Here is a 54476-nt window from a genome sequence, read left to right on the forward strand (position 1 = left end):
GAAGCATGTCGGCAATCTCGCCCTGGTCCGGCTCTTCACGCTCGCCGCTCAGCACGAGACAATATCGCCGCCCTTCGGGCGTGAACAGCGGAATGAAGAGGAAGACGCCGCTGCGGAACTCGTTGAAAAGCAGATCGGAGGGATAGGTGTCCGGCTGCGCGCTCCGGCCATGGACGGGCGTTGCCAGAAACTGAGCGCTCTTTGCGCGGGTGGTCCCGAGCGCCTCCCTCAACGTCGCAATGAACAGGCCAACCCGTCGCTCGGCGACATTGGTGATGACGATATCGCGTTCGCCGAATGGAGCCGAAGCCTCGGAAATGCGGGCAAGCGCGAAATTATCGAAGTGGTAATGCTGCGCCGCCGCTTTCAGCAGACGGAAAAAATCGGTGCGGTTGATCGCTCGGCTCAGCTCCGGTCCGGCATGAAAAGGAGTTGCCGCGGCATTGTTCATTCCCACTCTTCCTCTCCTCCCGCCATGCCCCCGATCCCCAAATCTTGGGATATACGTCTTAAACGCGAACAGCTACAAAAATTGCGAGACGGTTGATGAGAGATATCGAAACGGGGACTTTCGGTATACAAGGCGGATATCATCAATTATCTCAACTACAGGTGATGCACGGGCAGATATACTGAGGGGCAGTAATTCTTACCTGGGTGTCGTAAATCTTCCGCGTTCAACATCCATGAATGCGAGAAGGCAGTGCCAGACGTAAGCGCGAGAGAGCCGACAGGCCCATTCAGCTAAGGGGTTGGCTGGAAGTTCGTGGCGGCGAACACGGGTCAATCGGCTCTCTCAGCGCTTATTTTACGTTCCGTCCGTTTCGTTTCGGTTGCATCTTGGGATGCGCACTCGGCCTTGTCAATTGCGGTTCGTCACGTCGCCAGGACCAACGCCAGGAAACGCACCATTCGGCTTCCGCTGTTTCCTACACTTCCAGATTGAGAAGGATCGCTGCGAGGTCAAGCGGCTTCTCAAGGTAAAAATCGGCACCGGCTTCGAAAGCACGCATGCGATCCTCATCCGCATCCGACCCGCTGCAGACAGCGAGACGCATTGTTCTGAACCGGTCATCGCTGCGCAGCGTGCTTACCAGGCTGATGCCGCTGTCGAGGGGCATATAGAGATCGGCGACCAGCAGCTCCGGCGGAGCCCAGCCTTCGGCCACGCGCTGCTTCAGCGCCTCCAGCGCCGTCTCGGCGGTCGAGAAACAAAATAGATCGACGTCTATATGCTGCTTCTTGCGGATATAGTCGAGATAGAAAAGATCATCCCTGCTGTCGTCGACGTAAACTATCGTAGGCATCCGGCACCGTGATCTGGGTATTGTTCGAATGAACCTCGTTGTCTTCCGACGTCACGATATCGCGATTTCACGAAAATTCGATCTGTCCGATCGAAAAATCATTTCGGAAAAAGCGCGACGGCGGCGGCCGCTGCCTATTGAGTATTCCTCGATTTCGGAAAAAATGGCCGCGCGAACCGAGAGAGGATACACGGGTGCAGGATAAGGGCAACGTGGACCTGCAGGACCAGCGGAGACGACGGCGCTACCGTGCCTTTGCAATTGCAGTCGGCTGCCTGCTGTTCCTTCTCGGAGTGAGCGCCCTTGCCGGCTGGCTGTTGCAGATCAAGCTCATCATTTCGCTCTTCCCCGGCTTTCCGTCAATGGCCTTCAACACCGGGGTCTGCTTCATACTATCCGGCCTTGGGCTTGCGGCCTCGATGCTTGATGGCCGCCGCTCTCGGATAGCGGCAACGATCATGACAGGGATCGCAGCGGCGATCGCGGCGGCCCGGCTGGTGGAAATCGCTACGGTTGGGCGGGCCGTCCATAACATCGACCAGTTGATCACCCGCCTGGTGATTCCTCCCGATTTCATCGCCGAGATCGGCGGCGGCATGGGCCCCAATACGGCGCTGATCTTTCTCATTGCCAATCTTTCGCTGCTGCTCTCGCTTCATGTGGAGAAGTCGAAAAACCAGGTCGTGCAGGAGCTGACGAGCTATGTCGTCGTCACGCTCGGCATGATCGCGCTCGCCGGCTATCTCACCGATGCCGAACAGGGCTACCGCTGGGGTCCCTATGCGGCGATGGCGTTGCACACGGCGGTCGGCATGGTGCTTTTCGGCGCGGGCCTGCTTGCCCGCTCCTGGTGGATGCAGCCGGCAAACCGGGCGCAGATTCCGCTCTGGATACCGGCGGCAGTCTGCTTCACCGGCCTCGTCGTCGATCTCTATACGCCGCTCGGCCTTGCCAACGGCATTCTCTACGTGCCGCTGGTGCTGACGGCGCTCTGGTTCGGCAACAGGAATGCGCCGCTCTTCTTCGCCTTTGCCTGCACCGTGCTCCTCATGCTCGGCTTCTTCGCCGTCAGGCATGACGAGGCGGCATTCTGGCAGGAGATCGCCAATCGCACCATCACCGCCGCCACGCTCTGGCTGATCGCCATTCTCGTCTTCTATTTCATGCGCAACAACAACAACCTGGAAGCCGAACGCGTTCGCTTCGGCGCGCTGGCGCGCAGCACGCCCGATGCCGTCCTCGTCATCGACGGGCGCGGAACGATCAAGAGTTTCAATCCGGCAGCCGAAAGCATGTTCGGCTATTCACCGCAGGAAACGATCGGCCGGAACATCAAGATGCTGATGCCTGAGCCTTATCATTCCGAGCATGACGGCTATCTCGCCCACTATCGGAAGACCGGCGAGGAGCGCATCATCGGCACGACGCGCATGGTCTCCGGGCGGCGCAAGAACGGCATCGTCTTCCCAATCGAAGTATCCATCAGCGTTGTCGTCAGCGGCGAGACCAAGACATTCGTCGGCATCGTACGAGATATCAGCGAGCGCGTGCGGCAGGAAGAACGGATGAAGACGACGCTCGCCCAGCTCGAGGCATATACGGCCGAACTCGAGCGCAGCAACCACGACCTCGACGAATTCGCGTATATTGCCTCGCATGACCTGAAGGAACCGCTGCGCGGCCTGCACAACCACTCGCGTTTCCTCCTCGAGGATTATGAGGACAAGCTCGACGCGGACGGCGTGCGCCGGCTGAACCGGCTCGTGCGTCTGAGCCAGCGGATGGAGAAGCTCGTCAACGACCTGCTCTACTTCTCCCGGCTCGGGCGGCAGCAGCTGGCAGTCAAACGCACCGATATCAGCCTGATCGTCAAGGACGTGGTCGCGACGATGGAGCTGCTGCTGGAAGAGCGGCATGCCAGGGTCGTCACCGACGGCCGGCTCCCTGACGTGGTCTGCGACGCGCCGCGGCTGACCGAAGTGTTCCGCAATCTCATCACCAATGCGATCAAGTACAACGACAAGCCGGCGCCGCTGGTCTCGATCGGCTATCTCGAGCGGTTCGTCGGCAAGGACGGCACGGTTGCCCGCAACGTGTTTTTCGTTAGGGATAACGGCAAGGGAATACCCCAGGAATTCCATGAGGATATTTTCCGCATTTTCAAACGGCTCGAAAAGTCGCAGGATTCCGACGACGGAACCGGAGCAGGCCTTACCTTCGTCCGCAAGATCATCGCGCGGCACAACGGCGATATCTGGCTGGAGTCCGAGGTCGGCGTCGGCACTACGTTCTATTTCACCCTGGGAAGAAAACGCGAGGGGCAGAATGCAGCAGCGTGACACGCAACCGATTTTGATCGTCGAAGACAGTGAAGACGATTTCGAAGCGACGATGCGGGCCTTCAAACGCACCAACCTGCGCAACTCGATCCGCTGGGCCGCCTCGGGTCAGGAAGCACTCGACATGCTCGGCGCGATGGTGCCGAAACCAGGGCTGATCCTGCTCGATCTCAACATGCCGGGACTCGACGGCCGCAAGACGCTGGAAGCGATCAAGTCGAACGACGGCTGGCGCAAAATCCCGGTGGTGATCCTGACGACGTCAGACGATGAACGCGACATCGAAGGCTGCTACGCGCTCGGCGCCAACACCTATGTGCAGAAGCCGGTCGATCTCGACGGTCTCTTCGCCGCGATCCAGCGGTTAAAGGAATATTGGTTCGAAATCGCGATCCTGCCGCTCGAGGACTGACGGTTTGGCGGAAGACTGCTGCATTCTCATCATCGACGACAACATCGACGACCGCGAGGTCTATCGGCGCATTCTGGGCCGCGTCTCCAGCACGGCCTATACCGTCCTCGAGGCGGAGACGGGTGAAGAGGGCCGCGCTCTCAACAGCCGGAAACGGCCGAACTGCATCCTGCTCGACTATTCGCTGCCGGGGCGCGACGGGCTCGGTGTTCTTGCCGATATTTTGGAGGACGATCCCGTCGCCAACGTCATCATGCTGACCGGCCAAGGCAGCGAAACCGTCGCCGTCGAAGTGATGAAGAGCGGCGCGCGCGACTATCTCACCAAGGATTCCCTTTCACCCGAAACGCTGCATCGCTGCATCCAGAACGCCATCATGCACGGCATGCTGGAAGCCCAGCTGGAGCAGAAGCGGCAATCGCTTGAGATCTTCACACGCGCCATGGCGCATGACCTGAAGGAGCCGTTGAGGACGATCAAGTCCTTCAGCCGGATCCTGCACGGTTCTGCAGTGCTTCCGGCCGAAGACCGCGAGCTGCTCGATTATGTCTTGAGCGCCGCCGACCATATGGAAGACCTGATCGTCAAGGTCTCGAACTTCACCAAGCTCGAAGCCTATGGCGGGCCGCAGCTGACGCCGGTCTCCCTGTCCGATGTACTCAACCAGGTGGAAGACAATCTGCGCCAGCAGATGGAGAGCCGCGGGGCCGTCGTCATTCACGGTGTGCTGCCGGAAGTGATGGGCGATGCGACTTTGCTGACCCAGCTTCTGCAGAACCTGGTGTCGAATGCCATCCGCTACTGCGATCAAAAGGTTCCGGAGGTTCAAATCTCCAGCGAAGCGCGAGGGGGTAGCTGCCGCCTGACGGTGCGTGACAACGGACCCGGCATCGATCCCCAGCACCGCGAGCTGATCTTTCAGCCGTTCAAACGGCTCGTCGGCCGCGGCATCGAGGGCACCGGACTAGGCCTTGCCATCTGCCGCCGCATCGCGCAGCTGCATGGCGGCGCCATCTGGTGCGAACCGGACAAGGGACCAGGCGCCAGCTTCATCGTTGAGATGCCGCTTGCCGAGGCACGGCCCGCACTGCCCGCCGCATCAGCCGTTCCGCCCAGCCTGAAGCCGGCGGAGCAGCCGGGTGAAGGTTCCGGCAGGCTTGCCGAGGTACTGCTGGTCGAAGACAGCCCCGCCGACATCCAGATCCTGAAGATCAAGCTGATGCGGCGGGAGAAGGTGACCTTCAACCTTCATGTCGCCACCAACGGACGCGAGGCGATGCGGCTGCTGGAAGAGCGCGCCGGCATCGCCGATGTGCCGCAGATCGACCTGATGCTGCTAGACATCAACATGCCGATCATGGATGGCTTCGAGGTGCTGAACGCGCTTTCGGCCGACGCCCGCCTGAAACGGATTCCCGTCTGCATTCTCAGCACCTCAAGCGATGAGAGCGACATGCAGCGGGCCAGAAATCTCGGCGCGCGCGCCTATATGGTGAAGCCGCCGACCCTGCAGCAACTGGAAGAGGCGCTCGAAGATGTCGATCATTTGGAACTGCTGCAGCGCGGCGATTCGCTTGCGCTTTGCGCGGAACAAAACTAAGCGGTGGTCATTGGCAACGGTATGACTGTCGCAGCTCTCATACTCGCGCTCCTGACGACGCCGCTTCAATCAGGACTGCTCTCGATGGTATCAGGCATACATCACGTTACAGCCATCACCCGAAAGGTGCAGGCAAACGTGGATTTTTACGCCGGCTTTCTCGGCATGCGCCTCGTCAAGCAAACGGCCGGCTACGAGGATGCGACTCAGCTCCATCTCTTCTACGGCGATTCGGCAGGTACGCCGGGTTCGCTCGTCAGCTTCCTCGTATGGGAAGACGGCGCGCCCGGTCGGGCGGGTTACGGCCAGATCAGCGAAATTTCACTGGCGATCGATCCGGCGAGCATCGGCTTTTGGCTGACGCGCGCCATGAACTTCGGCCTGCGTTCGGAGGGACCGGCCGATGAATTCGGTGAGCCTGTTCTCAGGTTGAAAGACCCCGATAATATCATCCTCAAGCTCACGGGCGCAATGAACCTCACATCGACTGCTGTCTGGGATGGCGCCTCGATCCCGGTCGAGCATGCCGTCAAGCGGGTGCGCGGCGCAACCATGCTGACGGAAAAGCCAGCCGAGAGCCGCAGCTTCCTCGAGCGCCATTTCGGTTACCGATTCCAGGCCAACCGCGGCACGATTGACAGGCTGGTATCACAATCGGGTGACGTCATCGATGTGCGCGATGCACGCGGCTTCTGGTCCGGCGCGCCGGGAACCGGCACCGTCGATCATGTCGCCTTCCGAGCCGCCGATGACGAGGCGCTGCGTTCGGTTTCCAAGGCGTTGGAGAAGACCGATGCATCGCCGACCAACACGCACGACCGCAAGTATTTCCGCTCGCTCTATGCCCGCGAGCCCGGCGGCACGCTGGTGGAGCTTGCAACCGACAAGCCCGGCATGACTGTTGACGAAGAGCACGCAGCCCTCGGCACCAAGCTCTTCGCGCCGCCGGGAGCGATCACCAGTCTCGACGACCTGAAGGTGGTTCTGCCGCAATTTTCGATGCCCGGCCAGCCGCGCATCAATTACCGCGAGCTGCCGTTCGTCCATCGCTTCTATACGCCGCCGAATCCCGACGGCAGTGTCTTCGTGCTGCTGCACGGCTCGGGCGGCAATGAGACGACACTGATGCCGCTCCTCAACAAGGCGGCGCCGCGCGCGACTCTGCTCGGCGTTCGTGGCCGTGCGACGGAAGAAGGTTTTCCGCGCTGGTACAAGCGCCTCACCCCCTTCTCCTTCGACCAGAACGACATCAAGACGGAGGCCGAAGCCTTTGCGGCCTTTATCGAAGGGGCCGTCAAATCCTATGGCCTTGATCCCAAGAAGATCGTCTATGTCGGCTATTCCAACGGCGCCAACCTGTTGAACTCGCTGCTCTACCTGCACCCGAACCTCGTTCACAAGGCGGTGCTGCTGCGCTCCATGCCGGTGCTCAGCGACTATCCGCATGCCGACCTGAAGGGCACGGACCTGCTGGTCATCAGCGGCAAGACGGATGCCTATGGCAAATATGCGAGCGAGCTGGAGGAAAGGCTGAAGAGTTCGGGCGCCACCGTCGATTCCGACGTCATCCCCGGCGGCCATGATCTCGGCGACGCCGATGTGCCGATCATTCAGAAGTGGCTTCTCCAGAGAATGGGGGATGATCCATCGCCGCTGGAGCAGCAGGCGGTCAAACCGACGAGCGAGCCGTTCGGGCAACCATGATGCCGGCGAGCACCACCGCAGCACCCAGCGCCTGCATAATCCCGATCGCCTCGTCGAGCAGCGCCCAGGCGAGGATTGCGGCGACGACCGGCTGCAACAGCAGCGTCAGCGATGAAAAGGCGGGCGGCAGATAGGCCAGCGCATAGGTGATCGCCACCTGCCCGCCGGCATGACTGATAAAGGCGAGGCCGAAGAGGATCGACCAACCGTAGAGGGTCGCCGGCAGCATCTGCCCTTCGAAGAAGAAGGCTATCGGGAAGATGCAGACGGCAGCCGATGCCGTGCTCCACAGCATGATGCGGATCGTATCGAACCGGCTGCGCAGCCTGCCGATCGCCAGGATATAGCAGGCATAGAAGAAAGCGGCGATCATCGCGGTGCCGTCGCCGCCCAAATCCCCGTGGCCGAGCCCTGCCGGTCCGCCTTTTAAGGTAACGACACCGGCGAGCGCCAGGACCAGCCCCAGCAGGAAAACGCCGCTGGTTCGCGCCTTAAAAAACAGAACGGCGATCAGCGTGACGAAAACAGGCGCGAGGTTTGCAAGCAGCGTCGCGTTGGCCACCGACGTCATGGTGAGCGAAAGATGCCAGGCGGCGAGGTCGAGCGCCAGCATGAGGCCGGGAAGAGCCAGCAGGGCATAATCGGAAAGGCTTTGCGGCTTCGGCCCCGTCTTCTTCATGAACGAGACGATGAAGATCGGGATCAGCGCCAACGCCACACGCCAGAAGGCAGTAGCCATCGGCCCGACTTCAGACAGGCGAACGAAGATCGGCGAACCGCCGATCGCCGCCCCGCCGACAACAAGCGCGGCAAGCGCCAGACGATTGGAAGGCGAGGCTTCAGAGAAGGTGGAAGCAGTCTGCGACATGATCTCGATATTTCTGATTTCCCGCAGACCGGCCGCGGGCCATTGACTGCCAAGTGCGTAGCAGAAGTCGACCGCCGGCGACAGTCGAAGAACGACATCAGAACGGAAAATCAGGCCGGGCGGGTGTTCGTCGCGGCCTGCCGCAGCTTTGCGGCAATTTCCCCTGCAACAAAGAAGGCATGCTCGGTCACCTGCGGCAGACCCATCAGTTCGCCGAAAGTGCCGCGGGCCAGCGGGCCGGAGATCAATAACGAAGGGTCCGCCTTGCCCGACGGGCCGATCGCCTCCGACTGCTCGGTGCAGGCAAGGCCGAGGCCTGTGGGATCAAGTGACAGGTGGCCGTTTGCGGCAAGCGCCGCGAGCCAAGGCTGGGTTTCGAGAATGCCGCCATGCGCCGGGCCGGTGGTGACGACGACGGCGTCATAGCTCCGCTCCAACTGCTGACGTTGATAGCGCGGCTGCAGGGTGCAAAGAACAAGCTCACCTTCAATGCGCGCATCGGCGACCGTCCCGGCAACGATCTCCAGACGGCCGGCGGCAATCGCCGCGTCGAGCACGGCTTCCACCTGCGGCGCGATGCGGAACCGATGCACATCCCAATAGGGGCGCAGATGTCGGACAATACGGCGCCGTTCGGCAATCGGCAGCGCCTGCCAGAGATCGTGTCCCTGCGCCCGCACCTGATCGATCACACCATGCCAGCATATGCCCTGCGCTTCCGCAGCTCTTATGGCGGCGCGGATTCTTCTCAACAGTGAAACGGCGGAATGTGCCGCATCGGAGACGAACTCGCCGAAGAGCGGCTGCGGCATCGGTGCATGCCCGCGCGAGCGCAGGCCGCGGCGCGAGATCGCCGTCACAGCCCCATCGTGACCGCACTCGGCAAGCGAGGCGATGACATCGGCGGCGGTCAAGCCGTTGCCGATGACCAGCACCCGGTCATGCCGGCCGATCACGCCGAGCGCGCCCGGCTTGGTGGTGTCGGCGACGAAGCGGGGATGGGCCGCCAAGCTGGCGGCAAGCCGGCCGGGCGCTGCAGGCGGCGGATGGCTGGTGGCGATCGCAACGATATCGGCCAGCATCATGCCGCCGCTGTCGTCGCGGATCGACCAGCGGCCGCCCCGGCGCTCGAGACCGGTCACGCGGGCGCGGTTGTGGAGCACGACGCCTTCTTCCAGCAATGGCTTCAGAAGCGAGGCGACATATTCGCCGAAGAGCCGGCGCCGGGGGAAGAGCATGCCGTCCGGTTGCCTCGCCCCGGGATCGTCCGCGACGGCGTCGCGGGCTTCGATCCAGGCCTGGAACTCGCCCAGATCATCGGGCTGCAGGCTCATCTTGGCGGCGGGAACATTGATGCGATGGGTCGGGTCGTCCGTGTCATAGGCAAGACCGCGGCCGAGCTCCGCCCGCGGCTCGAAGACCATGATTACAGGACGCTCGCCAACGTTTGCACGGGCGAGATGATAGGCGACGCCCGCGCCGGAGACACCACCGCCGATGATGGCGACGACGGGCTGGTCAGACATCGACAGAGGCTTGGGCTGCATGATCGCCGGCACAGTTGCTTCGATGCCCCGAGCATAGAAGCCGGACATAACTCGCGCAATCCTCCGGCCGCAATTGTCTATAATGTTTGTGAAGATCAGTCTTGTTTCGATATGACGGTCGAGAATTCGGGAGTGCCGCGGATGGTGTTGCTGACTGTGCAGATCTCGTCTTCGGCGGCGTCGACGATCTTGCGGCGGGTCTCTTCATCGACATCGCCCTTGATCGAGAAGACGATGTTGAATTTCGCAACACGTGAGAGCCCTTCCGCCGCCTTCTCACCGGTGACATCGGCCGTGATCTCGCTGATCCTGTCGAGAACCCCCATCTGACTGGCTGCAATGCGGGCGCTGAGCACGAGACAAGCCGAGAGCGAGGCATAGAGCAGATCGAGCGGGCTGAAGCCCGGCTGAGAGGGGGCGGTGACGATATCGATCTCACCCTTGGTGGTGGACGTGACATGCGGAAAGCCGGTACGGCCGAGGGTGGCGATGGCGCCGGTCGGACGGGGGCGTGCCTTGAGGTTGGCCATGAAGAAATCCTCTGAGAATAGCCTCGCAGAGATAGCGAGTTGCGCCGCGGCCCGCAACGGCGCCGCAACGCCTGGTAACGGAACCTTTCCATCCGTCATCGGTTGATTACACCTGAACGAGATCAGTGACAAAGGTGCACAGCGATGCCGCATGCCCGCAACATGCATCGTCAGGACCGGCGGATGGACGCCCGCGACCGGCTGATCGTCGCGCTCTATGCACAGCTGAAGGCCGAGCGGGAAACGCGCGAGACGCTGGAATGGGCGATCCGCAATGGCGCCATCTCGCAGGAGGTGCTGGAGGCGATCGCGTCCGATCCGGTCCCCGTCGTCACCAGTGAGGACATCGCCTCCCTGGAGAAAATCATCGCGCTTGACGAAAGGCGCAAACCAAATCGGGACCAGGGGTAATGCCGAAAACTGTGCGCGGTTTTCGGCCGACATCATAACTCCCCATCGAACTGCAAAGAGGAGATCCGAAATGGCCGATATCACCTATCAGGTTGTGCCGCATGACAATGGCTGGGCTTACAAGCTCGGCGACACGCTGTCGGAAACCTATGCGACGGCCGAGGAAGCGATTGTCCACGCCAAGGATGCTGCGTCACGTCAGAAAATCGGCGACGGCGACGCGTTGCTTGCATATCCCTCGCCCGATGGCGGATGGGCGTTCCAGGAGCTCGAAACCGACAAGAGCAACGGTCGTCTGTGATTTTCAGCGGAGGATGGCATGACCGCGCGGGCAAGCTGGAAAGGTCATCTGAAGGTGGGCGACCTTGCTTGCGCTGTAGGGCTCTATACCGCCATCTCCTCCTCCGACCGCGTTTCCTTCAACATCATCAACCGCAGGACCGGCCATCGGGTGGAACGGCAATTCGTCGACAGCGAGTCCGGCAAACCGGTCGAGCGGGACGATCAGGTGAAGGGCTACCAGATGGAGAGTGGCGACTATATCGTCATAGAAGGCGACGAAATCGCGGAGATCATGCCGGAAAGTCACAAGGTGCTCAACGTCAAAGCTTTCATCGGCTATGACGATATCGACAAGCTCTATTTCGATCGTCCCTATTACCTCGCGCCCGTCGGCGAACATGATGAAGAAGCGCTGTCGCTGATCGTCCGCAGTATGCGCGACAGCAAGGTCGCGGCGCTCGCCGAAGCCGTGCTTTTCCGGCGCAACCGAACGCTGCTGATCCGGCCTCATGAGAGCCACATCATCGCGACCATGCTGAACTTCGACTACGAGGTGCGCTCGGCAGACGCGGTCTTCAAAGACATTCCCGACATCAAGTTTGACAAGGAAATGCTCGAACTCGCCGGTCACATCATCGAAACCAAGCGCGGCAGCTTCGATCCGAGCGCCTATGAGGACCGCTACGAAGCGGCACTCGTCGAACTGGTGAAGGCGAAGATCGAGGGCCGGGCACCACCCAAGAAGAAACCGACGCCCGAAGGCAAGGTCGTCGACCTGATGGAGGCGCTGCGCCAAAGCGCCAAGCTGAGCGGCAAGGCGGCGCAGAAGGCTCCGGCAAAAAAGAAGGCTCCGGGGCGCGGCGACAGCCAAAGGAAGAAGGCAGGCTGAGATGGCCCTCGAGACCTATGAGGCGAAGCGCAATTTCAAACTCACTCCGGAGCCGCGCGGCCTCAAAGGCCGCGCGAGCGGCAACAGTTTCGTCATTCAGAAGCATGACGCAACGAGGCTGCACTACGACTTCAGGCTGGAGATGGATGGAGTGCTGAAGAGCTGGGCTGTCACCAAAGGTCCGAGTCTCAACCCGGAGGACAAGCGTCTTGCCGTACACGTTGAAGACCACCCGCTGTCCTACGGCGATTTCGAAGGCATCATTCCAAAAGGACAATATGGCGGCGGCACTGTCATCGTCTGGGATCGCGGCACGTGGACGCCGCTCGGCGATGCGCAGAAGGACTATCGCGAGGGCCATATGGAATTCGAGCTCGACGGCGAGAAGCTGAAGGGTCGCTGGCACCTCGTGCGCATGCATGGGCGCCCCGGGGAAAAGCGGGAGAACTGGCTGTTGATCAAGGGAGATGACGCCGAGGCGCGCCACGACGGCGATATTCTCGAGGAGCGGCCGGAATCGGCAAAGACCGGCCGCCAACTCGAAGAGGTGGCGGAAAATCCGGACGCGACTTGGAAGTCCAAGTCGAAAGACGGCAGGCCGGCCGCCGCCAAGAAAGCGGCGTCGAAGGACAAATCCCCAGCACCGCGAGGACGCGAGTGGCCGAAGGGTGCTCGCAAGGGCGCCATGCCCGATTTCATCGAGCCGGCGCTTGCCAAATTGAAACCGAAGCCCCCGGCTGGCGATCGCTGGATCCACGAAATAAAGTTCGACGGCTACCGTCTGCAGGTCAGGGTCGAGAACGGCGAGGTCAAGATGTTGACCCGCAGCGGCCTCGACTGGACGGACAAATTCGGCAAGCAGGTAGTCGCGGCCTTTGCCGCCCTGCCCGTGAAATCGGCGGTGATCGACGGCGAAATCGTCGTTGAGCGCGATAGCGGCGCCTCGGACTTCTCGGCACTGCAGCACGATCTGAGTGAAGGCCGCGATGATCGCTTCGCCTTCTATGCCTTCGATCTTCTTCACCTCGACGGATATAATCTGCTGAATGCAGCGCTCACCGATCGCAAGCAGCTGCTCGAAAGCGTGCTGCCCGGTGATAATGATAAGCTGCGCTACAGCGGGCATTTCAACGAAAGCGGCGGCCTGGTGCTCGACCATGCCTGCCGGCTCAGCCTCGAAGGAGTGATTTCCAAACTGCGCGGCAGCAAATACAACTCGGGACGCAAAGGCGATTGGATCAAATCGAAATGTTCGCACCGGCAGGAGTTCGTCATCGGCGGCTACGTGCCGTCGACCTCGATGAAGAATGCGATCGGCTCGCTGGCGATGGGCTATTACCAGGACGGCGAACTCAAACATGTCGGGCGCGTCGGCACCGCATATACAGCGGCAACTGCGCAGATGCTCTATGAGAAACTGTCGCGTCTGACGCAGAACGAGAGTTCATTCGACGACAAGCTGACATCAGAGGAGCGGCGCGGGCTGATCTATGTCAAACCGCAGCTGGTCGGCGAGGTTGAGTTCCGCGCTTGGTCGGCCGATGGCAATCTGCGCCATGCGGCTTTCCGCGGCTTGCGGGAAGACAAGCCTGCAAAGGACGTGACGCGTGAGACGGAAAAGACCATGGCCCCTGCCCTGCCGAAATCGGCTGTGACACTCACCCATCCCGACCGCATCTACTGGCCGGACGAGGGTGTTACCAAGGAAGGGCTGGCGAATTACTACGCCCAGGTCTGGCGCTTCATGGCGCCTTATGTCGTCAACCGGCCGCTGGCGCTCCTGCGCCTGCCGGACGGGATCAACGGCCGACAGCGGTTTTTCCAGAAGCACGCCTGGAAGGGCATGAACCCGCATATCCAGGAGATTACCGACCCTAAGGACAAGCAGGGGGAGAAGCTGCTCAGAATTACCGATTTCGACGGCATCGTGGCGCTGGTGCAATCGGCCACGCTTGAAATCCACCCCTGGGGCGCAACGACCGGCAATTGGGAAAAGCCCGATATGATCACCATGGACCTCGATCCCGATGACGAGGTGGCGTGGGCAGATGTGATCGCCGCTGCTTACCAATTGAAGGAGCGGCTGGAGGCCGAAGGCCTCGCCGCCTTCGTCAAGACCTCGGGCGGCAAGGGACTGCATGTGGTGACCCCGCTCACGCCGAAGGCCGGCTGGGCCGAGGTGAAGGGGTTCGCCAAGTGGCTTGCCGACAGCATGTCCGCCGACGATCCCGACCGCTATCTGGCGACGGCGACGAAGGCCAAGCGAAAGGGGAAGATCTTCATCGACTATCTCCGCAACGGTCGCGGCAATACGGCGGTCGCGCCCTATTCGACACGGGCACGGCCGGGCGCCGCAGTCTCGATGCCGCTGGAATGGAGCGAACTCACGGCCGACGTCGGGCCGGCCTATTTCACCGTTGATAATACGCCAACCCGGCTCGACGCTTTGCCGCAAGATCCCTGGGACGGATTTTTCGCCGCGGCGAAGCCGTTGGAAAAGAAGAAGCGGTAGAAGAAGCCCCCAAATCTAGCGCGGCTTCCGCCCGCCTTCCGCCGTCAGGCTCTTCTTCAGCGCATCCATGATGTTGATGACGTTGCCGGTCGACTTTACCGGTGCGGTTTTCTTGGCGGGCGCCGCCTTCTTCAGGCTCTTCTGCTTGTTGCGGATCATCGATTTCAGCTGCTTCTGGATCGGGTCCTGCACCATGGTCAGGCCCCAATCCTTCGTCTCTTCCTTCACCAGCCGCTTCATCAGCGTCAGCAGCTTGCCGTCGATATCCGCCTTGTCGTCGATTTCGGTCGAGGGTTTGCGCACCTCGTCGCCGTAACGCAGGGTCCAGAGCACGATGCCCTTGCCTTGCGGCTCCAGGAGCGCGGCACGCTCGCGGCGATAGAGAACCAGGCGGGCAATGCCGACGACGTCGTTTGCCTTCATCGCTTCGCGGATGACGCAGAAGGCTTCCACGCCGACCTTGTCCTCCGGCGCCAGAAAATGCGGCTTGTCGTACCAGATCCAATCGATCGAGCCGCGCGGGACGAAACTCTCGATATCGATGGTCCGAGTGCTTTCGAGCCCGACTTCCTCGATCTCCTCGTCCTCAAGAATGATATAGTCGTCCTCGCCGCGCGGGTAACCCTTCACCTGGTCCCGGTCAGCCACCGGTTTATGGGTAACGCTGTCGACATAACGGCTTTCGACACGATTTTTTGTCTCGCGATTGAGGACGTGAAAACGCACCTTGTTGCCTTCGGTCGTCGCCGGCGTCAGCGAGACGGAGGCGGTGACGAGCGAGAGCTTGAGATATCCTTTCCAGAACGTCTGACGTGCCATAACTGTCCTGCCCTCCCGGACCGACGGAACATTGGCAATCAACGGCAAAAACCGGTCTTCGGTTCCAGGCCAGGCATGGCAGGCAGCACTTGGCTTAGATCGAGAGATACCGCTTCTGCCACGGCAGCTTCTTTTCCTCCCATGCACGCGGCGTGAACTCGTCATAGGCGGTTTCGGCGATTGCGAGCATCCAATTGCGGCCCTTACGGGCCAACAGCACGCAAGACAATTCCATGCCGGGCTCGACGGTAATCGACGGCCGGTTGGCGCCAGGAATATCAACTCCCTTGTCGCGCCACTGGATAGCGATCTCATCGGGTTCGGATGTCCATTCCCCCGAAGCGACGGAGGCCCTGCCGTCGGAATTGAAGCGGAGGGGCGGCGCCACAAGGTTCAAGAAGCTGCCGTCATTGCGGTAATTGCCGTCGATCTCGCCGGCGGTGGCTTTGCCCTTTCCCGAGAGAATCATGTCCTGCCCGCATCGCATGAATATGTTGCGCCGGAGGCTCCCCGACCACGAACGGTTGGCGAAGAAGGCAATGTCGCATCCGCTGATGACGTTGTCGTGGATGTCGATATCCTTGCGAAAGGCCAGCTCCTGGTCGGAAAAGCCGCTCAGGCTGATCCCGCGATTGTTGTTCTCGATCCAGTTGTCATAGACGTGATGGCCGGCATGATCAGCCTTGTCGCCGATGCCGTAGCCGAAGGAATAGTCGTTCATTCTGCCGTCGCGCATGATGTTGCTGCGCACCACGGCATCGTCGCCGATCGATGAAAAGGAGAAGTTCTTGCCGCCGATGAAATTGTACTCGACGAGATATTTCCGGGTTTTGTCGCAGACCAGGGCCCCTTTGTTCGAGGTGCTCGTCGGCGACTGCAGGAACAGGTTGCCGCGGATCACGACGTCCGAACTGATATTGTCGTCGCTGTTCTGATAGGCAAACTGGCAGCAGTCCGCGCCCTCGCCCGGAGCCGCCCCCATACGGTTGTTTTCCAGAAGAACGTTCTTCGTCTTCGTCAGATAAATGCCATCGCCCTTGACATTCTCCGTTTCGCAGCGCCTGACGACGAGGTTGTTGCCATTGTGAAACTTGAAGCCACGAGGCGAGTTCTTGACGATGACGTCTTCGACCACCGTATCGGAAAACACCTGATAGGCGAGGCCGATATCCTCTGCACCGTCGATGACCTCAGCCCGCGTGGACGTGCCGTGAACTTTTTTTCGCAGGACTGCGGGCATCGGATCTCCATCGACGCGCTTACCGCAGCGCCGCGCATCTGTCAGATGCGCCAAGGGTGCGGCTAGGCTTTGAGCGGCTGCAGCATTATCCTTAAATCAATTCCGATCCAGGACCTATGCCCTCGCGTCGAATTAATGCAGGGCTTGTGGCAGGAGTTTGACGGCCTGCCTTGACTTCGCATCCGCCATGAGATCTCAGAAGCCTTGCGATCGGTCACCGCGTTTCGAGTATCCGCATCAACCGGCCGCGATAACTGTCGAGGATGACGGCAAGCACGATGACGGCGCCGATGACGATCGGCTTGATGTTGTCATCGGCGCCCAGCAACTGCAGTCCCGTCGACAGCACCTGCAGAATGCAGGCACCGACCAGAGTTCCAACGATCGAGCCCTTGCCGCCCGAGAGGCTGGTGCCGCCGATGATGACCGCAGCGATCGCGTTCAATTCATAGCCGATGCCTGCAACCGGACTGCCGACATTGAGGCGGAGCAGATAGACCATGGCGGCGATGCCGGCGGTCAGGCCCGAGATGGTGAACACCGCGATCTTATAGCGTTTCGGCTCGTGCCCCGACAGCCGCACAGCTTCTTCGTTGGTGCCGATTGCGAAGACGAAACGCCCGAACACGGTGTAACGCAGCACGAACCAGCCGACGAGGACGACGACGATCGCAATCAGAAAGATCGACGGGAAGATGCCCCAGAAGATCAGATTTCCGAAATCGACGAAGGGCTGCGGCAGGCCGGTGATGGTGGAGTTGTCGCTGACGACGCGTGCCAGGCCGCTGGCGACATTCAGCATGCCGAGCGTGACGATGAAGGACGGCAGCTTCCACTTTTCGCAGACCCAGCCGTTGATGGCGCCAAGGAGCGCGCCGGTGCCCATCGAGGCGAGCGAAGCGAGCACGATCGCCTGCCAGGGGGAGAACCTGGGGTCGATCATGATCGTCGCGCCGATCACCGTGCAAAGGGCCAGCAGCGAGCCCACCGAAAGGTCGATGCCGCCGACCAGGATGACAAAGGTCATGCCCGAAGCAAGCACGGTGTTGATGGCAATCTGAACGAAGATTTTCAGGAAATTCTCCGGCGTCGCGAAATAGGGCGCCGTCGCCGAGAAGAAGATGACGATCACGACGAGGGCGATGGCAACGCCTGCCTCTTTCATCGAGATCCGGATCAGCTTGTCCCAGAAGCCTGTCTCTTTCGCTTCGATCTTGGTTTCAATGTTGCCGGACACGACTATACTCCTTGTAAGCAAGTGAGAGGATCCTGCTCTCTTCGAATTGATCCCGCGCGATTTCGCCGGCGATCTTGCCGTCCGACAGGACGATGATGCGATGGCAGATGCCGATGAGCTCCGGCAGATCCGAGGATACGACCAGAACACCCTTTCCTTCAGCGGCAAACTTCCAGAGAAGCTCGTAGATTTCAGCCTTGGCGCCGACATCGATGCCGCGGGTCGGCTCATCGAAAATCAGCACCTTGGGACCGCGGAACAGCCATTTGGCAATGACCACCTTCTGCTGGTTGCCGCCCGAAAACGTTCTGACCAGCTGATGGACGGATGGCGTTTTGATGCGTAGCTCCCGCACAAGACGCTGCGCGTTTTCGTTCTCCATCCTGCGGCTGATCAGCCCCTTGCGGGAGATCTTGCCGAGGTCGGTGACCGTGGTGTTTTCCGCGCAGCTCATGTCGAGCATCAGGCCCTGCAGCTTGCGGTCTTCCGTCGCCAGGCACAGGCCGGCGGCAACCGCATCTTTCGGCGCATTGATCGCAACCGGCTCTCCGTCGATGCGGATTTCGCCGCCGGCTTTGACGTCAGCGCCGAATATGGCGCGGACCGCCTCCGTCCGGCCGCTGCCGACAAGGCCGGCAATGCCGACGATTTCGCCCTTGGCCACCGAAAACGACAATTCCGGGCTGTTTCGTGTCACTTTCAGACCGGAGACACCGAGCGCCTCGCCGAACACCGCGCTGTCACTGCGAAAGACGCCGTGATCCGAGAGCGTTCGCCCGACCATCAGCTCAACGATGTCGGGGATGGCCAATCCGGACAGGGGACGCGTGATCACATGCTGGCCATCACGCAGCACCGTGACGTCATCTCCGACTTCGAAAATCTCCTCGAGCCTGTGCGATATATAGAGGGTCGTCACACCGCGCGCCTTCAGCCGCTTCAGAATTTCGAATAGCCGATCGACTTCCTTGGACGTCAACGTTGCCGTCGGCTCGTCGAGAACGAGCAGCTTGCTTTCATAGCAGAGCGCCTTGGCGATCTCGAGCAGTTGCAACTGCGCGACGCTGAGGCGACTGGCGAGCGTCGTCGGCGCCACATCGAGACCGACTTCCGCCAGCAGTTCGCTCGCCCGACGGTTCATTTGCTTGTAATCCACCAGCCCGTATCGACGCGGAAGATGCTCGAAGAGGAGATTTTCAGCGACGCTGAGATTGGAAAGGGGGTGGAGTTCCTGGTGGATGACGCGAATGCCGGCCTTGAAGGCCTCCAGCGGCGAGGCAGGATGATAGGGCTTGCCGTCGAACGAAATGTGGCCATCGTCCGGCTTGAACACACCGCCCAGCAGGTTGATCAGGGTCGACTTGCCTGCGCCATTCTCGCCGAGCAGGACGTGGCCCTTGCCGCGGCCAATCCGCATGGAAACATTCCTGAGCGCGACGACGCCCGGGAAGCGCTTGCCGATCCCCTCCAGCTTCAGGATGTGGTCATCTGCTGCGTCCGACACGTCCACCTCGTGCATGATCCGTTTGAGTTCCTTGGCCATCACCCACACATGCGCACTCCGAAAGCCCGCAACGAGCCCCGTCGGAGTGATCACCATGCAGTCGGGTGGCAGCGGTCAACGCCGGCGGCGGCCGGCGCTTCCTTTCGCTTAAACTGGTCGGCGATGTCGATTATCTAAGGTCGCCTGACGTAACGAGCTTGATGTCGGTCTTGACCCAGCCGGTGAATTTTTCGCCGGCAAGTTCCCGCATACCATAGTCGATGCCCATGACCGCCATCTGCGCGCCATATTGCTCGACGGTGGCAAGCATCTTGCCGTCCTTGATCAGCGGCTGCACCGGCGGGATGTTGTCGAAGCCGACGACCTTGATCTTGCCGGCCTGGCCGGTTGCATCAAGGGCCTTGACAACGCCAAGCGCCATGGAGTCGTTGGCCGCCATGACACCCTGGATATCCTTATACTTCGTCAGGAAATTCGTCATGACGGTGTTGGCTTCTTCCGTCTCCCAATGGGCGGTCTTGCTGTCGAGAAGTTCAAGCTTGCCCGACTTGACGGAGTCCATGAAGCCTTCCTTGCGTTCCTTGGCATTGTCGGCCTCAGGATTGCCCTCGAGAATGACGACCTTCGCGCCCGCCCCCAGATCCTTTGCCAGAGCATCGCCGGCGAGCTTGGCGCCTTCGCGGTTGTCGGGGCCGAAGAATGCCAGGTCGATGCCGGCTGCCTTCTTGGCATCGGCATCGAGCGGCACGTCGATATTGATGACCTTGACGCCTGATTTCACGGCCTTTGCAAGCGGCGTGGCCATAGCCTTCGAATCGGCCGGGGCGACGACGATGATGTCGTATTTCTGCGTCACGAAGTTTTCGACGGCATCGACCTGGGCGGCAAAATCGCGCTCGTCCTTCATGCCGACGGCCTTGAAGTCGAACTTGTCCTTGTTCTCGGCCGCATACTTGTCGGCGCCAGCCTTCATCTGCTTGAAGAACTCATTGGACAAAGACTTCATGATCAGGCCGACCTTCGGCTTGCCGGCTGCAAAAGCGGGCGACACGCCGCAAGACAGTGCGAGCACCAAGGTGCCGGCAAGTCCAAGCTTCAATGCCGCACGGCGCGGCGCACGCATCAGGACGGAATCACGCTTCGTATATTGGGACATTTCTCTCCTCCGAACGGTTCCGGGCCTATCCTCACCTGAGTGCCTTCGCTAATGAACCGTTTCCAACGTCACTTGGGTAACAACGGCCCGCGAGATTGTCAAGGCGGCGAAAATTGGCAGAACCAGGCGGAAGCGGCAGCAATCCTGACCTTCTCAAGAATCAAGGGTGAACCGTTTCCATTGAATGCCGGCGTTTCTCGTGTTATGCAGACGCCGTCAAATTGACTGCGGCCCTTTGACGAAGGCGATGGAGACCATTAGCTGAAGCCCGATCGGGTGCCTCCACGTCCCCGAGACTGAAATGAAGGGACATGTTCTTCCATTATGCCAAAGGTCGGAATTCGAGACGTTGCCAAATTTGCCGGCGTTTCCACCGGGACCGTCTCGCGAGTCCTGAATGACCACCCCGCCGTGTCCGATGAGCTGAGGGCACGCGTCAGACGCATTATCGACGAGCTCGGCTATATGCCCGACCCGTCGGCGCGAAGCATGCGCAGCAAGGTCAGCCGCCTGATCGGCATCGTCATTCCCGATCTCACCAATCCGTTCTTCTCGGAACTCGTGCAGTCCGCCGAACAGGCTGGGGCAAGCCATGGCTACAACATCATCGTCATGACGTCTTTTGACGATGCGGCCAAGGAAGCAGACCGGATCGGGCAGCTGACAAGCCGGAAAGTCGACGGCATCATCCTCGTTCCCAGCAATGATTTCCATACGCTCAAGCTGCCGAAGGGATTGCCGATCGTCGTCGTCGACCGTCTCATGCCCGGATATTCCGGCATCGCCTCGGACCACCGCGCGGGCGTACGTCTCGGCGTCGAGCATCTTTTGCAGCTTGGTCATCGCCGCATCGGCTTCATCTCCGGCCCCAGACATTCCGTGCCTGCCAACGATCGCCTCAAAGGTTACCTCGACGCCATGGGGCAGCCCGACGACGGCGGACAAATAGGGTCGCCGCTGATTGCCGAGGCGGCTTTCGATTATGAAAGCGGACGATCGGCGGGAAACTATCTGCTGGCACGCGCCCGCAGCGAACGGCCGACCGCGATCTTTGCAAGTTCGGATCAGCAGGCGATCGGCTGCATGAGAGCGGCACATGATCTGGGAATACCGATACCCGCAGCCCTTTCCATCGTCGGATTCGACGGCATCCCGCTCGCGAGCATGACCACGCCGCGGCTGACCACCGTCAAACAGCCGATCCAAAAGATCGCTGCTGCGGCAGTCGCGGTTCTTTTGAACAAGCAACCGACGCCCGGCATCGGACATCCCATCTTGCTCGCCTGCGCGCTTTCGCAGGGGGAAACGACCGCTCCACCGCAACCCGACTGAGGGTCGGCGGCAGGCCGTTCGTTTAGTCTTCCGCCATTCACTCGGACACAAGCCGCGGATCTGTCGCAACGGGCGGCAATCCTCCGATCACCACCATGCCTACCGCTGACACTCCAGCAGCGGACGAATCCATTTGACGGATATCCTACAAGTGGATATGTCTGTGGCATCTTCATCGCAGACGGGAATGACAAGGCATGCCGCTGAAATCCATGAAGCCGCTTACCCGTGCGCCTCTTCTTCACGTCTCCGTGCAGGAGAGCCTGCGCGCCTATATCAGCGACAACGGGCTGAAACCGGGCACGCTGCTTCCGGCTGAATCCGACTTGGCAAACCAGCTCGGCGTCAGCCGTAATTCCCTGCGCGAAGGCATCAAGGCATTGGAATCGCTGGGTGTGCTGGAATCGCGCCGGGGTGTCGGCATCTTCGTGAAGGCGTTCTCATTCGAGCCGCTGCTCGACAATCTCGCTTATGGCCTCGGCGGCGCGTTGCGCCAGATCGAAGAAGTGATCGAGATCCGCCGGACTCTCGAAGTCGGGCTGATCGGCAAGACGCTTGAATTGATCGGCGACGACGATATCGCCGAATTGCGCGCAACGGTGGAGCGCATGCGGATCCATGCGGAACGTGGGCAGTCCTTTGCCGACGAAGACCAGCTTTTTCATAACCTGCTCTTCCGCTGCCAGAACAACGTGACCCTTGCCCGGCTGATCGATGTGTTCTGGCTCGCCTTCTACAAGGCGTCCGATTTCGTCAACCTCGACAATGTCGACCCCGTCGCCACCTGGAGGGATCACGCGGCGATCGTCGACGCGATCGAAGCGAAGGACGTTGCGGAAGCGCAGAAGCGCCTGGATCGCCATTATGACGGCATTTCCCGGGTGATCGCAGCCAACAAGAAAAGTGCAAATCTGGGAGGAGCACAATGAAACGACTGCAAACACTATCATCGGCCATCGCATTCACTGCTTTGATGGCGACGACCGTCGCCCCGGCTTTCACAGGCCCCGCGCAGGCGGCCACGCTGTCGGGCGGCTTCGATGTCGGGCCTGGTGGTTTCCAGGGCAATTTCAATCCGCTCGCCGCGACGGGCGGCTTCACATGGCTCAGCGTCTATTTCGAGCCGCTAGTGGCCTATGACGAGAAGCTCGAGAAGGTCGTCGGCCAGCTCGCCTCGTCCTACGATGTCAGCCCCGACCAATTGACCTACACCTTCATGCTCGCCGATGCGAAATGGCATGACGGCAAGCCCTTTACGGCAAAGGACGCCAAGTTCACCTTCGAGCTCGCCAAGAACGCCAAGACCGGCTCCGTTCTGGCGGCGCGGCTGAATGCCGTTTCCTCGGTCGAGGCCAAGGACGACAAGACCCTGGTCATCAAGCTCTCGGCCCCGTCCGCAAGCCTGATGGACACGCTGACGAAGGTGATGATGCTGCCGGAGCACGCGCTTTCGCAGATCCCAGCCGATCAGCTCGCCAAGAATACGTGGTGGTCCACGGCGCCGGTCGGCACCGGGCCGTTCAAGTTCAGCAAGTATGTCACCGATCAATATGTCGAACTTGTCGCCAACACCGACTACCGGGGCGGCAGACCGGCGCTCGAAAAGATCATCAACCGCTATTTCGCCAATCCGGCAGCGGCGATCGCCGCATTGCGCGCCGGCGAGATCCAGTTCACCTACGTCGATTCAAACGATCTGAAGGCTTTCAACGACAATAAGGATTTCCGCGTCATCGAAGGCAATTCCTTCGTCGTCAACTATCTCGGTTTCAACCACGACTCACCCATCTGGAAGGATGTTCGGGTCCGTCAGGCGGTGATGTATGCGATCAATCGCGATGCGATCATCCAGAGCCTTTACGGCGGCGCCGCCGAACCGGCAAACTGCGCCTATGTCGCCGATCAGGTGGTGCCGAAAGGCATCGAGACCTATGCCTATGATCCGGAAAAGGCCAAGCAACTGCTGAAGGAAGCCGGCTGGGACGAGATCAACGGCAACAAGCCGATCACCCTTCTGACCTATTACACGACGCCGCTTGCCGCCAATGTCATGGCCGCGGTCCAGGCGATGCTCGCCCAGGTCGGCATCAACGTCACGCCGCGCGCCGTCGACACGCCGACCTATAACAGCATCGTGCTCAACCCCACGCCCGACATCGCGCAGTTCCAGATGGTCTATGCCGGCCTTCAGAACGGCCCGGATCCGGGCAGCATCAATGTCGGCCTCAACGAAAAGCAGATCCCGCCGGCCGGCCCGAACGTCGCGCGCGTGCGCATGCCGGTGCTGACGGCTGCTCTCGACGCAGCGCTTGGCGAGACGAATGCTGCAAAGCGCGACGGTCGCTACCAGGAAGTCTGCAGGGTGATGAACAAGGAACTGCCCTGGGGTCCGCTGTGGGTGGCGAAACGCTATGGCGTCGCCTCCGCCAGGCTGAAGGACTTCATCTGGACGCCTGCTCCCGGCGGTGGCCCTTATCAGGCGCATCCGGAGAAATGGGCGATCGCCGAATAGGGCGTCACGCATCCTGAGAAGCAAAGGGCGGCCGGGTCACGGTAGCGCCACGCGTCTTTCGAGGCGCAGTGGCCCGCCCGCACGGGAACGGATTTCATGCTGAGATACAGTCTCCGGCGTCTGCTGATCGGAGTGGGCATGCTGCTTGCCTTGAGCGTGCTGATCTTCGCCATGCTGCGCCTCACGCCGGGCGATCCGATCGACGCCTATATCGATCCCAATATTCCGATGTCGTCGTCGGATCTGGCCGAGCTGCGCGCCACGCTCGGACTCGATCAGCCGCTGCCGGTGCAGTATCTTGGCTGGCTGCGGCAGGCGCTGACGGGAAATCTCGGCTATTCGATCAAGCGACCAGACCAGCCGGTGCTCGGCCTCGTGCTCTCGCGCGTCGGCCCGACAGTGCTCCTGATGGGATCGGCGATTGCGATCGCGATCGTTGCGGGCATCGCCACCGGCATTGTCGGTGCGGTTCGCCGCAATTCCGTCGCCGACCTGTCCCTTTCAGTCTTCGCAGTCACCGGTATTTCCAGTCCACCCTTCCTCAGCGCCCTTGTCGGACTCTACTTCTTTTCGGTCTATTTCAACTGGATGCCATCAGGCGGCATGCTGACGCCCGGCCATGAATTTTCCGTCGCCGACCTTCTCCATCACCTCATCCTGCCCGCGACATTACTGGCCGTCGCGCAGACAGCCCTGATCATGCGCTACATGCGCGCTTCGATGCTGGAGGTCCTGAACCAGGACTATGTTCGCACCGCGCGCGCCAAGGGCGTCTTCGAATTCTGGGTCATCACCAAACACGCCTTGCGAAATGCGCTGCTTCCCGTCATCACGCTGATCGGCTCGACCATCGGCCTTGCAATCGGTGGCGCGATCTTCATCGAAAGCGTGTTCAACTGGCCGGGCATGGGCCTGCTCATGGTCGATGCGGTGGAGGGCCGAGACTATCCGGTGATCATGGGTTCGACGCTGGTGATCGGCGCCTGCGTCATCCTCGTCAATCTTCTGACCGACCTTGCCTATGCGGTGGTCGATCCGCGGATCAAGGTGGGCTGAGCGATGCTGGCACGATGCCCTGCCCGCAGCCCGGGCCCGATCCTACGCTCCTTGCATCGCTTCCTGCTCAACCGGACCGCCTTGCTCGGCCTCTGCATCATCGCGCTGATGATCGTCGCGATCCTTTCCTATCCGCTGTGGTGGAGCTTCAAACCCAACGACATCGATCTCATCGCGATGAATGCGCCGCCGGGGCCGACACACTGGTTCGGCACCGACGGGGTCGGCCGCGACATCCTCGCCCGGGTCCTGGACGGCGGCCGCATTTCGCTGCTGGTGGCCCTCACCTCGACCGTCATTTCCGCCATCATAGGCTTCCTGGTCGGCGCCGTCTCGGCGCTTGCCGGCCGCTGGGCGGACGCAGTCACGATGCGTTTCGTCGATCTCGTCATGACGCTGCCGCCGGTCATCTTCCTGCTGGTGCTCGCCTCGATCGCCGGCACCGGCATCTGGCCGACGGTCTTCGTCATCTCCCTTCTCTCCTGGCCTCTGCTGGCGCGCATGGTGCGCTCGCGGCTGCTCGAACTTCGTGAACGCGACTTTGTGATGGCGGCGAGAGGCATGGGGGCGGGTCTTCCGCATCTCCTCTTCCGCCACGGACTGCCGAACTCGATCGACATCCTCGTCGTCTTCGCGACCCTGCAGATCGCCAACGCCATCCTGCTCGAAGCCGGCCTTTCCTTCCTCGGGCTCGGCATTGCGCCGCCGGCGGCAAGCTGGGGCAACATGCTGAATGCCGCCCGCTCCACCGCCGTGCTCGAACAATACCCCTGGCAGTGGCTGTTTCCCGGCGGGTTCCTGGTGCTTGCCGTGCTTGCAATCAATTTCATTGGCGATGGTCTTCGCGACGCCTTCGACCCTCGCGCCGAATTAAACTGACGATCGAAAGAAAGCGAAAATGAGCAAATTCAAGGGTGTCGTTCCTCCCGTCATAACCCCGCTGAACAAGGATTACACGGTCGATTACCTGTCCTATACACGGGTGCTCGAAAATCTTATCGAGGCCGGATGCCATGGCCTCTTCGTGCTCGGCTCGACCAGCGAGGTGATCTTCCACGACGAAAGGACCCGGCAGGACATCATCGAGCATTCGGCCAAAGTCATCAACGGTCGCGTGCCGCTGATCGTCGGCGTCATCGATCCAACCACCGACCGGGTCATCAACCATGCCGGGACCGCGAAGTCGGCCGGCGCCGACGCGGTTGTCGTCACGGCGCCGTTCTACACGGTCACCAGCCAGGCCGAGATCATCGATCACTTCCGCTATATCCGCGATGCTGTCGACGTACCGCTGATCGCCTATGACATCCCCGTCTGCGTGCATGTGAAACTGCAGCGCCAGACCAACGTAACGCTTGCCAAGGAGGGAACGATCATCGGCATCAAGGATTCGAGCGGCGACGACGGCAATTTCCGTTACGTGCTGCTCGATCTCGCCGACAACGAGGACGTCTTCCTGATGACCGGCTCCGAAATCGTCGTCGATACGGCGCTGCAGATGGGCGCCCATGGCGTCGTGCCCGGCATCGCAAATGTCGATCCGCACGGTTACGTCAGGCTCTGGGATGCCGCCCAGCGCGGCGACTGGGTCGCGGCCCGCAAGGAGCAGGAGCGCCTCTGCCGGCTGTTCGAGATCGTCTCAGTCGGCGCGAGCCGCGTCAGCGGCGGCGCCGCCGGCATCGGCGCCTTCAAGGCGGCGATGAAGCGCCTCGGCATCATCGACACGGCGCTGATGCCGCGTCCGCGGGCAGCTCTCAACGAGGCCGAAACGGCAAGGATCGACGAAATCCTCCGCGCGACCGGCCTGCTTTCCTGATGGATGCCATGCAACAAACCGCCGACACCATTCTCGACGTCAGAGGGCTGCGGACCGTCTTCCGCATCCGCTCGGGCGAAGTGACGGCGGTCAATGGTATCGATCTGACGGTGGCTGCCGGCGAGACGCTTGCTCTCGTCGGCGAGTCCGGCTCGGGCAAATCGGTCACCAGTCTTTCGGTCATGCGGCTTCTGACCCGCAATATCGGTGCGATCGCCGCCGGCAGCATCCATTTGAGGCGCAAGAATAGTACGGTCAGCAACCTCGTCTCGCTCGCCGAACCGGACATGCGCGCCATTCGCGGCAATGATATCGGCATGGTCTTTCAGGAGCCGATGTCGAGCCTCAACCCCGTCTACACGATCGGCGACCAGATTTCGGAGCCGATCCGTATTCATCGCGGGGCGGACCGGAAGGCCGCAATGGATGCGGCCGTCGCCCTTCTCGACAGCGTCGGCATTCCCGATGCCAGGCGCCGCGCCGGTCAATATCCGCACGAACTCTCCGGCGGCATGCGCCAGCGCGCCACGATCGCCATGGCGCTTGCCTGCGACCCGACGCTGCTGATCGCCGACGAGCCGACGACAGCGCTTGATGTCACCATCCAGGCGCAGATTCTGGCCCTCCTGCAGACGCTGCAGCGCGAACGCGGCATGGCCATGCTCTTCGTCACCCATAATCTGGGCGTCGTCGCCGAGATCGCGCATCGGGTGGCTGTGATGTATGCCGGGCGGATCGTCGAAACCGGGCCGGTGGGCGAGGTTTTTCGCAATCCGAGACATCCTTATACGATCGGCCTCCTGGCCTCGATGCCGAAGCTCGGCGATGCCAGCCGGATGAAGCAGGCGGGTGAAAGGCTGGCGGCCATACCAGGCATCGTGCCGAGCCTGATGAACATGCCCGCCGGCTGCGCCTTCCAGCCGCGCTGCAAATTTGCCATCGACGATTGTCGCCTGGCTGTGCCGCCGCTTGCCGACATCAATCCGCGCCACAAGAGCCGCTGCATTCGCTGGCAGGAGATCCGATGAGCGAGCCACTTCTCTCCGTCCGCGACCTCGGGAAACATTATACGTCCCGCGGGACCAGGCTGACCATCCTGCAGGACATATCCTTCGATATCGGCAAGGGCGAGGTGGTCGGGCTGGTCGGCGAATCCGGCAGCGGCAAGACCACGATCGGCCGATCGGTCCTGCGGCTGGTCGAGCCGTCGGCCGGCAGCGTCCGCTTCGACGGCATCGAACTCACCACCTTGTCCTCATCCGAAATGCGGCGTCTGCGCCCCCGGATGCAATATATTTTTCAAGACCCGTTCGCGAGCCTGTCGCCACGCATGACGATCGGCGAAATCCTGACCGAGGGATTGAATATCCAAGGCCTGGGGACGGCAAGAGAGAGATTGGAGCGCGCCCACGCCGCACTCGAACAGGTCGATCTTCCGCCGGAGGCCGTCAACCGGTACGCCCACGAGTTCTCCGGCGGCCAGCGGCAGCGGATCGGTATTGCCCGCGCGCTGACGCTCGCGCCGGAATTCATCGTCGCCGACGAGCCGGTGTCGGCGCTCGACGTCTCGATCCAGGCGCAGGTGATCAATCTTCTGCGCGACCTGCAGCAACGTCTCGGCCTGACCATGCTGTTCATCAGCCACGACCTCGCCGTCGTCGAATATATCTGCGACCGGGTGATCGTCCTCTATCTCGGACGGATCATGGAAATCGCGCCCAGTGCCGCGCTTTATGCCAGGCCGCTGCATCCCTATACGCGGGCGCTTCTTTCCGCGATCCCCTCGCCCGATCCCGATGCGCGACGCGACCGCCAGATATTGAAGGGCGATATCCCGAGCCCCGCCGATCCGCCGAGCGGTTGCGTCTTCCGCACGCGCTGTCCGAGTGCCCTGCCCGCCTGCGGCGAGGCCGTGCCGGAGCTGCGCGAAATGCAGCCCGGGCATTTCAAGGCCTGCATCCGTGATGACCTGGATTGAAGGACGTGCGATGACCACCACAACTCGGCGCCACCCGATCGCGGGCAATTGGGCCAGCCTGCTGCTGCCGATCGCCGAAGACGACAGCATCGATTTCGAAAAGCTCGCCGAGGAAAGCGACATACTGATCGCCGCCGGGGTCGACGGCATCTATTCGAACGGTACGGCGGGAGAATTCCACAACCAGACGGAAACGGAGTACGAGCAAATTCAGGACGTGCTGGCGTCGCGTTGCCGCGCGGCCGGAATGCCGTTCGTCATCGGCGCCTGTCAGCCGGATCCGATCATCATGCTCGATCGGCTGCGCCGCGCAACTCTTCATAAGCCATTGGCGATCCAGGTGATCCTTCCCGACTGGTGGCCGCTCACCAATCTCGAAGCCACCGATTTCCTGAAGCGCGCGTCGGAGGCGGCGGAAGGAATCCCGCTCATCCTTTACAATCCCCCGCATGCGAAACGTGTCCTGTCGCCAGCCGAGCTCGGCGAGGTTTGCGGCCCCTGCCCTTCAGTGGTCGGGATGAAGATCGCCGATGGAGACGACGCCTGGTATGCGCAGGCACGAGCGCATCTTTCCGAATTTTCGCTGTTCATTCCCGGCCACCATCTCGCAACCGGAATGAAGCAGGGAGTCGCTGCCGGGGCGTTTTCGAATGTTGCCTGTCTTCATCCCCGCGGCGCTCAGGCCTGGACAGAGCTGATGCACCGGGATCTCGAAGCAGCGCTTGATATCGAAAGCCGCATCTGCGCCTTCATGGACGATCACATCGTGCCGTTTCGCCGTAACCGCGGCTATTCCAATGCCGCGCTCGACAAACTGCTCGCTGTGATCGGCGACTGGGGTCCGGTCACCACAAGGCTGCGCTGGCCTTACCGCTTTATTGATGAGCAAGAAGCGGTAAGGCTGCGCGATCGCGCGCGCATGATCATCCCAGAGCTCTTCGCTCGGTAGCTGACACGATGCAGACCGGGCGCGATGCGTGCGGGATCATGCCGGAATGCGGGCGATGACCTTGATCTCGAAATCGAAGCCCGCCAGCCAGTTCACGCCGATCGCGGTCCAGTTCGGATAGGGCGGCTTGCTGAAAATCTCCTGCTTGACGGCCATGATCGTTTCAAACTGGTTCTCGGGATCGGTATGGAACGTCGTCACATCTACTATATCGTCAAAGGTACAGCCTGCAGCCTCCAGCGTCGCCTTGAGGTTTTCGAAAGCGAGCCGGACCTGGCGCTGGAAGTCCGGTTCAGGTGTTCCATCGGAACGGCTGCCGACCTGGCCGGAGACGAACAGAAGGTCGCCGGTTCGGATGGCGGCCGAATAGCCGTGTTTCTCGTAAAGAGCATGCCTGTCTGCCGGAAATATTGCTTCGCGTCGGGTCATTGTCGATCTCGCTTCCTTATCGTTGATTGGACACCGCCTCGTCCTTTGATATACGGTGCGTATGTGTAGTAAACCGCATACGCATCGTATGTCAAGTTCATATACGTTTCGTATGTGAGATTGGAGATGAGATGGCAAGGAAACGCAGCGAGACGATGGAGGAAAATCGCGTGAAGCTGATCGCGGCCGCGCGAAAAGCCTTTGCCGAAAAAGGGTACGCGGCCGCTTCGATGGATGAGCTGACTGCCGAAGCCGGCCTGACCCGGGGAGCGCTTTATCACAACTTCGGAGACAAGCGCGGGCTGCTTGCGGCCGTTGTCGATCAGATCGACACGGAAATGGCGTCGCGCGCAAAGGAGATCGGCACCCGTGCGGGCGATGACTGGCAGGGCCTGCTCGCCGAGGGCGCCGCCTATATCGAAATGGCGCTTGATCCGGAAGTCCAGCGCATCGTCCTGCTCGATGGGCCTGCTGTCCTCGGTGATCCTTCACAATGGCCGAGTCAGAGCAGCTGTCTTCAGGCAACCAGGCAGACAATCGAGCGCCTTACCGCGCAGGAAGCCCTCAAGCCGGTCGACGCGGAAGCAGCCGCCCGGCTGCTCAACGGCGCCGCGCTCAATGCCGCCCTCTGGATCGCTGCCAGTGACGAGCCGGAACATGTGCTACCGAAAGCTGTCGAGGCCTTCGGCGCCCTGGCCGCGGGCCTTCTCAAGGCGTCCGCATAAGCTTGCGATATACTGGCGGCAAATCGGGAATCTTGATGGAAGAGAGCAGTGCGGAGTGGGCCAACACTGTCGTCTGTCACCAGTAGCTCCCGAAAACCAGAAAAACAGCACCGACCGCAATGACAACCAGCGCCGGCCAGTTCCGCGCCAAGCTGAGAAATCTCAGGCCTTGGCGCCGAGGTTCGAGCGTGGCGCCGCCTTGCGGCATCAGGTGCGGATCACTCGGCTTTCGGCGAAGCGTCGGCCGCAAGAGAAAAACAAGGCCACCAATTATGAGAGCGGCACCAATCAGAACTGCCCACATCGTCACCTCCGCCGGAGATACGTGGTGCGAGTTAAACCAGATCCTGCTGTGATTGTTCCGTTGGCCGATTGAGCTGCTGCTTCTGGCATTTGCGGCTTTTCAGGTTAAACGGATTTGTCACTGCCCGGCCAAACATGTATTCGATCGCCGAAAAGCTCTTGCATCAACCTTGGCGGCTGTTCTGCCGCGCCCCAACCGAACGCGATTTGCAAATGACTGAACATGCCATGACCTGGGGGATCGCCGGCCTCACTGCAATGGGCGTCGTCGTCCGTCCCTTTCGGTGGCCGGAAGCGATCTGGGCCGTCTTCGGCGCCCTGCTCCTGCTCGCCTTCCGCCTGCTCGGACCCCATGATGCCCTGGCGGGCGTCGCCAAGGGCGGCGATGTCTACCTCTTTCTGATCGGCATGATGCTGCTGTCGGAACTTGCGCGGCGCGAAGGCCTGTTCGACTGGATCGCCGCCATTGCGATTGCCTACGCCAAGGGGTCACCCCGGCGACTTTTCGTGCTGGTCTATCTCGTCGGCGTGGTTGTCACCGTCTTTCTTTCCAACGATGCGACGGCCGTGGTGCTGACGCCCGCCGTCTATGCCGCCTGCCGCACGGCGCGGGTCAAGGACCCGATGCCTTATCTGTTGATCTGCGCCTTCATCGCCAATGCCGCGAGCTTCGTCCTGCCGATTTCCAATCCGGCCAATCTGGTGATCTTTGCCGGCGGCGACATGCCGCCGCTCTCCCGCTGGCTGTCGACATTCATGCTGCCGTCGATCATTTCGATCGTCGCCACGTTCCTCTGCCTCTACTGGACGCAGCGCCGCGCCCTTGCAGAAGACACTCTTGCCGCCGACACGCAGCGGCCACCCCTCTCCCGCAGCGCCCGCCTGGCAGGATGGGGAATCCTGCTGACGGCCATTGTTCTGATCGCGGCCTCGGCCATGCATGTGGATCTCGGCGTGCCGACCTTTGTCGCCGGCACGATCACCACCACGATCGTTCTGATGCTGACGCGGCAAAGCCCGGCCGAGACGATGAAGGGCATCAGCTGGAGCGTTCTGCCGCTGGTCGCCGGCCTGTTCGTCATCGTCGAAGCGCTCGATCACACCGGCTTGACGAACATTCTCTCCGATCAGCTGGCTGCGCTTGCCTCGTTCTCGCAATCGCAGGCGATCGGCGTGGCGGGCCTGCTCGTCGGCGTAATCTGCAACCTCGTGAACAATCTTCCGGCCGGCCTGCTTGCCGGCAGCGTGGTGCAGGCCGCCGGTGTCTCCGACAAGATCGCCGGCGCCGTGCTGATCGGCGTCGATCTCGGCCCCAATCTGTCGGTGACAGGCTCGCTGGCGACGATCTTGTGGCTGTCTGCCCTGCGCCGCGAGGGCCTGCATATCGGCGCCTGGACCTTTCTAAAACTCGGAACCGTCGTCATGTTCCCGGCACTCGTTCTGTCTCTGGGCTCGCTCTTCCTGTTTTAAGTGCCTACAGGCGAGACGCATGCCGCCCTAACCTTTTGGATCTACACAATTATCTGCTAAAATGGCGCGAGCGGCCTTCATGCAGGCAGTTTCCGAAGCAAGAATTTACTTGCGCAGCGAATGCGACACATTGGAACGCCTGACGGCCATTCAGCGGGGAGGATCGATGATGGGCATCATCGACGAGCGTGAAGAAGCACTCGAGAAAGAGTACATCGTGAAGCTTGAGCGTTCGTTCCATATCCAGGCGAGGCGCGACCGGATGCTGGCACGCTGGGCGGCCGAGCTCATCGGACGAACCGACTTCGACGTCTATTTCGACGAAGTCATTTCCGCCGGGTTGCTGGAGTCAGGCGATGAGAACGTCTTCAGAAAGATTCTCAGCGACCTGCAATATGCAGACGTCGCTATCAGCGCTCAGACTGTTCGCGAGAAAATGAAGCAGCTTCTGCTTGAAGCGGCAAGGTCCCTCGACGAAGCCGGCTGAAGCCTTTCCGGGCGATGTGCGCCAGCCTGCCGGCACTTCCGTGCCGGAAAAGACTCTCATGACCGTCTCTTCCCGTCCGGCGCAGGCCCTCATGCCAGCTGAGCGCCTCCTCGGGGAAATGAGGCGTCTGGTTGCCGCGTCATTTGCGGCGCGGCAAGACAAACGGATCAACCGCGATCTTGCCGCCACCGAACACGACTAATGCCAGCGCCATTGCCGCCCAGGGCAAATGAAAATTCGCCCAGCCATCCGGGATGGTGAGCTGGATAATCGCCGTCATCAGCAGCAGACCGAGAGCAGCAAAGCGTGTGGCCAGGCCGAGGATCAGCAGAATTGGCAGGACCAATTCTCCAATTCCGGCGGCCGTCGCCATCGTCAGAGGAAACGGGTAGGCAACTGCGCTGCCGAATATATGAAGCTTGAACTCCTCCTCGAAAAGATATCGTGCGCCCGATGAAAGCGTCAGGAAGCCGTCCCATTTCGTCAGCCCCGACTTGAAGAAAGGAATAGCCAGCGCAAAACGCAATGCCAGCAGTGGCAACGACTTGGGAACGGAAGCGAGCAGCGCTTCAGCGCGTGTGACGAAGGAGGCAGCGGCAGCACCAAAGCCGTGCGAAGGGGCTACTTCGGTTTTCATGTGGAGTTTCCTTTATACTGTTGAAGGGCGCTGAACGCGCCGAGACCGGCGAGACCGACCAGCGCCGTTCCGAAATCAAATGCGGGGGCAGCTGCAAATGCCGCCTTTGCCGCCTCGCCAAGAGTGGCGGCGTTGAACAAGGCGGCTGCAAAGATGGCGTCGCGCGGTGGCAGGACATGAACATTGACCGACATTTCCGGTCGTGCGACGAGGACCGCTTGCCCACGCCAATCGGAGACCGGCGAAACCATCTCCTCTTGATGTGCGCTCCAGATCGAACCAACCGGAAAAATTGACTGGATCAGGTGCGCCGATGGGTGTGGGACTAGCCGCAAGTCCGAAAGCATCTCCGGCGTCACGGCTTTGAATGCCGCAAGATCGAGAGGCGCGCTGTCGGGGGCGTGGTAAGCGTCTGTCCAGGCCGCCTCGAGCCGGGCGATATCGGGCAGGTAAACAAGCGCTCTTGCAGGTTCAAAAGTTGCGATGAAATCCGGGAAATCGTCGCCATATTGCATGATCAGCGGTGAGCACGGCTTGTGATCCTGGGCATAGGCGCGCGCCACGGCCAGAAAGAATTCCGAACCAACGAGCCTCTCCGTCACCGGAAAGCGTTGCGCTAATGCCTTTGTGAGCCCGACGAACACATTGTTGCGGTAGACGGCAAACCGCACCGTGTCGGGTTTGCCGCGTGCGTTGATGACGCCGTCGGGCACCGGCCGGTCGGCATGCAGCAAGGCATCGGCGAAGGCAGTTTGGCAGGTTGCGAAATCCATCGTTACGCCGCCCGGATCCGGCGCCCGCCGCGGCGAAACGTTTCGGCGGCGAGCATCGCATCCGCACGTTTCGCCTCTGAATACAGTGTGGCGAAATCCGGAACATTATTGTCCCATTCAATCAGCGTCGGGAGTGCGCCGGTGCGCGCGAGGGTATGTGCGTAGAGCGCCAATACATCGCTCTTCACTGCCGTCGCGTGCGCGTCGATCAGCAGCCGGTCGCCGGTGGAGTCGACGGTTTCGTCGTAGCCGGCAAGGTGAATCTCGCCGACGAGCTCGACCGGAAAACGATCTATATAGGTGGCGGCATCGAGCCGGTGGTTCACCGCCGAGACCATCACATTGTTGACGTCGAGCAGAAGGCCACAGCCCGTCCGCTGCGCGATCGCCCCCAGAAAATCCACTTCATCGATCGTACTGTCGGCGAACAGTATATAGGTGGAAGGGTTTTCCAGCAGCAATTGTCGCCCGAGCGCCTGTTGCGTTTCATCGACATGGTCGACGACGCGTGCCAGCGTTTCTTCCGTGTAGGGTAGCGGCAACAAATCGTTGAGAAATCCCGTTTCATGCGTCGACCAGGCCAGATGTTCGGAAAAGCTCTGCGGCCGATAGCGATCGATCAAGCTGCGAAGTCGATTCAGATGCGCCTTGTCGAGCCCACGCGGCGAGCCGATCGACAAACCGACACCGTGCAGCGACAGCGGATAGTGTTCCGTGATGGCCTGGAGATAGCGATGCGGCGGCCCACCTGCGCCCATGTAGTTCTCGGCATGAACCTCAAAAAAGCCGACATCCGGCAGATCGGCCAGAATAGTCTCATAATGCTCGGGCTTTAGGCCGAGGCCGCCCCGTGCAGGCAGCAGGACAGGTCGGGTTGTCGAAGCAGTCATCGCATTCTCCCGGTTTGGCGAGAAAAGATGGAGGCCCGAGCATCGGGCCTCCCTTTAGGGTCAGCCTTTGGTCGGCTCGAGCTTACCCATGTGCCCCTTGACATTCATGCTGGTGCAGGTGCCGGCTGGGACTGCCTTCCAGGCGTTCCCCTGATAATCCATCGTCGATGTACCTGCGCAGGTCGTGCCGGCACCGGCGGCACAATCATTGTGACCCTTGAGCGCGATGCCATAGCATTTCTCCTTGCCCACCATTTTCTCCGCCGGCAGCGGTGCGGCGAAGGCAGCGGATGAAATCGCAGTGGCAAGCGAGCCTGCGAGGGCAAGGGTCAGAGTGGAACGGTTCATGGATGGTCTCCTCTTGAAAGGTCCGCGTACCGATCATCGGCCGCGTAATCCCTCTTTCGAGCCGACGATCCCGCTTGTTACAGCCACGACGAACACGAATTGGTGATCGGCATTTTCAAGACGCCTGCTGCGGGCGATGACACAATGTTGGAGCCGGCACTGCAAACGGGCCCTCACGCATGTCTTTGGATGAGATGTCGAAGCTCGAACTCGTCCGTGCTGAAAATGGGGAAACGACTCAGCTTATGGGTATTCACCTGTGACGGCTTCAAGGACCAGCGGTCCTTCCGCCTCCAGCCTGACACGGCCCCTGCCGATGCGGGCGAGGCGGATGGGCGCCTGCTTTTCTTCGAGCCGACGGCGCAACAGCAAGAGCCGGGTTTCGAGATTGTCCTTGATCTCCGGCATGCGTGCGCCGGCCGTCAACCGCATTTCCCGGTTGGTGAACTCGCTTCTGCCGTCGCTCAGATGCCAATCGAGCATGAGGCGCAGCAGAGTGCCGGCAACGCCCTTCACGATGTAAGTGCCATCGATAAAGACGCTGTCATCGAAGCGGTGATGGACGACGCGGATTTCTCGGCCGGCCGCAGCAGGCTCAGGCGTGCTGATCGCAGGTCTCTGTTCGGCGGCAGCCGCTGCCCGCTCGCTGGCTCTCAGAGCGCCGGCCGCCTGTCCCGCCAGTATCTCGAGAGCAGCCTCATCCTCTTCGCGAAAAGCGAGCCGCTCCGGACTCTCGATGAAGAGCACGCCCGTCACCGTGCCGCCGGCGATCAAGGGAACTGCAATCTGGCTCATCGCCGCCGGCAAATGCGGGAAAGCGATCGTGCGCGTCGCGTTTTCAGCCCCTTCAGCCTCCAGGCCGATCGCTTCGCCAAACCGGCGCACACGGCTCATGTCACTGACCTTGATCGTCTGTCCACCCGCTGCCGCAGCCCCGATCAATCCATCGCCGCCTGCGATTTCCGATCCGAGGCCTGAGCGCTCGTAGCCGATGCTGCCTGTCGTGATCAGGCAGCCGCGATGGTTGTCGTGGATGAGCACGAGCGCGTTGCCGTATCCCAGCACGTGCTTGACGCCGGTGAGCAGGTTGTCGATGATCTCATCGGCCTCCGACTGTCGCTCGATCGCCTTGATCGCCTTGGAAAGATCAGGGAGGCTGACAGGCGCCCGGCTGCTCGGCGGCGAAGCTGTTTCCACCGGCGAGGGAACCTTCTCAATTCCGTACACCCGGAAAATATCGGCGCTCTTCAGCCGCATGACATCCGACATGCCGATCTGCGCGCTGCTCGCCTTGAGCTGGCGGGCGATCTTGTCGAACAGCGGGCCGGCATCGACCGAACGAACGAAACCAATGTCGAGCAGGAACTGATCGCCGGTGAACCCGTCCACCAGGATCAGCGTGACCTTTGGATTGGCGCGTATATTCGCCGCCGTCTTGGCGAAGAACTGGTTGGAGAGTGCGACATGCTCCTCATCGACCCGCACCACATGGGAAAGATAGGATATGTTCGGCATGCCGTCGGCCGATGCCGTGGCGATGATGGAGGGAATGACACCCTCGAAGCAGGCGGAAAGATCGGAAAGCCGCAGATTCATTGGGACCGCGCGCCAACATGGGTGCCCGCCAGCATGCCGGCGAGCGGGCCGGGCGTCTGGACATATATTTCACTGATCACCAGCCGGGCGACCCGCGCCTCACGCGCCGTCAGCCATGGCGAGATGAGATGCCGGGGGACGCCGAGCGATTCGAGCTCGTTTGTCGCTGCGGTGATGAAGTGATCGGCGCGATCGAGGTCGGAACTCTGGATCTCTCGCATGCCGGCGCTCCCCTTCAGCTGGAAACTTACATAATCCGAAGGGGTTACGAAGGTGGCGGCGATCCGCCCGGTCTGCCGGATACCGATTTCGAGCCGCGGCCACTGCCAGGCTGAAAAGATGACGTCGATCGTTTCTCGGTCTTCCAGAAGATGGAAGCCGACGCCGCGTCCCGCCGAAGGACGGCCGGTCTCGTCAGCCACCGCGATGATGCACATCAGCGGCCTGTTGAAAAAATCGAGGAGCCTGTCGTCAAGCCTCACTGCCGCCCCCATTGTTTGCCCAATCCTCCTTAGCAAACTTTTAGGATTCCCGGTACGGCTTGCACATTCATTTAGGAACGCCGGTTTTTTCGCTGCGCTATAGAAGCGACGTACCGGCTCAACGGCCTCGACTACCATCACACCTCCGTGTCCGGCGGCCCCGTGCCGCCGGGCGAATGACAATCGCGCCCGCCCCGCATACCGGAGCGGGCACGGATTTCTGCGTTTCGCCCCAGGGCGAAACCGCCGGCGGTCGATGCGGCACGAATTTGGAGAAAGAGAAATGGAGAAGTTTGATCATGCGGCGGTTTCGCCGCCGGGGCATGGGATGCCGGCAATGGCGTTCGGCAAGCATGTCATCCGTATTATGGCGGCCAGTACTGGCGGTTCGCTCGGCCTGTTCGAAGCCTGCGTGCTGCCTGGCGAAGGTCCGCCACTGCACGTGCATGAACGCGAGGACGAGTTGTTCCGCGTTCTTTCCGGCCGCTTCGGCTTCTGGTGCGCCGGCGATTATGTCGAACTCACGGAAGGCGGCTCTATCGCCTTGCCGCGCGGTGTGCCGCACCGGTTCCGCAATGTGGGGCAGACGGAGGGCCGCCTCATGGTCGTCGTCACGCCGGGCGGGTTCGAAGGCTTCTTTCCGATCGTCGAACTCTGCAAGCCGGAAACGCCCGAGCAGATCGCCTCGATCGCCAGGGGCTTCGGCCTGACCTTCCCACCCGAGGACGATCGCAAGGTCGCCTGAACCAACGCAAACACGTCTCGATAATGAGCAACGGTCCACTTGAAAGGAGACCGAACGATGACACATGCAACTTCCAACGAAAACGCAGTGACCCTGACAACCGCGCAACTCGATGCCTATTTGGCTCGGATCGGGGTCGAGCGGCCTTCGCGCCTCGACATAGACAGCTTGTCGCAGTTGCATCGCGCCCATCTCATGAGTTTTACATGGGAGGCACTGGACGCCTTCATGGGATGGCCCTCCTCGATCTCCCCGGCTGCGGCATTCGCCAAGATGGTCGAAAGGCGGCGGGGCGGCTGGTGTTATGAGATGAACGGCCTCTTCGGCGCCGCGCTTGCTGCACTGGGCTTCCGTGTGACGCGCCTTTGCGGCGCGGTCGACCGGGAAAAGCTTGGCGACATCGCCATCGGCAATCATCTGACGCTGCGTGTCGATCTCGACCGTCCCTATCTCGCCGAGGTCGGCATAGCGGACGCCATCATCGAGCCGGTGCCGCTTGTGGCCGGGCCGATCAGCCAACGCGGCTTCGATTTCTCCATCATGCCGGCCGACGGGAGCTGGCTGCGTTTCAATAATCATGTTCTCGGCATCGCGAAAAGCTTCGATTTCCGGCTCGACCACAGCGACGAAGCCGCGATGGCCGCAACACATGGCTGGCTGATGCAAGATCCCGGTTCTCCTTTCACCAATGCGCTCGCGGTATTGCGGCATACGGCGGACGGCTACGTCGCCCTCCAGAACGACCGTCTGCGCCGCGTGACGGCGAACAGCCTCAGCGAGGAGCCCATTACGAGCGCCGCCCATCTCGGCGACACGTTCGAGACAGTCTTCGATCTCGACATTCCCCGGTCCGACCGCGTCTGGGAGCGCCTCCAGACGATCCGCCGCGACAAGGCTGCGTGAACCGACAACCTCATCATTTCCCATCCGAGGAACCATCAATGCTTCGCACAACTGCACTCGCCCTTGCTCTTACCTTGAGCACGACCTTCGCTGCTCTTGCCACCGCAACCGATCCTGCGCCGAGTGGGGGCTACAAGACCGATCCCTCGCATTCGAGCTTCAATTGGTCATTCGACCATTCCGGCCTGTCCCACTACACCGCGCGCTTTACCGGGGTCGATGCGCGGCTCGACTGGAAGCCCGAAAAACCTGAAGCCTCCACGCTTTTGGTCACCATCGATCCGCTTTCGGTCCGCACTGATTATCCATGGCCCAACAAGGTCAACTTCGATGCGGAGATCGGCGGAGACGAGAGCTTCCTTGCAGCCAAGCCGATCACCTTCGTTTCCAGGGCGATCCATGTGACGGGCGAGAAGACCGGCACCGTCGAAGGCCTCCTGACCTTGCGCGGCGAGACGCACCCGGCAAAACTCGACGTCACCTTCAACGGCTCAATGGCGAAGCACCCAATGATGGGCGTCCCGAAGATCGGTTTCTCGGCGACCGGCAGCATCCGCCGCAGCGATTGGGGACTGGATTTTGCAATCCCCGAACTCGGCGACATCGTCACCTTCGCGATAGAAACGCAGATGGTGCCGGCTGATTACTCATTCCAGTGAGAAGCAAGGCGAGCGGCAGGTCCAACCGGACCTGCGCCGCCTGCGGTGGATCGGGGCCGATTTCGCTGGAAATGGCGACGCGACCCCTTTATCTTACAGGCGATGGCGTGTGCTGCGTGCGCCGCGGGCTTTCCCGAAATCGACGGAGACTGAAGATCAACCTTCCAAAACACAGGGAGCGCTGACCGGTGTCGCAGCCTATCTCTCCAGGTCTCATCCGATCCACCCTTCGCCAGTTCCTCGATAGCGAAGCTTCGGGCGGTCTCGTGTTGATGGCGGTCGCGTTGGCGGCAATCGTGACGGCGAACTCACCGCTTGCAGAGGGTTACTTCCACGCACTTCACATCTATCTGGGGCCGCTCAGCCTGCTGCACTGGATCAATGACGCGCTGATGGCGCTGTTCTTTCTCCTCGTCGGGCTCGAGATCAAGCGCGAAATGCTGGACGGCCAACTCTCCAGCTGGAGCCGCCGCATTCTGCCGGGTGCGGCGGCACTGGGAGGCATGCTGTTCCCCGCCCTCTTCTATATCTTGTTCAACCGGGAAAACCCGGCCGCCCTGCGTGGCTGGGCGATACCGACCGCGACGGACATCGCGTTCGCGCTCGGCGTCATCTCGCTGTTCGGCCCGCGCGTGCCTGCCTCGTTGAAGATCTTCCTGGCGGCACTGGCGATCATCGACGACCTGGGGGCGGTCGTGGTGATTGCACTGTTCTACACCAACGATCTCAATCTTCTGGCGCTTGCCGGGGCCGCGGCGGTGCTCGCGGCGCTTTACGGCATGAACCGTGCACGTATTCTGAAGCTCTGGCCGTATCTGCTGCTCGGTGCCGTGCTCTGGGTGCTCGTCTTCGCATCCGGCATCCACGCAACACTGGCCGGCGTTCTTCTCGCTCTTGCGATTCCGCTGAAGGTGACGCCGGGAACACCCGAAGCAAGCCACGACCAGTCGCCGTTGCACCATCTCGAGCACGTCCTCCACAAACCCGTTGCCTTCATCGTCGTTCCGATCTTCGGCTTCGCCAATGCCGGTGTCTCCTTCTCCGGCGTCTCGGTAGCCACGCTGACGGAGCCATTGACGCTCGGCGTAGCGGCAGGCCTGTTGCTTGGAAAACTGGTCGGCGTTCTCGGCACCGTCTTCCTCCTCGTCAAACTCGGCCTCACCGACCTCCCGGCAAAGGCGAGCTGGGGGCAGATGACCGGTGTGGCCGCCCTCTGCGGCATAGGCTTCACCATGAGCCTTTTCATCGGGCTGCTTGCATTCAACGATCCCGAGGTCCAGGACCACGTGAAAATGGGCATCCTGCTGGGATCTCTGCTATCCGGTCTGGTCGGCGCGGCGATGCTCGCAACCTTCAATCGACGATCCTGAGAGGCGCTTGCAGGTCTTCGTGAAGAACCCCGCCGATAGCGCCTTTGTTTCGGCCGGAGGAGACGTCCTGTCAAAGCTTTGGATCAACCATCTACCACAAAAACCTGCTCGAATTATACGCAAATTTTGGATAAAGTCGGCCAGTCGCTGGCCCAGCAGTGACTTTTGTCTATTCGCTATTTTATTATCCCGAGCCAGCATCGATTACACTTCGGTTTTAAATGTCGGTACCTTTAGGTTCAACCTCACTGCAGAATAGATGCCGCAGCTATAGTGTTGAAGATCTCATTGCGGATGCCTCCTTTGCTGCGGCTCTGCGCGAATCCGCATCCGAGTTACTGGCAATTCATCGCAGAGCTCCCAGAATAGTGCGTTATGTGGCCGATCTGCAGAAGTGGCTGCTCAGCCAGGCGGCATTAGCGTTGCATTTTGAGCGGAAACTCAACCCGTCCTGCCCCCCTTTGACCGCTTCCAACCTCGCAAAGTTTCTCGTTGAGAACCACATCGCCAGCCACAACACCGTCGTCTCACATATGAAGGAGATGGCGTATTACAAATTATTCGAGCCGGTGGAGACGACGGATCGGCGCGCCAAACCGTTACAAGCGAGCGCCTATGTTGAAGCCTTGATCCGGCAATGGTTCGAGGGGCACCTTCGTTCGCTCGACGGCATGGATGCGGGAGATCGCTGTCGGTGGTCGGAAGCGGATGAGACAATTCTGTATCGCGCTCAGCCGCGTATTGCACGTCGACTGTTTAACCATCCGGATTGGTACAGCCCGCCCGAAAGCATTGCGCTGTTCGTGAGGTCCGAATCCGGAAGCAACATACTGCACGACCTCATGTCGCGTGTGCCACTGGCACCGGTCGTAGGTGAACGAACCTGGGTGGGCGATGTCTCCGCTCAATTGACCGCAGCCGAATATGTCATTTCCCGCAGTCATGCCAGCAGATTGCTGGCGGCCGCGCGAACTCAAGGATTGCTGGGATGGCAGGCTACCCAAATGAGCGGAGATTGCTGGATTTCCGCGCGATTCGTCCTCGACTACAGACGCTGGCAGGCCACGAAATTCTCGGTTATCTCCGAGGTTTTGGCGAGTATCGAGTAGATGCGTGCCTGTGATCGCGCCGGCGAATGTATTTCAAGAACGGCACAGATAGTCTCGGCCGCCCTGCCCGGACCTACACGCTTTATGTGAAATGCTAGGGTTCCCGGGTGGCTGAGGTTAAGCCGCGATCAGGTTCCGAACGCCGCGGACGGCGACAGCCGCAGCGGCGTGTCGTCGATGTCCATGAAATCGCCTCGTTAAGGTGGATAAGTTTTGTAGAAGATTGCAAATCTCCGCAGCCGGAGTCATTCATGCGGGCGCCGATCGAGCGGCAAGCCCTGCTCAAGCAGCTGCGAATATTCTGCCCAGAACCACGATGCCTGCCGAAGGAGAAAAGCGAATGCGTGTCTTGGTTCTGACTGTTGTTCGTCTCGGACCTGCTTTGGTCTATGCCATCGGCGCAATATTTGCCGCCAGCATGCTACTGCTGGCGATGTATCCATCTCGCCCGTTTGCTTGGGCGCTTTACCTGACTTTGCTGCCGGTGTTGCGCCTACCCCTTATGTTACTTAGCGTGGCGGGGCTGGGAGCGTGGGAGCTTCTCGCGGCGTTTGCATCGATGGCGATTTTCGGCGTCTATCTTTCTTTTCATCCGAAACGGTTTCTTAGGGCACGCTTCGTTCATGCTCATATTGCGCTGATCGGTTTGGTGCTTGCCAATGCGGCTGCAAGCGCAGCTGAAGCAGGTCGCAGTGGGACGTCACTCCCCGGTTACGTCGACTGGTCACTGCCGTTGCCTACCGCACTCCTCGGAACCGCGTTGATCATCCTGGCCGCCCTCGCGTGCCTTTCTACTCATGCCGAAATCATCCGAGGCATCCGGATCCGGGCCTGCATTGATCGGCTGCTGGAGCATCGCGTGTCCTTGCATCGACGGACGCCGGTGTAAGTCACATCCCCAATAGTTGGTATTTACCGATTTAATCAGTTGCGGTTGCCATTTCTCGCAACCGTGCGAAGATGCGTTCAAATAACGCGGGGATACCAATGAGCAATCGACACTTGATTATTGCAGACATTATCGGCCGTATTGGAATCTGCTCCTATTCAATACTAGGTGTGTGGACGAAGATCGCACGGATGATGGCGACCGGCGACTATCCGTCCAGGGGTGTCGTATTCCTAATAGCTGAGATCGCTGCGATCTTATTTATCGGCATGATGTGTGTCGTGACCCTAACGAGAATGCCCCAAGTGCGGTCTGCGCGCGGCGTTGAACCATACCTGACGGCGATGGCAGGCACCTTCCTCTTCCTGCTGATCGCCTTCCTGCCGCCGCCAATGGTATTGCCAGATACTGTGCGTCTTGCCGCAACGGTTTTGATGATCACTGGCTGCCTTTCATCGGCATATATGCTTGCGATCCTCGGCCGCAGTTTCAGCATAGCACCGGGTGCAAGAGCTCTGGTCACAACGGGGCCATATTCCATCGTCCGCCACCCGCTCTATCTGACCGAGGAGATATTCGTTATCGGGATGATCCTGTTCAGCTTTTCTCCGTGGACGGTATTTCTCGGAATCGTGCATTGGTGCCTGCAACTTCGCCGGATGATTAACGAAGAGACGGTTCTCCGGGCGGCATTTCCAGACTACCGATCATATGCCGAGCGCGTCCCCCGGGTGGTTCCGATTCTGCCCATGCGCGGCAAACGCGCCACGACCACTGCGTGACGGCCTGTGAATGCTCTTTTCTCGCTAGGCTTGGTGATCGAGGGGTTGACGGACAATCATGATCTGGTCGCTACAGGTACTGCGTTTCATCGCCGCATTGATGGTCGTCTACCTGCATGCGGCGCTGACGGCCTACCAAGCCACCGGATCAAGCGGGATTTTCCCGCCGATGATCCAGGTTGCGGGCACCGCCGGCGTCGATATTTTCTTCGTCATTTCAGGGGTCATCATCACCCGGACAGCCCGCGGCCTGACATGGCAGCAATTCGCGTGGAAACGAATTCGTCGCATTCTCCCGATGTACTATCTCGCATCTATCCCGGCAGCATTCATCGCCGCAAAATCCGGCTTCGGCTGGCGGGAGACAATCGCGACGCTAACCCTGTGGCCGGCGTTCGATCAGATGGCAGCGCCCGTCCTGCCTGCCGCATGGACGCTCTGTTTCGAAATGCTCTTCTATGGGGCGGCGACGCTTGTCCTCCTCGACCGGCGTTACTTGCCGGCGATCCTCGGGATCTTCGCGGTGTCGCTGACGTTCCGATCGACAGCGCCGGTGTTCCAATTCCTCGGCAACCCCATCATCCTCGAATTCATGATAGGTGTCGCCTTGGTGTACGCGCCGGCAGTCAAAGGCGCGAGATGGGGCATACCGGTTGGCGCAATCGCAATTCTCGCCGTCGGCTCGCTCGGCATGGCACCCCACGGCGATACGCTGGACTTCCTGATCGGTCAGGATGCTTTGCAGCGCGTGGCAGTTTATGGCATTCCTGCCGGATTGATCGTTTTCGGCACGATGCAGATCAATGTCGGAAAGAGCGTCTGGGCATACCTCGGAGAGGCCTCCTACGCGCTCTATCTCTTTCACACAGTCCCGATTTCGGCACTGCTGACGCTGTGGATATTCTATCCCTTGCCGCCCGATATCATCATCGCGATCGGTGTCGCGGTCTCCCTGCTGTTCTGCTGGCGCATTCACGAGAAGGTCGAAAAACCGCTCCTGAGACTATTCAACCGATTGCCCCGCGGCGTAGTTACGGGGCGATCGCTGTCAGATAGGTATTAAGCGCGTTGTACAAGTCGGTGCTTCAGTATCGCTCAGCTGCGGATACCGCCGAGGGCGACCTCGATGCGCTCTTCACCCGCATCGGACGCGGCGATCCGGTCCAGCTGAATATGCAGAGCGGCACCGTCTTAGTCATCACCGGGAAGCAGCGCCGATGAGCCTCGATCTCTTCAAAACCGAGATGCGGATGAGCGCTGCCATCTCCGACTGCACCTTGTACCGTGACGAGCTGCGCCGCGTTTGGGATGCGGGCAAGCCCATCCTCGTCGTTTGCATGCTCAACCCCTCCGACGCCGATCACCGACGCAATGATCCGACGGTGCTCGTGCTCATCTGGTTTGCCAAACTCTGGGGCTATGGCGGCATCCTGATCGTCAACCTTCACGCCTGGCGCTCGCCATCCCCGAAGGAAATGATGACGGCTAAGGACTCGATCGGTCCGCGCTGCGACAACTTCATCGATCGCGCCCTTATCATTGCCCGTCACCAGAACACGCCTGTGCTGGCAGCATGGGGCAATGGTGGCGATTACCTCAGCCGTGACACGTGGTTCAAGCACCGCGCCCGCCAGCAGCTCGTCGACATCGTCTGCCTTGGCCTGACAAAAGGCGGCTTCCCCAAACACCCGATGGCGCGCGGCCAACACCGCATTCCGCGCGACCAGCGGCCGGTCATATTCCAGAGAGCGATGGAGGTCGCGTGATGAGCCGCGGACATCCGATAACCTCGACAAACGGTCGCGGGCCGACGTTTGTCGTTTGTGGAAACATGTTCGTGGAGCGATTGCCGGAAGCCCCGCTCGCATTTCACAATTGAGGGGCTGGTCAGGGCCAGTAAGCAGCGTCCTGATCGGCGCATCGCTCGGGGCGCAATTCATTCCCTAATTCACGCCGATAGATTTGAGCGGTCTTGTCGCAGTAGGTCTTGGCGTCCAGCCCGAAGGGTCTGCGGCCCATGCGGCAATGCAATCTCCAGAGCCGAAAGCCACCAATCAGAGGCGGCTTGCGAAAGGTGCGATCTTGCTGGTTTCGAAGGGCGATGACGAGAGCTAAATTCGGCATGCCGCGTGAACAAATGTGTCCGGAGATTTTCGTTCATGCATAATATCAGGACACTTAGGCTGGAAAAATCAAACAATATCAATGCTGATTATCGTGATGGTGCCCAGGGGCGGAATCGAACCACCGACACGCGGATTTTCAATCCGCTGCTCTACCAACTGAGCTACCTGGGCCAACCCGCTTCGCTACGGTGTTCTTGATGAAAGAACCGCGGGGCCTTGGTTCGCCCCGGAAGCGAGCGGGGTTATAGCATCTTGTTCGGCCATGGCAAGCGTCAAATGACTCTTTTTTGACTGTCTTGCCGGTTTTGCGGATTCATGTGGAAAAATAAGAACTTCGGAGAGGAAATCTCCTAGTTTTCCTCGTCGGGATAATCGGCCTTGGTTTCGTCGTCGGCCACCGGAATGGCATAAGAGCCGGTCAGCCAGCGGGAGAGATCGAGCTCGCGGCAGCGGTTGGAGCAGAAGGGATAATGTTCGCGGTTCGATGGTTTGCCGCATTCCGGGCAAGGGCGCGTCTTGCGCAGCGGTTCGACCTTGGCGGCGGCTTTCTTGTCTTCGGGCATGATCGGTCCGTCCTATAGCATGGCGCGCAAAAGTGTCAGCGGCTTTGCGACTGCGACATGAATAAAAACAAAGCCTTAAAGGGCGACACGGAGATCTGAGAGATCGTGACGCGCTTTAAGCATCGGCCGTCGGTCAGCCCTCCGGCCACCGGCTATGCACATCGAAGCCCTCGCCGGTCAGAAGCAGAATGGTTTCATAAAGCGGCAGGCCGACGACATTGGTGTAGGAGCCCACCATCTTCTGCACGAAAGTGCCGGCGAGACCCTGGATGCCATAAGCGCCCGCCTTGCCGCGCCACTGGCCGGAGGCAAGATAGTTCTCGATCTCGAAGCCGGACAGCCGCTTGAAGCGCACCTTGGTCTCGACGATCTTCTGGCGGATCTTGCGTTCGGGCGTCACCAGGCAAACGCCGGTATAGACGAGATGGTTGCGTCCCGAGAGGAGGTGCAGCGAGCTCAGCGCCTCGTCGGCGAATTCAGCCTTGCCGAGAATGCGCCGACCCACGGCGACCACCGTATCGGCGGAGAGGATATAGCTGCCCTTCCAGGTGATATCACCCTTGATGGCGGCAAGTGCGGCCTCGGCCTTCTCGGCCGACAGCCTTCGGGCGAGCGAACGCGGGTGCTCCGACTTCTTCGGCGTCTCGTCGATATCCATCGGCATCAGGCGCGAAGGCTCGATGCCGGCCTGGTTGAGCAGGTCGACGCGACGGGGCGAGCCCGAGGCCAGAATGAGCTTGTATTTCAGCGCCATGAAACCTCGACCATCGGCGGACGGGAGCGGGCAGACTTACTTGAAACGGTAGGTGATGCGGCCCTTGGTCAAATCGTAGGGCGTCATTTCCACAAGCACCTTGTCGCCCGCCAGAACGCGGATGCGGTTCTTGCGCATGCGGCCAGCCGTATGGGCGATGATCTCGTGTTCGTTTTCAAGCTTCACGCGAAACGTCGCATTCGGCAGAAGTTCGGTGACGATTCCCGGGAATTCGAGGACTTCTTCTTTCGGCATATAGTGGTTTTCTTCCTGTGTGTTGCAGAGGCAGCGCAGAGCGCGCCTTTAAAATTTCGGCGGAAACTACACAATCAACGCAGGTTTGTGAACCTTGTTGATCAGGCTTTCCTTTATTTGTTTTCATGCCGATTGCGCGGCAATGCCATTTCGTCTGAGCAGCCGGCTTTCGATGAGACCGGCCAGGTGGTCGCGGACCTCGCGATAGCTGTCCAATATCTGTTCGCGCGTCCCGCTGACGACCGTCGGATCCATGGTCGGCCAATAGACGACGTCGACCGCGTTCGACCGCGTCAGTTCCAGCGCCGCATGATGGGCCTGCGGCGAAAGCGTGATGATCAGATCGAAATAATCGTCCTCGAGTTCATCAAGCGTCTGCGGCTGGCGGCGCCCAAGGGAAAGCCCGATTTCCTCAAGCACGACATCGACGAAGGGATCGCGCTCGCCGGCGCGAACGCCGGCCGACCTTATATAGGTATTGGACGGCAGAATGCTACGGGCGATCGCTTCGGCCATCGGCGAGCGGATGGCGTTCAGCCCGCACATGAAGAGGATCGCGCCCGGCCTCTTCGCGTCTTCGACATCGCCGGCAAGCTCCATCGCCGTCATCCACGCCAGTAGAGCACGCAGACCAGCGTGAAAAGCCGCCGGGCGGTGTCGAAATCGACCTCTATCTTGCCGGCCAGCCTGTCTTTCAGCGTCTGCGAGCCTTCATTGTGGATGCCCCGCCGGCCCATGTCGATCGCCTCGATACGGCTTGGCGTCGCCGATCGGATCGCTTCGTAATAGCTTTCGCAGATCATGAAGTAATCCTTGACGATCCGCCGGAAGGGAGTAAGCGACAGGATGTGGGTGGCGACATCGCCGCCTTCTTCCGTCTTGATGGCGAAGACCAGCTTCGAATCGACCAGCGAGATGTTCAGCCGATAAGGGCCGCCGGAATGGCCGAGCGGCTCGAAGCTGTTCTCCTCGATCAGATCGAAGATGGCGACGGCGCGCTCATGCTCGACATCGGGCGTCGAACGGCCGATCGTATCGTCCAGGACGACGTCGCAAAGCCGGAATTCGCCCGCCGCCATCCCCTCACCTAATCGAGGTTGAGGCGGATCGCGACCGACCGCGCATGGGCATCGAGGCCTTCGGAGACCGCAAGCGCGATCGCCGCCGGGCCCAGGGTGCGCAACTCACCCGGCCCAAGGCGTAGGATCGACGTGCGCTTGACGAAATCGAGCACTGATAGACCGGAGGAAAAGCGGGCCGAACGCGCCGTCGGCAGCACATGGTTCGAACCGCCGACATAATCGCCGATGACCTCGGGCGTATGAGCGCCGACGAAGATCGCGCCGGCATTGCGGATGCCGTCGAGCAGCCGGTCGGGATCGGCGACGGCGAGCTCGAGATGTTCGGCTGCGATGCGATTGGCAAGCGGAATGGCCTGCTTCAGATCGGCAACGAGGATGACCGCGCCGAAATCCCGCCAGCTTGCCGCTGCCGTCTCGGCGCGGTTCAACGTCTTCAGCTGCCGTTCGACGGCCTGCTCCACCGCCTTGCCGAATAGGGCATCGTCGGTGATGAGGATCGCCTGGGCGCTGGCATCGTGCTCGGCCTGCGCCAAAAGGTCGGCAGCGATCCAATCGGGATTGTTGTCCTTATCGGCAATCACCAGCACCTCGGAGGGGCCGGCGATCATATCGATGCCGACGGTGCCGAAGACGTGGCGCTTGGCGGCGGCGACATAGGCATTGCCGGGGCCGGTGATCTTTGCGACCGGCGCGATCGTCTCGGTGCCATAAGCGAGAGCGGCGATCGCCTGAGCGCCGCCGACACGGTAGATCTCGGTGACGCCGGCAAGCCTGGCGGCGGCGAGCACCGCCGGATTGACGGCGCCGCCGGTGGCGGGAACGGCGATGACGATGCGGTCTACCCCGGCGACCTTGGCCGGCACCGCATTCATCAATACTGAGCTAGGATAGCTTGCGGTGCCGCCCGGAACATAGAGCCCGACCGCCTCGATCGCCGTCCAGCGCGAGCCGAGACCGACGCCCATGTCGTCCTCGTAGATATCATCCTTCGGCAGCTGACGGCGATGGTGGCTCTCGATGCGCAAGGCCGCGAGCTTCAGCGCGCCCAGCACTTCGGCAGGCACCGCCTCGATTGCGGCGTCAATCTCCTCAGGCGTGACGCGCATCGGCACGGTGGCAAAATCGATGCCGTCGAATTTCAGCGAATATTCGGCCAGCGCCACATCGCCGCGCGCCCTCACATCATCGATGATGGCGCGGGCGATGGCATTCACATCCTCGGACACTTCGCGCTTCGTCGTCAGAAAAGCGGCAAAATGCTGCTCGAAACCTTCCGATGCCTGATCCAGCCAGATTGCCAAGAGCTATATTCCTTCTCAACTCGAACCGCGATGTTCAAACTTCAGGCATCAGGCCCTTTAGGGGTGGCGGGGTTTGGAAGCCGCCTGCCATGGGCCGCCGATATCAGCCATCTGGACCTCGATACATTCGACGTCGAGCGCAATCGAGGCCGTTCCAGACAGCGCCAGCTCGATGGTGCCATCCGGCCCCTCGCCCTTCTTCTCGAAACGCAGCGCCAGCAGCGACAGCACCTCATCGCGTTTGCCGCGATCGACGCCGAGCGAACGGACGGCAAGCACGCGCTTGAACACCAGAGCGGCGCGGCGGCGCTCGAAACCCTTGCGCTTGCGCGCGGCACTTTCCCAGACGAAACGATTGGCGGCAAGCGCGAACTGGGCACCGCGCGGCGACCAGTCGATGTCGCCGACCTTGAAGACGCTATCCTGCATATGCGCAGAAATGATCGCGAGGTCCTCGTCATCAAGCGCAACAAGCTTCAGGTCGGTCATTCAGGCTCAATCCCCAGAGCAGGATGCCGAAAAGTGCGAGCAGTTTTCGGACGACATCATGCTTTTGCTGTTTAACAGGCATCGCCGGAATGGCGATGCGTCAGACAAGGGAAATAAGATGCTGCGACCGATTACGCAACCGGAATGAAGGTCTCTCTTACTCGCTGATGCGCTCGACGACGGCGCCGCAGCGGGTCAGCTTCGCTTCGAGCCGCTCGAAGCCGCGGTCGAGGTGGTAAACGCGGGAGACTGTGGTTTCGCCCTCGGCGGCGAGGCCGGCGATGACGAGCGAGACGGAGGCGCGCAAATCGGTCGCCATGACGGGGGCGCCGCGCAGGCGCTTGACACCCTCGATCTTCGCGGTCTGGCCCGAGAGCGTGATCCTGGCGCCGAGCCGGGCAAGCTCCTGCACGTGCATGAAGCGGTTTTCGAAGATCGTCTCGGTGACATGCGAGATGCCGGAGGAGCGGGTCATCAGCGCCATGAACTGTGCCTGCAGATCCGTGGGGAAGCCCGGGAAAGGATCGGTGACAATATCGACCGGCTTGATGCCGGCGCCGTTGCGCCTGATGCGCATGCCGTTATTGGTCGCGGAGATGTCAGCGCCAGTCCGGCGCAAGGTTTCCAGCGCGGTCTCGAGCAGCGCCACATCGGTATTTTCGAGCACGACGTCACCGCCGGCCATGGCGACGGCCATGGCGTAGGTGCCGGTCTCGATGCGGTCCGGCAGGACGCGATGACGCGCGCCCGACAGCGAGGTGACGCCTTCGATGGTGATGGTCGAGGTGCCGGCGCCTGATATCTTGGCGCCCATGGCGTTCAGGCAGTTGGCGAGGTCGGCGACTTCGGGTTCACGGGCGGCGTTGCCGATGACAGTAGTGCCGCGGGCAAGGGTCGCGGCCATCATCAACACATGGGTGGCCCCGACGGAGACCTTCGGGAAGGTGTAGCGCGCACCGATCAGCCCGCCGTCCGGCGCCCGGGCATTGATATAGCCGGCATCGATCTCCATGGTCGCACCGAGTGCCGTCAGGCCGTCGATGAAGAGATCGACGGGGCGCGTGCCGATGGCGCAACCGCCCGGCAGCGAAACGCGGCAATGGCCCTCACGCGCCAAGAGCGGCCCAATAACCCAGAAGGAGGCGCGCATCTTCGAGACCAGTTCGTAAGAAGCGGTGGTATCGACGATGGTGCGGCAGGTGAAATGGATCGTGCGGGCGTAGGAATCCTCCTGGCGCTCGCGGCGGCCGTTGACGGCGACATCGACGCCGTGATTGCCGAGGATGCGCATCAGAAGCTCGACGTCTGCCAAGTGCGGCACGTTTTCCAGCGTCAGCGTGTCACTGGTCAGAAGCGAGGCGATCATCAGCGGCAGTGCGGCATTCTTGGCGCCGGAAATCGGAATGATGCCATTCAGCTCATTACCGCCGACAATTCTGATACGATCCATGTGCGCTTACTTCCTGAAAGTTCTGCCTTGAAAGAAGGAGTGAGGTGTTTAGGGGATTTATGAAGAGGCTTCAATTCGCCAGGGACGGAACATTACGATTCGTCCATTTTTGCGGCGGGCAGCCCGTTAGTTTCGTCGGCCTGGCCGGAACGGCGGGCACGCACCTGCTGTTTGCGTCTGGAAAGATTTTCCCTGAGCTTTTCGGCGGCGCGCTCGCGGCGCAGTTTCGCCTGTGCCTCGATCGCCTCTTTACGGCTCTTCTGGCCGGCTTCGGTCTTGTCGTTCATGTCAACAGAATTAGCCGAATTCGCGCCGATCCAAAAGTCCCTTGCATCTCTATCCACGCGAAGTTGGATTTTGCGGCTTGCGCTTGTCGTCAAGCTGTGGCAATAGCCGCCCCGTTCCCGCAATTGAGCCGCCCGGCTCCACGCGGATCTGGTCCTGCTGCCGTAGCTCAGTGGTAGAGCACACCCTTGGTAAGGGTGAGGTCGGTGGTTCAATCCCACTCGGCAGCACCAGTTTTCTTTCAGCAGCGGACATTATTACGTCTGCGCTGGATGAGCGCTAGGGACAAGTGGGAAGCAGCACGCTACCGTGAGCGCAATCGGGAACATCAGTTTCGAGACGATAGGGCATGGATGGCGACAGGGCCCATCTGTCAAGAAGCTCGGCATTTACCCTCACAGGCACTCCATCGTAGATGTCCTCGACATACCATTGCTGTAATGCCTCTTCGCGCATCAAGCGTGCGCGAAAGGCAGCGATATCGATCGCGTGTACAAACTGACTGACGGCGGTTTGCAGATATTCCAGCTGCATTCTTGGGAGGACGTCAGAGTGTATACGCGCCAGGAAGGCCTCTTCGGCTGACATCTCTGCGCCGCCGGCGAACGCCGGCAGTGCCAGCGCCACTGAGAGAAAAGCAGCCTGAATCAAATTTCGATCGAAACCCATGTCGAGCCCCCAGCTTTCCGAACACGGTAGCGGTAGCATCGCGCTAGCGGCATACAACTTATCTGCGACTACTCAAAATTGCTCCGGTCGCGCACACCCAGGCGATCCGCGTCACTCAAGCTGGCATTCGCCTGATCAGCAACAAACGATTCACCATTGTTGACGGCAAAAATCGCGCTAGAATGCCTACCATGGCGGCGTCCGTCCTGAGAATGGGAGGCGCAGCATCCTGTTTCTGTCGACAATCTTGGAGGAGTATCGATGGCAACTGAACGATGGAACAGCCCGGTCACGGTCGGTTTCGAAGATGCCGATGCGCGAACGGTTACCGGGCCGTTCGATGCGTTGAAATGCCTAGCGGATTTCTGGCCGAGTTCGCGCGGGCTTCATTATATCAAGGCGCGCAGCACCTGCCGGGCAGCGCTCGACGGGCGCAAGAGCGTGGAGGAGGCGAGAGCCGAGTTCCTGGCGGCGGCCGAAGAGGCGAAACTGAAGCTGCACTAGCAAGGCCGTCGGCTATTGTCGATTTGATCGGCATGACGTGCCGGAACGATACATTGTCTAATTTTTGCTTAACCTTGCATCCAGCAGGCGCCGGGTTTTGGCGCAAAAGGCGTTGCGCCTGGGACAGGTGCTTCGATAGAAAACAGGCAGCCATCATGATGATGGTCAGAGGCTCGTCACCGGAAAAGCAGGCGAGCCTCGTTCGAGCAGATCGGATTTTCAGCAGTCCGCCCCGCCTTCATTTTCCACCTCGAGATAGCCTACACCGATGATCGTACCGTCCGCCGCGCGAATGAAGGACGGCAGATAGTGCGGCTCTGCCGGCTTGCACGCGGCCGTCTCGGTGTATTCGTTGAGAGCGATCTGGTCCTTCGGAAGGGCGGAATAATTCGTGCCGGTTT

Annotated in this window: 60 protein-coding genes and 2 tRNA genes (2 of these 62 only partly in view); 32 read left to right on the top strand and 30 right to left on the bottom strand. The window is 60.8% G+C overall.

Features of this window, described 5'->3' with window-relative positions; translation table 11 throughout:
- Positions 1–451, bottom strand: partial view of a helix-turn-helix transcriptional regulator gene (locus tag AC13QO_RS10545; protein WP_085776927.1) — the 5' portion only. 254 nt of this gene lie to the left of the window's left edge; only the first 451 of its 705 coding nucleotides appear in the window; it begins with the start codon at positions 449–451; its stop codon lies beyond the left edge, outside the window.
- A gap of 478 nt (positions 452–929) precedes the next feature.
- Positions 930–1307 (bottom strand): response regulator, encoded by a 378-nt coding sequence (locus AC13QO_RS10550; RefSeq protein ID WP_097600307.1) that lies wholly within the window; start codon positions 1305–1307, stop codon positions 930–932.
- Positions 1308–1501: 194 nt separating this feature from the next.
- On the opposite strand from AC13QO_RS10550, the gene AC13QO_RS10555 reads away from it, so the two are divergent.
- From AC13QO_RS10555 to AC13QO_RS10570, 4 genes are read left to right on the top strand one after another with little or no spacing between them, the layout of a single operon-like run.
- Entirely contained in the window at positions 1502–3646 is a 2145-nt protein-coding gene (locus tag AC13QO_RS10555; protein ID WP_285193433.1) for a sensor histidine kinase, read from the top strand.
- On the top strand, positions 3633–4058 hold the full coding sequence (locus tag AC13QO_RS10560; protein ID WP_064693792.1) for a response regulator: 426 nt from the start codon (positions 3633–3635) through the stop codon (positions 4056–4058). Before AC13QO_RS10555 ends, AC13QO_RS10560 begins: the two co-directional genes overlap by 14 nt.
- Before the next feature lie 4 nt (positions 4059–4062).
- Positions 4063–5658 carry a response regulator gene (locus tag AC13QO_RS10565; RefSeq protein ID WP_488540602.1) on the top strand — a complete coding sequence of 532 codons (1596 nt, stop codon included), beginning with the start codon at positions 4063–4065 and terminating at the stop codon, positions 5656–5658.
- A 21-nt stretch (positions 5659–5679) separates the two neighbouring features.
- The gene (locus AC13QO_RS10570) at positions 5680–7362 is read left to right on the top strand and encodes a VOC family protein (RefSeq protein WP_488540603.1); all 1683 of its coding nucleotides are present in this window, start codon (positions 5680–5682) and stop codon (positions 7360–7362) included.
- Here AC13QO_RS10570 and AC13QO_RS10575 read toward each other — a convergent pair.
- The 3 genes from AC13QO_RS10575 to AC13QO_RS10585 form a co-directional block, all read right to left on the bottom strand.
- Positions 7328–8230, bottom strand: a complete 903-nt coding sequence (locus AC13QO_RS10575) for a DMT family transporter (RefSeq protein WP_488540604.1) — start codon at positions 8228–8230, stop codon at positions 7328–7330. The two genes, AC13QO_RS10570 and AC13QO_RS10575, sit on opposite strands and share 35 nt — an antisense overlap.
- 110 nt (positions 8231–8340) lie before the next feature.
- A complete protein-coding gene (locus tag AC13QO_RS10580; protein WP_488540605.1) occupies positions 8341–9825 on the bottom strand; it encodes an FAD/NAD(P)-binding protein in 1485 nt (494 codons plus the stop codon).
- A 47-nt stretch (positions 9826–9872) separates the two neighbouring features.
- Positions 9873–10307 carry an OsmC family protein gene (locus tag AC13QO_RS10585; RefSeq protein ID WP_488540606.1) on the bottom strand — a complete coding sequence of 145 codons (435 nt, stop codon included), beginning with the start codon at positions 10305–10307 and terminating at the stop codon, positions 9873–9875.
- 144 nt (positions 10308–10451) lie between these two features.
- On the opposite strand from AC13QO_RS10585, the gene AC13QO_RS10590 reads away from it, so the two are divergent.
- The 4 genes from AC13QO_RS10590 to ligD all read left to right on the top strand — a co-directional run bounded on the left by AC13QO_RS10590 (position 10452) and on the right by ligD (position 14401).
- Positions 10452–10718: a hypothetical protein gene (locus tag AC13QO_RS10590; RefSeq protein ID WP_488540607.1), complete on the top strand. Its 267-nt coding sequence runs from the start codon at positions 10452–10454 to the stop codon at positions 10716–10718.
- Between the two features lie 70 nt (positions 10719–10788).
- Positions 10789–11019 carry a DUF2188 domain-containing protein gene (locus tag AC13QO_RS10595; RefSeq protein WP_077992584.1) on the top strand — a complete coding sequence of 77 codons (231 nt, stop codon included), beginning with the start codon at positions 10789–10791 and terminating at the stop codon, positions 11017–11019.
- Between the two features lie 18 nt (positions 11020–11037).
- Positions 11038–11889: a non-homologous end joining protein Ku gene (gene ku, locus AC13QO_RS10600; protein WP_488540608.1), complete on the top strand. Its 852-nt coding sequence runs from the start codon at positions 11038–11040 to the stop codon at positions 11887–11889.
- Between the two features lies 1 nt (position 11890).
- Entirely contained in the window at positions 11891–14401 is a 2511-nt protein-coding gene (gene ligD, locus AC13QO_RS10605) for a DNA ligase D (protein ID WP_488540609.1), read from the top strand.
- A gap of 15 nt (positions 14402–14416) precedes the next feature.
- Here the strand turns inward: ligD and ku (AC13QO_RS10610) are convergent, their stop codons facing one another.
- The 5 genes from ku (AC13QO_RS10610) to AC13QO_RS10630 all read right to left on the bottom strand — a co-directional run bounded on the left by ku (AC13QO_RS10610) (position 14417) and on the right by AC13QO_RS10630 (position 20357).
- Positions 14417–15220: a non-homologous end joining protein Ku gene (gene ku, locus AC13QO_RS10610; protein WP_488540610.1), complete on the bottom strand. Its 804-nt coding sequence runs from the start codon at positions 15218–15220 to the stop codon at positions 14417–14419.
- Positions 15221–15314: 94 nt separating this feature from the next.
- A complete protein-coding gene (locus tag AC13QO_RS10615) occupies positions 15315–16460 on the bottom strand; it encodes a right-handed parallel beta-helix repeat-containing protein (protein WP_285193422.1) in 1146 nt (381 codons plus the stop codon).
- 214 nt (positions 16461–16674) lie between these two features.
- Positions 16675–17697, bottom strand: a complete 1023-nt coding sequence (locus AC13QO_RS10620; RefSeq protein ID WP_488540611.1) for an ABC transporter permease — start codon at positions 17695–17697, stop codon at positions 16675–16677.
- Positions 17681–19216: a sugar ABC transporter ATP-binding protein gene (locus AC13QO_RS10625; RefSeq protein ID WP_488540657.1), complete on the bottom strand. Its 1536-nt coding sequence runs from the start codon at positions 19214–19216 to the stop codon at positions 17681–17683. The genes AC13QO_RS10620 and AC13QO_RS10625 overlap by 17 nt, the downstream gene beginning before the upstream one ends.
- A 154-nt stretch (positions 19217–19370) precedes the next feature.
- Positions 19371–20357 (bottom strand): substrate-binding domain-containing protein, encoded by a 987-nt coding sequence (locus tag AC13QO_RS10630; RefSeq protein WP_488540612.1) that lies wholly within the window; start codon positions 20355–20357, stop codon positions 19371–19373.
- Positions 20358–20681: 324 nt separating this feature from the next.
- Between AC13QO_RS10630 and AC13QO_RS10635 the strand changes: the two genes are divergently transcribed.
- The 9 genes from AC13QO_RS10635 to AC13QO_RS10675 all read left to right on the top strand — a co-directional run bounded on the left by AC13QO_RS10635 (position 20682) and on the right by AC13QO_RS10675 (position 30000).
- Positions 20682–21689: a LacI family DNA-binding transcriptional regulator gene (locus tag AC13QO_RS10635; RefSeq protein ID WP_488540613.1), complete on the top strand. Its 1008-nt coding sequence runs from the start codon at positions 20682–20684 to the stop codon at positions 21687–21689.
- Positions 21690–21886: 197 nt separating this feature from the next.
- Positions 21887–22618: a FadR/GntR family transcriptional regulator gene (locus AC13QO_RS10640; protein WP_488540614.1), complete on the top strand. Its 732-nt coding sequence runs from the start codon at positions 21887–21889 to the stop codon at positions 22616–22618.
- On the top strand, positions 22615–24201 hold the full coding sequence (locus AC13QO_RS10645) for an ABC transporter substrate-binding protein (RefSeq protein ID WP_488540615.1): 1587 nt from the start codon (positions 22615–22617) through the stop codon (positions 24199–24201). Before AC13QO_RS10640 ends, AC13QO_RS10645 begins: the two co-directional genes overlap by 4 nt.
- A gap of 96 nt (positions 24202–24297) precedes the next feature.
- Positions 24298–25257, top strand: a complete 960-nt coding sequence (locus tag AC13QO_RS10650; RefSeq protein WP_488540616.1) for an ABC transporter permease — start codon at positions 24298–24300, stop codon at positions 25255–25257.
- A gap of 3 nt (positions 25258–25260) precedes the next feature.
- Positions 25261–26136 carry an ABC transporter permease gene (locus AC13QO_RS10655; protein ID WP_488540617.1) on the top strand — a complete coding sequence of 292 codons (876 nt, stop codon included), beginning with the start codon at positions 25261–25263 and terminating at the stop codon, positions 26134–26136.
- Between the two features lie 19 nt (positions 26137–26155).
- Positions 26156–27073, top strand: a complete 918-nt coding sequence (locus AC13QO_RS10660; RefSeq protein ID WP_488540618.1) for a dihydrodipicolinate synthase family protein — start codon at positions 26156–26158, stop codon at positions 27071–27073.
- Between the two features lie 8 nt (positions 27074–27081).
- Entirely contained in the window at positions 27082–28101 is a 1020-nt protein-coding gene (locus AC13QO_RS10665; protein ID WP_488540619.1) for an ABC transporter ATP-binding protein, read from the top strand.
- Positions 28098–29051: an ABC transporter ATP-binding protein gene (locus AC13QO_RS10670; protein ID WP_488540620.1), complete on the top strand. Its 954-nt coding sequence runs from the start codon at positions 28098–28100 to the stop codon at positions 29049–29051. Before AC13QO_RS10665 ends, AC13QO_RS10670 begins: the two co-directional genes overlap by 4 nt.
- Before the next feature lie 10 nt (positions 29052–29061).
- Entirely contained in the window at positions 29062–30000 is a 939-nt protein-coding gene (locus AC13QO_RS10675) for a dihydrodipicolinate synthase family protein (RefSeq protein ID WP_488540621.1), read from the top strand.
- Positions 30001–30036: 36 nt separating this feature from the next.
- Here AC13QO_RS10675 and AC13QO_RS10680 read toward each other — a convergent pair whose 3' ends face one another.
- A complete protein-coding gene (locus AC13QO_RS10680; RefSeq protein ID WP_488540622.1) occupies positions 30037–30429 on the bottom strand; it encodes a RidA family protein in 393 nt (130 codons plus the stop codon).
- A gap of 131 nt (positions 30430–30560) precedes the next feature.
- Here AC13QO_RS10680 and AC13QO_RS10685 point away from each other — a divergent pair, with 131 nt between their 5' ends.
- On the top strand, positions 30561–31154 hold the full coding sequence (locus tag AC13QO_RS10685) for a TetR/AcrR family transcriptional regulator (protein WP_488540623.1): 594 nt from the start codon (positions 30561–30563) through the stop codon (positions 31152–31154).
- A 76-nt stretch (positions 31155–31230) separates the two neighbouring features.
- On the opposite strand, the gene AC13QO_RS10690 is transcribed toward AC13QO_RS10685, so the two are convergent.
- Positions 31231–31458, bottom strand: a complete 228-nt coding sequence (locus AC13QO_RS10690) for a hypothetical protein (protein ID WP_184457179.1) — start codon at positions 31456–31458, stop codon at positions 31231–31233.
- A 212-nt stretch (positions 31459–31670) separates the two neighbouring features.
- Here AC13QO_RS10690 and AC13QO_RS10695 point away from each other — a divergent pair, with 212 nt between their 5' ends.
- Complete coding sequence (locus tag AC13QO_RS10695) at positions 31671–32927, top strand: arsenic transporter (RefSeq protein ID WP_085776895.1); 1257 nt, start codon at positions 31671–31673, stop codon at positions 32925–32927.
- Between the two features lie 166 nt (positions 32928–33093).
- Entirely contained in the window at positions 33094–33414 is a 321-nt protein-coding gene (locus tag AC13QO_RS10700) for an ATPase inhibitor subunit zeta (protein WP_176536333.1), read from the top strand.
- Positions 33415–33553: 139 nt separating this feature from the next.
- Here AC13QO_RS10700 and AC13QO_RS10705 read toward each other — a convergent pair whose 3' ends face one another.
- The 6 genes from AC13QO_RS10705 to AC13QO_RS10730 all read right to left on the bottom strand — a co-directional run bounded on the left by AC13QO_RS10705 (position 33554) and on the right by AC13QO_RS10730 (position 38152).
- Complete coding sequence (locus AC13QO_RS10705) at positions 33554–34051, bottom strand: DoxX family protein (protein ID WP_285193402.1); 498 nt, start codon at positions 34049–34051, stop codon at positions 33554–33556.
- Entirely contained in the window at positions 34048–34824 is a 777-nt protein-coding gene (locus AC13QO_RS10710; RefSeq protein ID WP_488540624.1) for an HvfC/BufC N-terminal domain-containing protein, read from the bottom strand. Before AC13QO_RS10710 ends, AC13QO_RS10705 begins: the two co-directional genes overlap by 4 nt.
- Positions 34825–34826: 2 nt before the next feature.
- A complete protein-coding gene (gene bufB, locus AC13QO_RS10715) occupies positions 34827–35714 on the bottom strand; it encodes an MNIO family bufferin maturase (RefSeq protein ID WP_097600284.1) in 888 nt (295 codons plus the stop codon).
- Positions 35715–35774: 60 nt separating this feature from the next.
- Entirely contained in the window at positions 35775–36062 is a 288-nt protein-coding gene (locus AC13QO_RS10720) for a BufA1 family periplasmic bufferin-type metallophore (RefSeq protein WP_085776890.1), read from the bottom strand.
- Positions 36063–36305: 243 nt separating this feature from the next.
- Complete coding sequence (locus AC13QO_RS10725; RefSeq protein WP_488540625.1) at positions 36306–37658, bottom strand: GAF domain-containing protein; 1353 nt, start codon at positions 37656–37658, stop codon at positions 36306–36308.
- Positions 37655–38152, bottom strand: a complete 498-nt coding sequence (locus tag AC13QO_RS10730; RefSeq protein WP_285193399.1) for a pyridoxamine 5'-phosphate oxidase family protein — start codon at positions 38150–38152, stop codon at positions 37655–37657. The genes AC13QO_RS10725 and AC13QO_RS10730 overlap by 4 nt, the downstream gene beginning before the upstream one ends.
- Before the next feature lie 271 nt (positions 38153–38423).
- Between AC13QO_RS10730 and AC13QO_RS10735 the strand changes: the two genes are divergently transcribed.
- The 10 genes from AC13QO_RS10735 (at position 38424) to AC13QO_RS10780 (ending at position 46363) form a co-directional block, all read left to right on the top strand.
- A complete protein-coding gene (locus AC13QO_RS10735) occupies positions 38424–38885 on the top strand; it encodes a cupin domain-containing protein (protein ID WP_488540626.1) in 462 nt (153 codons plus the stop codon).
- A 57-nt stretch (positions 38886–38942) separates the two neighbouring features.
- Positions 38943–39788, top strand: a complete 846-nt coding sequence (locus AC13QO_RS10740; protein ID WP_488540627.1) for an arylamine N-acetyltransferase family protein — start codon at positions 38943–38945, stop codon at positions 39786–39788.
- A 38-nt stretch (positions 39789–39826) separates the two neighbouring features.
- Entirely contained in the window at positions 39827–40447 is a 621-nt protein-coding gene (locus AC13QO_RS10745; RefSeq protein WP_488540628.1) for a YceI family protein, read from the top strand.
- 188 nt (positions 40448–40635) lie between these two features.
- The gene (nhaA, locus tag AC13QO_RS10750) at positions 40636–41817 is read left to right on the top strand and encodes a Na+/H+ antiporter NhaA (protein ID WP_488540629.1); all 1182 of its coding nucleotides are present in this window, start codon (positions 40636–40638) and stop codon (positions 41815–41817) included.
- A 377-nt stretch (positions 41818–42194) separates the two neighbouring features.
- Complete coding sequence (locus AC13QO_RS10755) at positions 42195–42926, top strand: hypothetical protein (protein ID WP_488540630.1); 732 nt, start codon at positions 42195–42197, stop codon at positions 42924–42926.
- A 340-nt stretch (positions 42927–43266) separates the two neighbouring features.
- Positions 43267–43815 carry a hypothetical protein gene (locus tag AC13QO_RS10760; protein ID WP_488540631.1) on the top strand — a complete coding sequence of 183 codons (549 nt, stop codon included), beginning with the start codon at positions 43267–43269 and terminating at the stop codon, positions 43813–43815.
- 98 nt (positions 43816–43913) lie between these two features.
- Entirely contained in the window at positions 43914–44597 is a 684-nt protein-coding gene (locus tag AC13QO_RS10765) for a methyltransferase family protein (RefSeq protein WP_488540632.1), read from the top strand.
- A 58-nt stretch (positions 44598–44655) separates the two neighbouring features.
- Entirely contained in the window at positions 44656–45660 is a 1005-nt protein-coding gene (locus AC13QO_RS10770; protein ID WP_488540633.1) for an acyltransferase family protein, read from the top strand.
- A gap of 5 nt (positions 45661–45665) precedes the next feature.
- The gene (locus AC13QO_RS10775; RefSeq protein ID WP_488540634.1) at positions 45666–45818 is read left to right on the top strand and encodes a hypothetical protein; all 153 of its coding nucleotides are present in this window, start codon (positions 45666–45668) and stop codon (positions 45816–45818) included.
- The gene (locus AC13QO_RS10780) at positions 45815–46363 is read left to right on the top strand and encodes a DUF1643 domain-containing protein (RefSeq protein ID WP_488540635.1); all 549 of its coding nucleotides are present in this window, start codon (positions 45815–45817) and stop codon (positions 46361–46363) included. Before AC13QO_RS10775 ends, AC13QO_RS10780 begins: the two co-directional genes overlap by 4 nt.
- A gap of 455 nt (positions 46364–46818) precedes the next feature.
- On the opposite strand, the gene AC13QO_RS10785 is transcribed toward AC13QO_RS10780, so the two are convergent.
- From AC13QO_RS10785 to AC13QO_RS10830, 10 genes are all read right to left on the bottom strand, one after another.
- A tRNA-Phe gene (locus AC13QO_RS10785) sits at positions 46819–46894 on the bottom strand.
- Between the two features lie 179 nt (positions 46895–47073).
- Entirely contained in the window at positions 47074–47286 is a 213-nt protein-coding gene (gene yacG, locus AC13QO_RS10790) for a DNA gyrase inhibitor YacG (protein ID WP_085776878.1), read from the bottom strand.
- 133 nt (positions 47287–47419) lie between these two features.
- Positions 47420–48040, bottom strand: a complete 621-nt coding sequence (locus tag AC13QO_RS10795) for a Maf-like protein (protein ID WP_085776877.1) — start codon at positions 48038–48040, stop codon at positions 47420–47422.
- Positions 48041–48076: 36 nt separating this feature from the next.
- Complete coding sequence (gene infA, locus AC13QO_RS10800) at positions 48077–48295, bottom strand: translation initiation factor IF-1 (RefSeq protein WP_003545338.1); 219 nt, start codon at positions 48293–48295, stop codon at positions 48077–48079.
- 123 nt (positions 48296–48418) lie between these two features.
- Positions 48419–48904: an arsenate-mycothiol transferase ArsC gene (locus tag AC13QO_RS10805; RefSeq protein ID WP_097600272.1), complete on the bottom strand. Its 486-nt coding sequence runs from the start codon at positions 48902–48904 to the stop codon at positions 48419–48421.
- Positions 48901–49374: a UPF0262 family protein gene (locus tag AC13QO_RS10810; RefSeq protein ID WP_085776876.1), complete on the bottom strand. Its 474-nt coding sequence runs from the start codon at positions 49372–49374 to the stop codon at positions 48901–48903. The genes AC13QO_RS10805 and AC13QO_RS10810 overlap by 4 nt, the downstream gene beginning before the upstream one ends.
- A gap of 8 nt (positions 49375–49382) precedes the next feature.
- On the bottom strand, positions 49383–50678 hold the full coding sequence (gene hisD / locus AC13QO_RS10815; protein ID WP_097600271.1) for a histidinol dehydrogenase: 1296 nt from the start codon (positions 50676–50678) through the stop codon (positions 49383–49385).
- Between the two features lie 57 nt (positions 50679–50735).
- Positions 50736–51167 carry a DUF2948 family protein gene (locus AC13QO_RS10820; protein ID WP_488540636.1) on the bottom strand — a complete coding sequence of 144 codons (432 nt, stop codon included), beginning with the start codon at positions 51165–51167 and terminating at the stop codon, positions 50736–50738.
- 157 nt (positions 51168–51324) lie between these two features.
- Positions 51325–52617, bottom strand: coding sequence for a UDP-N-acetylglucosamine 1-carboxyvinyltransferase (gene murA, locus AC13QO_RS10825; RefSeq protein WP_085776873.1), 1293 nt, complete (start codon positions 52615–52617; stop codon positions 51325–51327).
- Between the two features lie 92 nt (positions 52618–52709).
- Entirely contained in the window at positions 52710–52904 is a 195-nt protein-coding gene (locus AC13QO_RS10830; RefSeq protein WP_085776872.1) for a hypothetical protein, read from the bottom strand.
- A gap of 156 nt (positions 52905–53060) precedes the next feature.
- Between AC13QO_RS10830 and AC13QO_RS10835 the strand changes: the two genes are divergently transcribed.
- A tRNA-Thr gene (locus AC13QO_RS10835) sits at positions 53061–53135 on the top strand.
- A 46-nt stretch (positions 53136–53181) separates the two neighbouring features.
- On the opposite strand, the gene AC13QO_RS10840 is transcribed toward AC13QO_RS10835, so the two are convergent.
- Positions 53182–53571 (bottom strand): hypothetical protein, encoded by a 390-nt coding sequence (locus AC13QO_RS10840; RefSeq protein WP_285193379.1) that lies wholly within the window; start codon positions 53569–53571, stop codon positions 53182–53184.
- Positions 53572–53832: 261 nt separating this feature from the next.
- On the opposite strand from AC13QO_RS10840, the gene AC13QO_RS10845 reads away from it, so the two are divergent.
- The gene (locus AC13QO_RS10845) at positions 53833–54075 is read left to right on the top strand and encodes a DUF982 domain-containing protein (RefSeq protein WP_285193378.1); all 243 of its coding nucleotides are present in this window, start codon (positions 53833–53835) and stop codon (positions 54073–54075) included.
- Positions 54076–54294: 219 nt separating this feature from the next.
- Here the strand turns inward: AC13QO_RS10845 and AC13QO_RS10850 are convergent, their stop codons facing one another.
- Positions 54295–54476, bottom strand: the 3' portion of a protein-coding gene (locus tag AC13QO_RS10850; protein WP_285193377.1) for a hypothetical protein. Its footprint extends 82 nt past the window's final position; 182 of the gene's 264 nt are visible here — the last part of the coding sequence; its start codon lies off the right edge, out of view — the gene reads right to left on this strand; its stop codon occupies positions 54295–54297.

The sequence above is a fragment of the Rhizobium sp. CNPSo 3670 genome, assembly GCF_057784555.1.

Excerpts from the sequence above, each read along its gene's own strand:
- AC13QO_RS10840 (WP_285193379.1), bottom strand. The coding sequence starts at position 53,571 with ATGGGTTTCGATCGAAATTTGATTCAGGCTGCTTTTCTCTCAGTGGCG.
- ku (WP_488540610.1), bottom strand. The coding sequence starts at position 15,220 with ATGGCACGTCAGACGTTCTGGAAAGGATATCTCAAGCTCTCGCTCGTC.
- AC13QO_RS10770 (WP_488540633.1), top strand. The coding sequence starts at position 44,656 with ATGATCTGGTCGCTACAGGTACTGCGTTTCATCGCCGCATTGATGGTC.
- AC13QO_RS10575 (WP_488540604.1), bottom strand. The coding sequence starts at position 8,230 with ATGTCGCAGACTGCTTCCACCTTCTCTGAAGCCTCGCCTTCCAATCGT.
- AC13QO_RS10845 (WP_285193378.1), top strand. The coding sequence starts at position 53,833 with ATGGCAACTGAACGATGGAACAGCCCGGTCACGGTCGGTTTCGAAGAT.
- AC13QO_RS10810 (WP_085776876.1), bottom strand. The coding sequence starts at position 49,374 with ATGGCGGCGGGCGAATTCCGGCTTTGCGACGTCGTCCTGGACGATACG.
- AC13QO_RS10625 (WP_488540657.1), bottom strand. The coding sequence starts at position 19,216 with ATGCACGAGGTGGACGTGTCGGACGCAGCAGATGACCACATCCTGAAG.
- AC13QO_RS10760 (WP_488540631.1), top strand. The coding sequence starts at position 43,267 with ATGCGTGTCTTGGTTCTGACTGTTGTTCGTCTCGGACCTGCTTTGGTC.
- AC13QO_RS10710 (WP_488540624.1), bottom strand. The coding sequence starts at position 34,824 with ATGGATTTCGCAACCTGCCAAACTGCCTTCGCCGATGCCTTGCTGCAT.
- AC13QO_RS10590 (WP_488540607.1), top strand. The coding sequence starts at position 10,452 with ATGCCGCATGCCCGCAACATGCATCGTCAGGACCGGCGGATGGACGCC.
- AC13QO_RS10700 (WP_176536333.1), top strand. The coding sequence starts at position 33,094 with ATGATGGGCATCATCGACGAGCGTGAAGAAGCACTCGAGAAAGAGTAC.
- bufB (WP_097600284.1), bottom strand. The coding sequence starts at position 35,714 with ATGACTGCTTCGACAACCCGACCTGTCCTGCTGCCTGCACGGGGCGGC.
- AC13QO_RS10735 (WP_488540626.1), top strand. The coding sequence starts at position 38,424 with ATGGAGAAGTTTGATCATGCGGCGGTTTCGCCGCCGGGGCATGGGATG.
- ligD (WP_488540609.1), top strand. The coding sequence starts at position 11,891 with ATGGCCCTCGAGACCTATGAGGCGAAGCGCAATTTCAAACTCACTCCG.
- AC13QO_RS10740 (WP_488540627.1), top strand. The coding sequence starts at position 38,943 with ATGACACATGCAACTTCCAACGAAAACGCAGTGACCCTGACAACCGCG.
- AC13QO_RS10670 (WP_488540620.1), top strand. The coding sequence starts at position 28,098 with ATGAGCGAGCCACTTCTCTCCGTCCGCGACCTCGGGAAACATTATACG.
- AC13QO_RS10585 (WP_488540606.1), bottom strand. The coding sequence starts at position 10,307 with ATGGCCAACCTCAAGGCACGCCCCCGTCCGACCGGCGCCATCGCCACC.
- yacG (WP_085776878.1), bottom strand. The coding sequence starts at position 47,286 with ATGCCCGAAGACAAGAAAGCCGCCGCCAAGGTCGAACCGCTGCGCAAG.
- AC13QO_RS10580 (WP_488540605.1), bottom strand. The coding sequence starts at position 9,825 with ATGTCCGGCTTCTATGCTCGGGGCATCGAAGCAACTGTGCCGGCGATC.
- AC13QO_RS10650 (WP_488540616.1), top strand. The coding sequence starts at position 24,298 with ATGCTGAGATACAGTCTCCGGCGTCTGCTGATCGGAGTGGGCATGCTG.
- AC13QO_RS10570 (WP_488540603.1), top strand. The coding sequence starts at position 5,680 with ATGACTGTCGCAGCTCTCATACTCGCGCTCCTGACGACGCCGCTTCAA.
- AC13QO_RS10780 (WP_488540635.1), top strand. The coding sequence starts at position 45,815 with ATGAGCCTCGATCTCTTCAAAACCGAGATGCGGATGAGCGCTGCCATC.
- AC13QO_RS10690 (WP_184457179.1), bottom strand. The coding sequence starts at position 31,458 with ATGTGGGCAGTTCTGATTGGTGCCGCTCTCATAATTGGTGGCCTTGTT.
- AC13QO_RS10635 (WP_488540613.1), top strand. The coding sequence starts at position 20,682 with ATGCCAAAGGTCGGAATTCGAGACGTTGCCAAATTTGCCGGCGTTTCC.
- AC13QO_RS10695 (WP_085776895.1), top strand. The coding sequence starts at position 31,671 with ATGACTGAACATGCCATGACCTGGGGGATCGCCGGCCTCACTGCAATG.
- AC13QO_RS10820 (WP_488540636.1), bottom strand. The coding sequence starts at position 51,167 with ATGACCGACCTGAAGCTTGTTGCGCTTGATGACGAGGACCTCGCGATC.
- AC13QO_RS10720 (WP_085776890.1), bottom strand. The coding sequence starts at position 36,062 with ATGAACCGTTCCACTCTGACCCTTGCCCTCGCAGGCTCGCTTGCCACT.
- AC13QO_RS10640 (WP_488540614.1), top strand. The coding sequence starts at position 21,887 with ATGCCGCTGAAATCCATGAAGCCGCTTACCCGTGCGCCTCTTCTTCAC.
- AC13QO_RS10805 (WP_097600272.1), bottom strand. The coding sequence starts at position 48,904 with ATGACGGCGATGGAGCTTGCCGGCGATGTCGAAGACGCGAAGAGGCCG.
- ku (WP_488540608.1), top strand. The coding sequence starts at position 11,038 with ATGACCGCGCGGGCAAGCTGGAAAGGTCATCTGAAGGTGGGCGACCTT.
- AC13QO_RS10595 (WP_077992584.1), top strand. The coding sequence starts at position 10,789 with ATGGCCGATATCACCTATCAGGTTGTGCCGCATGACAATGGCTGGGCT.
- AC13QO_RS10830 (WP_085776872.1), bottom strand. The coding sequence starts at position 52,904 with ATGAACGACAAGACCGAAGCCGGCCAGAAGAGCCGTAAAGAGGCGATC.
- infA (WP_003545338.1), bottom strand. The coding sequence starts at position 48,295 with ATGCCGAAAGAAGAAGTCCTCGAATTCCCGGGAATCGTCACCGAACTT.
- AC13QO_RS10655 (WP_488540617.1), top strand. The coding sequence starts at position 25,261 with ATGCTGGCACGATGCCCTGCCCGCAGCCCGGGCCCGATCCTACGCTCC.
- AC13QO_RS10685 (WP_488540623.1), top strand. The coding sequence starts at position 30,561 with ATGGCAAGGAAACGCAGCGAGACGATGGAGGAAAATCGCGTGAAGCTG.
- AC13QO_RS10660 (WP_488540618.1), top strand. The coding sequence starts at position 26,156 with ATGAGCAAATTCAAGGGTGTCGTTCCTCCCGTCATAACCCCGCTGAAC.
- AC13QO_RS10730 (WP_285193399.1), bottom strand. The coding sequence starts at position 38,152 with ATGGGGGCGGCAGTGAGGCTTGACGACAGGCTCCTCGATTTTTTCAAC.
- AC13QO_RS10680 (WP_488540622.1), bottom strand. The coding sequence starts at position 30,429 with ATGACCCGACGCGAAGCAATATTTCCGGCAGACAGGCATGCTCTTTAC.
- AC13QO_RS10630 (WP_488540612.1), bottom strand. The coding sequence starts at position 20,357 with ATGTCCCAATATACGAAGCGTGATTCCGTCCTGATGCGTGCGCCGCGC.
- AC13QO_RS10615 (WP_285193422.1), bottom strand. The coding sequence starts at position 16,460 with ATGCCCGCAGTCCTGCGAAAAAAAGTTCACGGCACGTCCACGCGGGCT.
- AC13QO_RS10665 (WP_488540619.1), top strand. The coding sequence starts at position 27,082 with ATGCAACAAACCGCCGACACCATTCTCGACGTCAGAGGGCTGCGGACC.
- murA (WP_085776873.1), bottom strand. The coding sequence starts at position 52,617 with ATGGATCGTATCAGAATTGTCGGCGGTAATGAGCTGAATGGCATCATT.
- AC13QO_RS10675 (WP_488540621.1), top strand. The coding sequence starts at position 29,062 with ATGACCACCACAACTCGGCGCCACCCGATCGCGGGCAATTGGGCCAGC.
- AC13QO_RS10550 (WP_097600307.1), bottom strand. The coding sequence starts at position 1,307 with ATGCCTACGATAGTTTACGTCGACGACAGCAGGGATGATCTTTTCTAT.
- AC13QO_RS10645 (WP_488540615.1), top strand. The coding sequence starts at position 22,615 with ATGAAACGACTGCAAACACTATCATCGGCCATCGCATTCACTGCTTTG.
- AC13QO_RS10745 (WP_488540628.1), top strand. The coding sequence starts at position 39,827 with ATGCTTCGCACAACTGCACTCGCCCTTGCTCTTACCTTGAGCACGACC.
- AC13QO_RS10765 (WP_488540632.1), top strand. The coding sequence starts at position 43,914 with ATGAGCAATCGACACTTGATTATTGCAGACATTATCGGCCGTATTGGA.
- AC13QO_RS10725 (WP_488540625.1), bottom strand. The coding sequence starts at position 37,658 with ATGAATCTGCGGCTTTCCGATCTTTCCGCCTGCTTCGAGGGTGTCATT.
- AC13QO_RS10705 (WP_285193402.1), bottom strand. The coding sequence starts at position 34,051 with ATGAAAACCGAAGTAGCCCCTTCGCACGGCTTTGGTGCTGCCGCTGCC.
- AC13QO_RS10795 (WP_085776877.1), bottom strand. The coding sequence starts at position 48,040 with ATGGCGCTGAAATACAAGCTCATTCTGGCCTCGGGCTCGCCCCGTCGC.
- AC13QO_RS10560 (WP_064693792.1), top strand. The coding sequence starts at position 3,633 with ATGCAGCAGCGTGACACGCAACCGATTTTGATCGTCGAAGACAGTGAA.